Origin of the sequence: Arthrobacter sp. 179 (genome assembly GCF_052379645.1) — a bacterium.
In the GTDB taxonomy this organism is placed as follows: Bacteria; Actinomycetota; Actinomycetes; order Actinomycetales; family Micrococcaceae; genus Arthrobacter_H.
Genome location: NZ_JBQSYU010000024.1, coordinates 1 through 54,298 on the forward strand (window position 1 = coordinate 1; position 54,298 = coordinate 54,298).

Genomic DNA, 54,298 nt, shown 5'->3' on the forward strand with positions numbered 1-54,298 from the left:
GGGCGCCCCCCGGGGGGGGCCCCACCACCGTCGGACTTCAGTTGTCTGTGGCCCTTTGGGCCTAGTCGCCGTCGGGCCTCGGCGGGTTGGCCGGCTGGCCTTCGGCCGCCTGGGCCTTGGTCCGCCAGGGGCCGACCTTCTCCCGGAAAGGTGCCTGGTTCTTGCTGCCTTCCAGCAGCTGGCCGGCGTCGGCGATGTCCCCGACCCGGTGGATCCGCAGCGAATTCGTGGAACCGGCCTGCCCGGGAGGTGAACCGGCGGCGATCACGACCATGTCGTTGACCTCGGCCAGCCCCTCGGCCTGCAGCGATTGGTCGACCTGGGCCGTCATCTTATCGGTGTGGTCGGCGTAGTCGACGAGGCGGGGCTGCACGCCCCAGACCAACGTCAGGATGTTGTAGGTGTGCTTCAACGGAGTGAAGCCGAGCACCGGCTCCGAGGGGCGCAGCCGCGACAGGCGACGTGCCGAATCACCGGACTGGGTGAAGGCGACGATGAACTTGGCGTCCAGCTGGTCGGCGATCTCCACGGCGGCGCGGGTGATGGCTCCGCCGCGGGTGCGCGGCAGCGTGCCGAGCGCGGGGATGCGCTCCAATCCGTGGTCCTCGGTCGCGGAGATGATCCGTGCCATCGTCTCGATGGTCTCGATCGGGTACTGGCCCACCGAGGTCTCCCCCGAGAGCATGACCGCGTCGGCACCGTCGAGAACGGCGTTGGCGCAGTCCGACGCCTCGGCGCGGGTCGGCGTGGGTGACTCGATCATCGATTCGAGCACCTGGGTCGCGACGATGACCGGCTTGGCCCAGCGCCGCGCCAGTTCCACGGCACGTTTCTGGACCAGAGGAACCTGTTCCAGCGGCAGTTCCACCCCGAGGTCGCCACGGGCCACCATGATCGAGTCGAAGGCGTCGATGATCTCCTCGAGGTGATCAACGGCCTGCGGCTTTTCGATCTTGGCGATCACCGGAAGTCGGCGGCCTTCCTCGTCCATGATCTCGTGGACCCGTTCGATGTCCGAGGCGTTGCGGACAAAGGACAGGGCGATCATGTCCACCCCGGCGCGCAGGGCCCAGCGCAGGTCGTCTTCGTCCTTCTCGCTCAGTGCCGGGACGTTGACCGCGACGCCGGGGAGGTTGATGCCCTTGTTGTTGGACACCTCTCCACCGACGATGACCTCTGTGACGACCTTGCGGTCATCGACTTCGACCGCACGCAGGCCGACCTTGCCGTCGTTGATGAGCAGGCGATCTCCCACCTCAACGTCCTGGGGCAGGCCCTTGAACGTCGTGGAGCAGATGTCCTTGGTGCCCTCGATGTCGTCGATGGTGACGGTGAACCGGTCACCGACCTCCAACAGGTGCGGGCCGTCGGAAAACCGTCCGAGCCGGATCTTCGGGCCCTGGAGATCGGCGAACACGCCGACCGGGCGCCCGAGCTTCTCCGACGCCTGACGGACGTTGGCCAGGTTCTCGGCGTGGGTTGAATACTCGCCGTGGCTCATGTTCAGCCGGGCCACGTCCACACCGGCCTGGAGCGCCTGGAGCGTCTTCTCGAAGGTTCCAATGGCCGGCCCAAAAGTGGCCACAATCTTTGCGCGTCTCATACCGAAAGCCTATCCGCCTTATCTCGTCCGAAAACGGGGACGCGGACGAATCCGCGACCCTCACATCATGTCGATGGGGCGAACGCGCGGCGCCACGGGGGCGGGCAGCCGGCTCACACCCATCAGGTACTCGTCCATCGCGGCGGTGCAGAAGCAACCCGCTGAAATGGCCCACACGACCAGCGCCTGCCCACGTCCGGAATCCCCGGTCGCAAACACGCCTGGCGTGTTGGTCATGTAGTAACCGTCTCGGGCGACACTGCCCCGGTCATCAAAATCGATCCCGGCCCGTTCATCCAGGCCGGCGGGTTCCGGCCCGGTGTTTCCCGGATCCGAAAGCGTGAAGACGGCGGGACAACGCATCATTCAGGCCGGTGGCCTATTCGCATTCCCCATGGATTCCTCTTCGAAAGCCATGACGCCGGTCACACGACCGTCCTCACTGTGGAACTCTACAGCAGATCCCGGCCCGAAGTATCTACGGCAGCCCACATGTGACGTAGCAGCCAAGCCCCGGACCGGGACGACGACGGCATGGTCCCGTCCTCCCTTGGTTCAGGAGGCCGCCACCGGGTTGCGTCCGCTCAGTTCGGCGGCCAATGCGGCCACGGCGTCGACTCCTCCGTCGCGCAGGGCCGCGACCAGGGCCGTCCCCACGATCACACCGTCGGCGTAGGCGCCGATTTCACGCACATGCTCGGCCTTGGAAACCCCGAGCCCGACGCAGGCCCGGGGTGCCCCGGCCTCCCGGGCGGCCTCCACGACGGCCTGCGCGGCGGAGGACACCGAGGTGCGGGCCCCGGTGACCCCCATAATCGATACGCAGTAGACGAAGCCGCGGCTGGCTTCGACCGTGGCGCGCATCCGCTCGGGGGTGGAGCTCGGGGCCACGAGGAACACCCGGTCGAGGTCGTATTTATCGGAGGCCTCGAACCATTCGGAGGCTTCATCGGGGACCAAGTCCGGGGTGATCAGCCCGGCGCCTCCGGCCTCTGCCAAGCGACGCGAGAACTCGTCGACGCCCAGACGCAATACCGGGTTCCAGTACGTCATCACCATCACTGCGGCATCGCAGCGCTCGGTGATGCCGCGGATGATGTCGAACACCTGCGCCACACGGAAACCCTGGGCCAGCGATTGCACGGTGGCGGCCTGGATGACGGCCCCGTCCATGACCGGATCCGAGTACGGGATGCCGATCTCGATGATGTCGGCACCGTTGTGTGCAACGGCCACCGCGGCATCGATAGTGGTCTGGATGTCGGGGAACCCGGCGGGCAGATAGGCGATCAGCGCCGGCCTGCCCTGGCTGCGGGCCCGCTCGATGGCTGCTTCGGAGGTCATGCGGGTCATTCGGCTGCCCCTTCGTCCGGGTCGATGAGCTGGAACCATTCGGCAGCGGTTCCCACGTCCTTGTCACCGCGTCCCGAAAGGTTCACGATGATCGTCTTCTCCTGCGGATCCGCCGCCGTTTCGGCAAGCTTCCGGCCGACGCGCAAGGCCCCGGCCAGGGCATGTGCCGATTCGATCGCGGGGATGATGCCTTCGGTCCGCGAGAGCAGGCTGAAGGCATCCATGGCCTCGGTATCGGTGATCGGTTCGTAGGTGACCCGGCCGATGTCATGCAGGTAGGAGTGTTCCGGGCCGACGCCGGGGTAGTCCAGTCCCGCCGAGATCGAGTGCGATTCGATGGTCTGGCCGTCCTCGTCCTGCATGAGGTAGCTGCGGGCTCCGTGCAACACGCCCGGACGCCCCAAGGTGATGGTGGCCGCATGGCGGTCGGTGTCGACGCCATCGCCTCCCGCTTCAAAGCCATAGATCGCCACGGAGGGGTCGTCGAGGAATCCGTGGAAGATCCCGATGGCATTGGAGCCGCCCCCGATGCAGGCGCAGACGGCATCGGGCAGCCGGCCGGTCTGGGCGATGATCTGTTCGCGGGCCTCCTCGCCGATGACCTCGTGGAAGTAGCGGACCATGGCCGGGAACGGGTGGGCCCCGGCAGCTGTTCCCAACAGGTAGTGGGTGTTGTCGACGTTGGCGACCCAATCCCTCAGGGCCTCGTTGATCGCGTCCTTCAGCGTCTGGGAACCGGCGGTCACCGGTACCACCTCGGCGCCCAGCAGACGCATCCGTGCCACGTTCAGGGATTGCCGACGGGTGTCCTCGGCCCCCATGTACACCACGCATTCCATGCCCATGAGGGCGGCGGCGGTGGCACTGGCGACCCCGTGCTGACCGGCCCCGGTTTCGGCGATGATGCGGGTCTTGCCCATCCGCTTGGCCAGGAGCGCCTGGCCGATGACGTTGTTGATCTTATGGCTACCGGTGTGGTTCAGGTCCTCACGTTTGAGGAAGACCCGCACACCCCCGGCGTGTTCGGAGAAGCGCTTGGCCTCGGTCAGCAACGAGGGACGTCCGGAGTAGTTGCGGTTCAACTCGGTGACTTCGTCGATGAACTCCGGGTCGGCCTTCGCCTTCTCGAACGTATCGTTCAGTTCGTCCAGGGCCGCGATCAGCGACTCGGGCATCCAACGGCCGCCGAAATCACCGAAGTACGGGCCCGGGGCGTGGCGCAGGCTCCTGCCCTCGGCCAGGAAGGCATCGGCGGGGTGCTCCGCGGAAGCCGCGGGATCTTCTGGGGTCTGGCTCATGCGTGGCCTTCCTTCGTTCAGGCGTGGTGAGGGCTGTCCGGGGTGGGTCAGCGTCCACGCGGGGGCTTGGCCGCGCTGCCGACCTCGATGAACGAGCGCAGGGCGGTGAGTGGGTCGTTGTCCTTGACCAGTGCCTCGCCGACCAGCACCGCATCCGCCCCGTGGGAGCCGTAGAGCGCGACGTCCTCGCGGCCACGGATCCCCGATTCGGCGACGATGACCACCGAGTCCGGGATGTCCCCGGAGAGCCGGGCGAACGTTTCCCGGTCCACGTCGAGGGTCTTGAGGTTGCGGACGTTGACACCGATGATGCGGGCGCCGACGCGCACGGCCCGCTCGACTTCCTCGGCGGTATGCGTCTCCACCAGGGCGTTCATGCCCAGGTCGTGGGTCAGGTCGAGGAAGCTGCCCAGTTCCTCGTCGTCCAGGGCGGCAACGATCAGCAGGACCAGATCGGCGCCGTGGGCGCGGGCCTCGTGGATCTGGTAGGCATCGACGGTGAAGTCCTTGCGCAGAAGGGGGGTGTCCACGGCGGCCCGGACGGCATCGAAATCGGCCAGGGACCCGCCGAAACGGCGTTGTTCGGTGAGCACCGAAATCACCGATGCTCCCCCATCGCGGTACTGACGGGCCAGAACGGCCGGTTCGGGGATATCGGCCAGCGCCCCCTTGGAGGGGCTGCGCCGTTTGACCTCGGAGATCACATGGAGCACCTGGTCGCGTCGGGAGGGATCGAGGTGGCCCCCCAGGGCGGCGAGGGCGTCGCGGGCTGGCGGTGCCGCCTGGGCACGGGCCCTGATGGCGGCGTCGCCGACCCGCAACCTTCGATCGTGCAGGTCCTCGCGAACTCCGGAAATGATGTCCTCGAGAACACTCACGACTAGTGTCCGTCGTTGTTGGACCGGTGTCCGCCGACGCCGAACCCGATGATGCGCATGACCAAGCCGGCGATCAGGCCCAAGATGATGATGGCGACGCCGATGTAGACACCGACCTCGGCGTAGAGTGCGAAGGAGATGCTGCCGATCAGGAAGCCGATGAAGATGATTCCGACGCCCGTCCAGGCGGCGATGCTGTTTCCGTGTCCCACGGGCTCGGTGAGAACCGGGTCCGGGCCGTGTTCTGTCTGGACGGTCGTGTTGCTTGCCATGATCTGATCTACTCCTCAGTGCCTCAAGTATCCCCGGTCTCATTCGGGGCCAAACTGTGTTCCATTCTGCCATTCTTTTGGCTGCGATGAGGCCATGTTGCCCCACGCGTACCCGGGTGTGGCTAACCCGTGGGGTCCTCGCCCCGGGTCAGGCTGTCCCAACCGTCGATTTCGTCCATCGACTCCTCGTCCTCGGGCTGTTCCTCGGACGAGGTCGGAGCCCCGCTCCCGGGGCGCTGCGCCGTGGCCGGGGCCGCGTCCCCGGCGACCGTGTCCGCAACCGGGGTGGCAACGGCCTGCGTGGCCGGTGCGGGAGTGTATTTCCGGCTCGTCTTCCACCGGTGCCCGGCCACGGCCAACCACACGGCGGTGGCCATGATCCAGACTCCGATGACCACCGTCAGCCACGGCCAGAACGTCAATTGGTAGTCACCGTTGACCCTCAGCGTCCCTGCGGCCGCGCCCACCGTCGAAACGGAGGCGGCGACCGGGTCGGAGAGGGCGCTGATCGCCGAAGCGGCGATCCCCAACCCCGAGAGGAGGATCAATACGGCGATGATCCATCGGGCCATCCGTCCGGCGATCGCCGCGGCGACCGAACCTGCCAGCACGACCACGGCCAGAGCCGCCACTGCCGTTGCGGCATCATCACCGGAGACATCGAAGGGCTGTACGTTGATGGCGCCGCTGGATGGAATGACCCGGACCCAGGTCCGGGTGCTCATCGCCAGGGCGGCAATGGCCCCGATGACGCCGGCGGAGACGACCATGCGTTTGGACATCCAGCGTCCGATCACCTTTCGTTCAGGGTCCTGGTCGCTGGTTGGGGTGTTGGTCTGGCTCATGCGTCCTCCTCGGGGACAGCCGGCTGCAGGGTCCGGGCGGCCCAGACGGCCCGAAGCGGTGCCGCCGCCTTGTTGATGCTTTCCAACGACTCGCCATCCGGGTCGGAATCGGCGACGATCCCGCCACCGGCCTGGACGTAGGCCCTTCCGTCCTTCAACAGGGCCGAGCGGATCGCGATGGCCAGGTCCATGTCCCCGGCGAAATCCAGGTAGCCCACGACGCCGCCATAGACGCCTCGGCGGTGGGGTTCGAACTCGTCGAGCAGTCGAAGGGCCCGGGGTTTCGGAGCCCCGGACAGCGTGCCTGCGGGGAAGGTGGCCGCCAACACGTCATAGGCGGTGGCCTGTGGTTCCAGGCGTCCGACGACGTTGGAAACCAGGTGCATGATGTGGCTGAAACGCTCGACCTCCATGAACTGGGTGACCTCGACGCTCCCGGGCTCGCAGACCTTCGAGAGGTCATTGCGGCTCAGATCCACCAACATGAGGTGCTCGGCACGCTCCTTCTCATCGGAGAGCAGGTCCTTCTCATGGAGGGCGTCGTCTTCGTAGGTCTCCCCGCGGGGCCGTGAGCCGGCGATGGGGTGGGTGACGACGTGACGTTCGTTGACGGTGACCAGCGCCTCCGGCGAGGATCCGACCACCGCGTAGGTATCGCCGTCGGCATCCTCGAGGTTGTAGAGGTACATGTACGGGCTCGGGTTGGTGGTGCGCAGGATCCGGTATACATCCAGCGGGTCAGCGGCGCAGTCGAGTTCGAACCGTCGGGAGACCACCACCTGGAAGACCTCCCCATCGACGATTGCTTCCTTCCCGCGCAGGATGGCCTGGCGGTAGCCGTCTTCATCCCAGCTTTCGGTGACTGCCGCCATGAGCTCGGCGGTGGGGATCCGGTTCCCGGAGAAGACGGTCGCCGATCCCGGCGCGGTGTCGGTCAAGTTCCCGAGCATGACGTGCAGCCGGGACACGGCGTCGGCGTAGGCTTCATCGACCCCCGTGTCGGCCCCGTCCTGGTTGATCGCATTGGCGATGAGGGTGAGCGTGGAGTCGCGGTTGTCCAGAACTGCCATATCCGCCACGAGGTTCATCGCCAGCTCCGGCAGGCCCAGGTCATCGGGTGGGGGGTCGGGCAGCTTCTCCCAATGGCGCACGCTGTCCCACCCGATGAAACCGACCATTCCCGAGGTGAACGGGGGCAGTCCGTCGAGGGGTTCGGTGCGCAACCGGGCCACCGTATCCCGCAGGACCTCCACCGGGGTCCCCTCGGTCGGGACCCCGGCCGGAGGGGTCCCGATCCAGTGGGCCTGGCCCCCACGGGTGGTCAACGTCGCCGAGGAACCGCATCCGATGAAGGAATAGCGGCTCCAGACACCCCCCGCTGCGGCGCTTTCCAGCAGGAAGGTGCCCGGCCGGCCGCCCGCGAGTCGTTCGTAGACGGCGATGGGCGTGACGGTATCGGCCAGGACGCGCAGGTTCACCGGGATGACGCTGCGACCCCGCGCCAGTTCACGGAATTCCTCGAGAGTGGGGGAAACAACCCCGAATTCATGCATGCTGTACTGGATTTCCTTGCGTCGTTGGAAGCTTCATACGTTGGCCGCGGACGGTCCTTCGACGGCGGGAAGGGCCCGGCCGTCGAAACAAGTCCGCGTTCCGGTATGGCAGGCGGCCCCGATCTGATGGACCTGGATCAGCAGCGCATCCCCGTCGCAATCGCGGGCTACCGAGCGCACCAGTTGCTGGTGCCCCGAGGTGTCGCCCTTGCGCCAGTAGCTCTGGCGTGATCGGGACCAGAAGGTGACCCGCCCGCTCGTCAGGGTCCGGCGCAGGGCCTCGTCGTCCATCCATCCGAGCATCAGCACCTCGGCGGTGTCGTGTTGTTGGATGATGGCGGCCACCAGGCCGTCGGCGTCTCGTTTGAGGCCCGCAGCGATCTCGGGATCGAGTGCGGGATCCGGACTCCGGGGGGCTGGGTTCTGCGGCATCGCCTCCAGTCTACTGGCCGTGGACTCGCGCCACGCAGTCGGTGACTCGGGTACCGGGCCGTAGGCCCCGGAACGTGCTAGCTTCGGGGTAATGCGATACGTACACCCGTCCCGTGAAGTCCTCGCCGAAGTCCTGCTGGCAGCCGGCCCGGACGAGGCGACGTTGTGCGCCGGTTGGAAGACACGACACCTGGCGGCACATCTGGTTCTGCGCGAACACAGCCTTTGGGCTGCGGGCATCGCCATCGGGGCGTTTCGTGCCCCCATGGAACGCCGATTGCAGCAGGCGGCCCGTCGGGCCGAGGATCCCGGACATTATGCGGAGTTGGTGGACCGGTTCCGCCGAGGCCCCTCCGCGCTGTCTCCGTTGGCCCTTCCGTCCGTGGGCCATGCCGCGAACCTCATCGAATTCTTCGTCCATGCCGAGGACGTCCGCCGGGCCATGGATCGGTGGGCCCCGCGTGTGCTGGACACCGATTACGCGGATGTCCTGTGGGAGTCCCTGATCCGTCAGGCGGCGGTCTTCTACCGGGGCACCGACGTGGGCATCATCCTGCGCCGGCCGGAGGGACAACGCCACGTCGTCCGCAAGGCGTCCACCTCCGTGGCCATCACCGGGGACCCCGGAGAGCTGCTGATGCATGCCATCGGACGACGCGAACACGCGTTGGTGACCTTCGAAGGGTCCCCCGACGCGCTGGCCCTCTTCTCCAGCTCCGAACAGTAGCTTCTAGGATTCTTCCAGGATCCTGGCCAGGACGGCCGCCTGGCTATGGTCGATGTCCTTGGTGGCGGACAACAGCGTGAGCCGTTTGCCGCGCACGCTGTCCTTCAGCTTTTCGAGTGCGGCCCGGCCTTCGTCGGAATCGAGTTCGGAACGGTATTTCCTGGCGAACTCCTCGAACTTCTCCGGATCGTGCCCATACCATTTGCGTAGTTCCGTCGACGGGGCCACGTCCTTGTTCCAATCGTCGAGCGCGGCATCCGCCTTCTTCACCCCCCGCGGCCAGATCCGGTCCACCAGGACCCTGGTGCCGTCGTTGTGGCCGGGCTCCTCCTGGACTCTTCGGACCCACACATTCAGTGGCATTGCCCCTCCTCGGATGGCTTTTCTCGGAGCATACCCCGGCTGGGCCCCGAGGTGAACGCCCCTAATCAGTCCCGCTCCCCGGCGTCTGGTTCCCACCAATCGAGTACCCGCAGGCCGGACCAGGTCAACCATTTCGACGGTTCACCGGGCGGCACATCGACGTCGAACCACGTGGCGCCGAGCAGCCGCGCCGCCTGGCGCCACGTCGCGTCTGCCGTCCGGGCGGCACGGACCACCTCGATTGCGTCGGCCAGCCGGGGATCCGGCGCGGTGCCTTCCAGCAGTGCCACCTCCCGGAAATGTTCCAGTGCGGCAAGGGCGCTGTACCGGTGGCGGCTCGGATGGAGGAACTCGGAGACGAAATCCCCGATGGGTTCCCCGGTCGTGGCCCGGTAGAGAAGTCGTCGTTCCAGCAGGTACTCCTCGCCCCCGTGGCGGGCGGCCCGCAGCGAGGTGTCGCCCGTCAGCTGCTCGTGGGCGAGCAGGCCGCGCACGGCGTTGAGCGTCGAGTGCACGGACGATCGAATCGAGTTCCCTTCTTCTGCTTCACAATTCCAGCCACCATCGGCCAGCCGGTAGGCAGGAAACCACTCGATGAGTCATGAGACATCAGCCCCGAGCCACGCGCCGTTTGCCAGTGTGAACGAATTGATGCAGACATCGACCTCGCCGCCCCAATAGGGCAGGTCGTCATATTCCCAGGTGCTGTTCCTGTCGAGTTTTTCGGCGGTTCCTGCCAACACGCCGGCCTCCAGCCCCCAGTCGCGCAGGTCCTTCAGCGCCCAGGTGGTCGCCGTCCAGGGCTGTCCCGGTTCCCTGGCCTCGGCACTGCCCAAGAACCCTGCAGGAAAGTAGGCTCCCCCGGCCCATTGGCCATCCGGGTCCTGCTTCGAGAGCAGGCGGGCACCGTAACCCGCGGTGGCGATCCGTGATCGCGTTTCCTTCCACACCGCCGGATGCGCGCCGGCAACATCCCTCTGGACCTGCCAACGCAAGGCAGGATCCGAGTCCAGAAGCCAGTCGAGCATCTCCGGTCCGGTTGCCATTCCTGCAGGTTACCGCCGGGGCCGCCGCGGGGAAAGGGGGATCCGCGGCCATCCTGCGGTCACTGCTGCCCCGATGCCCCGGCCGGGTTCCACATCCATGGGGAGGCCAGATGGAGGACATCGCGGATCCGCTGCCCTACCGCGGTGGAATGCCGGACACGAACCCTCCGGCCCTGGTACGACATTTTTTCGTCCGTCAGCAGCTGGACCACGCGGAGCGTCCGGATCGAGTTGGAGACGAAGGCGGGCACGGGCCCGGAGTCGGCCCGCAGGAATGCTTCTTCGAGGGGATCCAGCCAGGAGAGGGCATCGTCCGGGGTGAGACGCGGATTCGCCAGGGTGATGGCCAAGGCATACCCCAGCCGGTCGTCCTCCTGGTCGCGCCAGATCCCCGGGCCCTGGTGCAGCATCCTCAGGGCCGCCAGGTCAAGGGCGGGCCGCGGTGATTCCCGGGCCATCCATCCGAAGGCACCGAGCACGTCCGCCCCGTGGGCCACGGCATGGAGCCAACCGCGGACGTCGTCATATCCGGTGGTTTCTTCTTCGGTGGCGTACCAGGTCGCGAAATCGTCGAACCACCCGGGTTCAGCAGCGTCGTGGAGGATGAGTGGGATCAGCACCAAGGCGGCGAAGCTCCGCACTTCCACGCGAGGGTCGGCCAGTCGTTGCACCGCGGTCGAGCCGACCCGCCTGCGTTGTGCCGGAGAAACAGCCGGCGAATCCAGTATTTCGTAGAGCCGGCCCAGCGACTCCCCGTCCCTGATGAGGGGGTCGGGCGAGCTGATGTCGTCGAGGAGCCCGGCGATCTCCGCCTCGTAAATATTTCCGTTCGGCTGGGACATTCCCTGAAACTAACACGCAGCCGTCCCATGGCACAGCCTGGATGCTGGTGGCCAGGAGGACCCGTTTCGATTCCAGGAATTAACCCTTGTGTTATATAACCAAATGCACAATGTTCGATGAGTGGATGTCTTTCAGGTGTTGGCCGACCCGGTCCGTCGTCGCATCGTCGAGCTGCTCGGCGGTGGTGAACGGCCCGCGGGAGAAATCGCCCAGGCGCTGCACGTCGAGTTCGGGATCAGCCAACCGGCGACATTGCGCCACCTCCGCCTATTGCGTGAATCCGGGGTGGCGGTGTGCACCAACCACGGCGCCCAGCGCCGATATCACTTGGATCGGGCCACCTTGGATGACGTCGCCACCTGGCTTCAGGACGTGCGCAGCTTCTGGCACCAACGCCTGGACGCCCTGGACACGGAACTATTCCGGGGAAGACCCGCAAACGCAGCGGACGAGCTCAACGAGGAGGACATCTCATGACCACGGATTCCGAAGGTGCCATCGATGCGGAGAACCGCAGCGTACGATTCGTCCGCCACTATGCCTTGGGCCGGGAAGACCTCTGGCAGGCCTTCACCGACCCCCAACGGCTGGCCCGGTGGCTGGGCGCCGTGACCGGTGATATGCGGGAGCACGGCCGATACGGTCTTGACTTCGGGGACGACGAGACCACGACCGGCCGGATCACCACCTGCCGCGAACCCGACCAGCTCACGGCCACCTGGGAATCCCCCGGTGAGGGGACCACGCAGGTGGACGTCCACCGCTCCGATACCGGCACCGGCACCCGGGTGGTCTTGACCCACGCTTCACTACGCCCGGAAGACTTGCCTGGGCATGCGGCGGGCTGGCACACGCATCTGGACCACCTCGATACGGACCTGAACGGCCATCGGGCGTCCGGATGGTCCGAAAGGTACAACGAGTTGTTGCCCCGGAACACCAGTCATGGGCCGGGTGTCCCGGCCACTGGCCAAGGATCGTGGGCGAAGGATGCCCCCTCGCTCCCGCCACCGACGACATGACCGCCGCCGGCAGGGGGCGCCGTGGTGCTGAAGAAGCCTAGAGGGCGCGGGTGCGGTAATGATAGGTGGATGCGGTGCTGAAGCCCAAGGCGTTGTAGAGCACGATGGCCCCCACATTGGACTCCCGGACCTGCAGCCAGACACCGTCCAGTTCACGGCGGTAGGCCTCATGCAGGACGGCTTCCATCACCAGCCGCGAATACCCCCGGCGCCTGGCTTCGGGGCGCGTGGTGACACAGTAGATGCCGCCGTGGTTCTCCACGATGGCCAACCGGGCGATCGATTCGATGCGTCCGTCCACCCGCAACGAGATGTAGGTCGCCGGCACCCCTGTGAGGATGCGGCGGGATACCGCCCGGTCGTCCTCGGCGGCGGGGCCGTCCTGGTACCAGAACAGCTCCAGCCAGTCCTGCGGGGGTTCGTCGGTGAATTCCAGGCGTACGTCGGGGACGATCTCGGCGAAACGGTCCAGTTCCGAGCCGTCCATGACCTGGACCAGGGTCGGCGTGCCCACGGTATAGCCGCGGGCCGCCAGATAGGCATCCAGATCGGCGGGCTGGGCCGACGGGGAGATCTGGAAGGTCGAGTTCAGCCAGCGCGCGGCACTGCGCGTCTCGACCTCCTCGAGAGCGGCATCGAGGTCATTGGGTGCGGCAACCGGGAGCACGGAATTGGCGCGCTGGCTGATGCCGGCGGAAAAACGCAGGGTCCACCCTCCGACGGCGCTCTTTTCAAGAGCCGGCCAGGCGGCATCCATCAGCCGGTCTAGCTCTTCTGGTTCAGCGAACAGGATAACCTGCCTCCTTGATGGCTTGTTTGACCTGGGCGATCATATCGACCGGGCCGAAATGGAAGATCGACGCCGCCAGCACCGCATCGGCTCCGGCGGCCACTGCCGGCGGGAAATCCGCGGGTGCCCCGGCACCGCCGGAGGCGATGAGCGGCACGTTGACCGCCGCGCGGACGGCGGAGATCATTTCGAGGTCGAATCCGTTCTTGGTCCCGTCGGCGTCGATCGAGTTCAACAGGATCTCACCCACCCCGCCGTCGGCCGCCTCACGGGCCCAGTCCACGGCGTCGATCCCGGTACCGGTCCGCCCCCCATGGGTGGTGACTTCGAAACCAGAGGGCAGCGAGGGGTCGCTGCTGCGCTTGGCGTCGACCGAGAGGACCAGGACCTGGGAGCCGAATCGCTCGGTGATCTCCCGGATCACCTCCGGACGCTTCACGGCCGCCGTGTTGATCGACGCCTTGTCGGCCCCGGCGCGCAGCAGGCGGTCGACATCCTCGACCGAGCGGACCCCGCCGCCGACGGTCAACGGGATGAAGACCTCTTCGGCGGTGGTGCGTACGACGTCGAACGTGGTTTCCCGGTCCCCGGAGGTGGCGGTCACATCCAGGAACGTCAGTTCATCGGCTCCTGCTGCGTTGTAACGCTGGGCCAGTTCCACGGGATCCCCGGCATCGCGCAGGCCCTCGAAGTTCACGCCCTTGACGACACGTCCTGCATCGACATCGAGGCAGGGGATGACACGGATGGCTACAGTCACGGGTGGATCCCCTAAATACGGATGGCGTGGATGTTGGTCACGAGGATGGCGCGGGCGCCCAGCTCATAGAGTTCGTCCATGATGTTGTTGGCCTGGGCCTGTTTCACCATCGAACGCACCGCCACCCAGTCGCCGTCGTGCAGCGGGGAGACCGTGGGTGATTCCAGGCCCGGAGTCAAGGCGCACGCCCGGGAGACGAGGTCCTTGCGGATGTCGTAGTCGAGCATCGCGTAGCGGCGGGCCACCAGGACGCCCTGCAGTCGGCGGGTGAGGATCTCCAACCCGTGGGGGTGTTCGCCGGTCCGTCCGATGAGCACGGCCTCGGACTCCAGGATGGCTTCGCCGAAGGTCTCCATGCCGGCCGCGCGCAGGGTGCTGCCCGTTTCCACGACGTCGGCGATGGCGTCGGCGACACCGAGTCGTACCGAGGATTCCACGGCGCCGTCCAGACGGACCACGGCCGCGTCGATCCCCCGTTCCTCGAGGTAGCTCTTCAGCAACACGTCGTAGCTGGTCGCCACGCGCTTGCCTTCGAGCTGTTCGACGGATGAGAAGTCCCCGACGGGTCCTGCGAAGCGGAAGGTCGAGGCGCCGAGTCCCAGCGGAAGGAGTTCCTCGGCATCTCCGTTGACCCCGGCATCGACGAACAGATCACGGCCGGTGATGCCCACGTCGAGGATGCCGCGTCCGACGTAGACGGCGATGTCCCGGGGACGGAGATAGAAGAATTCGATGTCATTGTCCGGATCGACCATGACCAGTTCGCGGTTGTCGCGGCGCTGGCGGTACCCGGATTCGTTGAGCATGGCGGTGGCGGCCTCCGAGAGGGCGCCTTTATTCGGTACGGCTACTCGCAACATGGCGGTGCTCTTTTCTGTGCTGGTTTTCGGTGGTCTGGGCTCCCTGGGCCGCCGACCCCGCCGAGTGCGGGGTCGGGCGGCTAGAGATGCTTGTAGACGTCTTCCAGCGACAGTCCCTTGGCCAGCATCATGACCTGCAGGTGGTACAGCAGCTGCGAGATCTCCTCGGCTGCTTCCTCGTCGGTCTCGTATTCGGCGGCCATCCAGACTTCGGCTGCTTCTTCCACGATCTTCTTGCCGATGCCGTGGACACCCGAATCCAGCTCCGTGATGGTGCGGGAACCCGAGGGTCGGGTTTGTGCCTTTTCGGCCAGTTCGGCAAAGAGGGTGTCAAAGGTTTTCACCCTTCAAGCCTAGCCGTTGGCGAAGCGCCGCCCCGACTCCGACGTTTCAATGTGACGAAACCGACGGTGCGGGGCGGCGCCGGGAACACTATTCCGCGGACAGTGCCAGGGCAGTCAACAGCGCCGCCGACATGGCTTCATGTCCCTTGTCCTCCACCGAACCGGCCAGCCCGGCACGGTCCAGGGCCTGCTGCTCCGTATCGCAAGTCAGCACGCCGAAGCCCACCGGGACGCCGGTCCTGATCGAGACCTCGGTCAATCCCGCCGTCGCCCCCTGGCAGACGAATTCGAAATGCGGTGTCCCCCCGCGGATGACCACGCCCAGGGCCACGACGACGTCGTAGTCCGGTGCGAGCCGGGCTGCGGCGACGGGCAGCTCGAAGGTGCCCGGGACCCGGACGAGGCGGGGCTCTGGAAGGCCTGCCTCGTTCGCGGCCCGCAACGCGCCGTCGACGAGTCCGTCCATGACCTGCTGGTGCCAGCTGGCGGCAACGACCACCGCACGCAGTCCGGCTTTTCCTGCTGCCTTCAGTTCATCGGCTCCGGTATCGGGTGCTCCGTGTCCGCTCATCAGTGGTGCTCCTTCGTGGTGGGTGTGCTGGGTTGCGAGGGGTCCGCCGATGCGAAGGCCTCGGCCAGGATGCGGTGGGACATGCGTTCGCGTTTGGTCTGCAGGTACCGGGTGTTTTCCGGGCGGGCGACGATGGTGCTGGGGATCAATTCCACGACGTCGACCCCCGATTCCCGCAGCCATTGGGCCTTCAACGGATTGTTCGTGATCAGTCTGATCCGGTCCAGATCCAGGCTGTGCAGGATCGCCGCAGCCGCGTCGTACCGACGGGCGTCGATGGGAAGTCCCAGCTGTTCATTGGCCTGGACCGTGTCGGCGCCACCGTCCTGCAGCGAATAGGCGCGGATCTTATTGGCCAACCCGATCCCCCGGCCCTCGTGGCCGCGCAGGTAGATGATGGTTCCCCCGTCCACCGCAATGGCTGCCAGGGCGGCGTTGAGCTGCTCCCCGCAATCACACCGATAGGACCCGAAGACGTCTCCGGTCAGGCATTCCGAGTGCAACCGCACCAGCGGGATCTCGGTGCTGGCATGCTGCGGGGTGGGCGCCGTCAGGGTCAGGTGTTCCAACCCGGTCTGGCGTTCGGTCCAGGCCTGGGCGGCGAAGGTCCCGTGCTCCGTGGGCACGGCGACCACCGGTCCCCCGAGCACCGCGGAGGGGGTGGACGGTTCAGGGGCGGCATCCTGCTGGCTTTCGAGCCGGGCCGCGAGGTCCTCGATGCTGATCAGCGGGATCGAGAATTCATCGGCGAAGACCCGCAAGGCCGGTAGACGCATCATGGACCCGTCGTCGTGGATCAGTTCAGCGATCACTCCCACCGGCTGCACGCCCGCCAGACGGCACAGGTCCACGCTGGCTTCGGTATGTCCACGCCTCACCAGCACACCGCCGTCGACGGCCCGAAGGGGGAACATGTGTCCCGGACGGTTGATCACCGTCCCGTCGCTGGCCGGATCCGCGAGCAGGCGCGCGGTCAGGGCCCGGTCCGCCCCGCTGATGCCGGTGGTGATTCCCGCCGCCGCATCGCAGGAGACCGTGTAGGCGGTGCCCTTGGCGTCCTGGTTGTCCTCGACCATCGGGGGCAACCCCAACTGGTCGGCCCGGTCCCCTGGCAGCGGGACACAGAGCACGCCGGAGGAATACCTGATGGTCCAGCCCAGCAGTTCGGGGGTGGCGAATTCGGCGGCGAAGATGATGTCGCCTTCGTTTTCGCGGTCCTCGTCATCGACCACGACGACAGGGCGTCCGGCAGCCATCGCCGCCACGGCGGCGTCCACCGGGTCCAGCAGGGACTCGCCCTGCTCCCGGGGGCTCATCGCCGGGCTCCTTCGGAGAATGCGGCAAGCCGCTCGGCATATTTGGCCATCACGTCGACCTCCAGATTCACGGTGTCCCCGGGCTGGCGCTGCCCCAGGACGGTTTCCCTCAGCGTGGTCGGGATGACCCCGACCTCGAAATATTGTTCGGCCTCCGCGGCCTCGGAGACGGTGGTGACCGTCAACGAGACCCCGTCCACGGCGATCGAGCCCTTGCGGGCCACATAGCGGGCCAGTTCGCGGTCCAACCCGAATCGCAGGCGCACCCAATTGCCTTCGTCCTCGCGTTCCAGGACGGTTCCGGTGCCGTCGACATGGCCTTGGACGACGTGACCGTCCAGGCGCCCGCCAGCGGGCACGCAGCGTTCGAGGTTGACCTGCTCCCCCACCGCCAGCGTGCCGGTGGTGGTCAGTCGAAGGGATTCGCCCATGACATCCAGGTCCACGGCATCGCCGGTGATGGCCGTGGCCGTCAGGCACACGCCGTTGACGGCCAGGGATCCGCCGAGGCCCAGATCCGAGGCATGCCCCGGGGCGTTGATGCGCAGGATCGCTGCGTCCTGTCCCGGAACCGCGGAAATCTCTTCGACATTCCCTAATCCGGTGATGATGCCCGTGAACATTAGCGGGTCCCTTCGTGCTCGGAGGCCCGGTCTGCGGGCCCTGGTTGTGGTTCAAGATGCAGGACGACGTCGGAGCCCAGCAGTTGGTGGGCCGGCCCACCGGCGTCGTCGAATCGGAAGTGTCCGGCCTCCGCCAGCGTGCCGATCCCCAGATCACCCACGGCATGGCGTCCTGCTCCCAGGAAGATCGGGGCCTGGTACAGCCAGATCTCATCCACGAGATCGGCGGCCAGGAACGCCGTGGCGATCGAGGCACCGCCCTCGATCATGGCGTGGTCGATGCCCCGTGCGGATAGGGCCGCCAGCACCGCCGCCGGATCGTGGGTGCGGAGCTGGACGTGGTGGTCATCGGCGGCCACCGCTGCCCCGCCGGGCAGTTCGCGGTGGCCCATGACGACACGTAGCGGTTGGCGTGGTGCTGCGGTCCCTGCGGGGGTCCGGGCGGTGAGTCGGGGATCGTCGGCGAAGATCGTTCCCGTTCCGGCGATGATGGCTTCGCTACGGGCCCGGATCAGATGGGAGTGATCGCGGGAACCGGCACCGGTGATCCACTGGCTGGTTCCGTCGGCGGCGGCGATCCGGCCATCCAGGCTCTGCGCCAGATGCAGGCTCGTGAAGGGCCGGTCGGCGGCCCGGGCGCCAATCCACCGGTGGTTCAGCAAGCGGGCCTCGGCTCCCAATAGCCCCGACACGACGTCGACCCCGGCGTCCGAAAGGATTTCCGCCCCGCCACCGGCCCGTGCGGTGCCATCCGTGGCCGCATGGACGACCCGGCCGATTCCGGTGGCGGCAATGGCCTCGGCGCAGGATCCGGTCCGGCCCCGGTGGGAGCACGGTTCCAGCGTGGCCAGCATCGTCAACCGGGAGGCTTGTTCGGAGGTGACCGGACCCAGCTCGTCCAGGGCCGCGGCTTCGGCGTGGGCGGTGCCCGCCCCGCGGTGCCAGCCGCTGGCGACGGGGCGCCCGGTTTCATCCAGGATGACCGCACCGACCAGTGGGTTGGCCCCGCGGATGCCGCGGCAGGCCAGTTCCAGGGCCAGTTCCATCCCCTCCTGTTCGGCCCGGCTGGTCGGGGGGCCCACCGTCTGCCCGCTCATGCTGAGGTCCGCGTGATCGGATCGGGCATGGCGGTCTGGACCAGGGCCTGTTCCCGGTTCCGGGCCCTCCACCAGACGAAGAACCCCGCGAGGGTGAAGCCGCCGTAGAAGAGGTACATGAAGGCGCTGGCATAGTAGCCGGCGCTGAAGAGCAGCGGCACCCCGACGACGTCGACGACGACCCAGAGCAGCCAGAACTCGACCCATCCCTTGGCCATCCCCCAGGTCGCCAGGAGCGAACCGACGAAGGTCCAGGCATCGGCCCAGACGGGTTCGTAGGAGCCGAGGATGCGGAAGAGCGGGGTCAGCGCGACCGTTCCCACGATCATGATCCCGCCGAGCGCCCAGCGCTCGCGGCCGGTGGCCCACCGGGGGGTGACCGCGGTGCCCGTTCCATCACCGCTGGCTTGTTTCCAGCGGCGGTAGCCGTAGACCGAGACGGCGATGAACATGATCTGCCGACCCGCCTGGCCCAGGAGGTTGGCCGCGTGGCCGGTGTCGAAGATGCTGCCGACGAAGACGGTCAACAGCAGCAGGTTGCCGACGATGCCGACCGGCCAGGCCCAGACCTTGCGGCGCATGCCGCCGACGGCGCTGGCCAGACCGAAGATGTTGCCGACGACTTCCCGCACCAGAAGCGAGCTGTTGCCGACCGGAATATTGGCGTTGAAGATATCAATGAGCCACCGCAGGGATTCCATCATTCCTCCTCATGAGCCGCGGCGGCTCCGGGGGAACGACAGTTGAGGCATCGGCGGACGGGGCGTCGAGGACGCCACCGGTCACCAGACCAGCCCTGTACGTGCTTCTCCCATCCAGACTTTAACTGTCGGTACTGGAATTCCACCAGTTCAACCTCGGCGCCGTGAGGCACCTCGGGTCGCGGACTATAACCGCCGGTTCGGACTTACACCGACCCCGGAGCACGTGTTGTTTACTTATGTCCCTAAACTATAGCCCCGACTCGGTGTGTTCGACGACATGTCGTAATGCGTCGACGGCCGCGGCGGGATCCTCGGTGCCGTAGACGCTGGAACCGGCCACGAAGACATCTGCTCCCGCCTCCGCGGCACGCAGGATGGTTTCGCGGGTGATTCCCCCATCGACCTGCAGCACCAGCGGCAATCCGGAGCCCTCGATGGCGGCCCGGGTCCTACGGATCTTGGGCAGGATGAGGTCCAGGAAGGACTGGCCGCCGAAACCGGGTTCGACGGTCATCAGCAGCAACATGTCCAGTTCCTCGAGCATGTCCAGATACGGTTCAACGGCAGTGGCAGGGCGCAGGGCCATGGCCGCCTTGGATCCACGCGCCCGAAGTTCGCGGGCCAGCCGGACCGGGGCCGCCGAGGCTTCGGCATGGAAGGTCACGGAGTCGACCCCGAGGTCGGCGTAGTCCGGGGCCCACCGGTCGGCGTCTTCGATCATCAGGTGCACGTCCACCGGGAGCGTGCTGACGTCGGCGATGCGTTTGACCACGGGCAGGCCCAGGGTCAGGTTCGGGACGAAGTGGTTGTCCATGACATCGACGTGCACGGCATCGGCGGTCCCGATGCGGTGCAGCTCGGCCTCGAGGTTGGCGAAGTCGGCGGAGAGGATGCTGGGGTGGATCCGGCAGGGGGACATGGGTCTACCTTTCGTCTACTCGGGCTGTTCGGTCGGCTCGACATCGGCGTCGAGGGTGATCAGGGCCAGGAACATGGCGTCGGTGGAGTGCAGATGCGGCCACAGCTGGACGGTGTTCCCTCCCGACGCATGGTCAGTACCGGAGATGCCGCCTTCGAGCGAGACGGCATTGACGGCGGCGGCGGTATCGAGGAGCCGGGCTGTCGGGGTCCGGCGCAGGGCGTCCTCCAGCACGGCCAACGATTCGGCCGGGTGGGGTGAGCAGGTGGCGTAGGCCAGGACGCCGCCGGGCCGCAGGGCCTTCAGCGCCGCATCGATCAATTCATCCTGCAAGGTGGTCAGTTCGGCCACGTCCGCCGGGGTCTTGCGCCATCGGGCTTCGGGCCGGCGCCGCAATGCGCCCAACCCGCTGCACGGGGCATCGACGATGATCCGGTCGAAGCGCTGATCGGCCGGGATCCCCAGATAGCGTCGCCCATCACCGACCACGACGTTCCAGGCCTGTCGATCCACCGGCCGCAGGGCCTTGCGGACCAGATCGGCACGGTGTTCGGCCGGTTCGTTGGCGGTCAGTTCGGCGCCTTGCTGCGCGGCCAGACCGGCCAGCAGGGCGGCCTTGCCGCCCGGGCCGGCGCAGAGGTCCAGCCAGTCGGTGTCGCGTCCCTCGATCTCCACGGAGGCCAGGGCGCGGGCCAGCAATTGCGAGCCGGCATCCTGGACCCGGGTGGTTCCGCGGTGGATGGAGGAGAGCTTGGAGAGGTCTCCCCCGCTGTAGTAGGCCGAATCGGGGGCCAGTCGTCCCGGGGTCGCGCCGTGGTCGAAGGCTTCATCGAGGGATCCGACTCCCGGCAGGGCCACCAGGTTGACCACCGGGGCCAGGTTGTCCGCGGCAAGCAGGTCGGTGATTTCGGCCGCATCCCGGCCGTGGGCGACCAGGCCCTGGCGCAGGGCCCTGACCACCCATTCCGGGTGGCTGTATTCCAGGGCCAGCCTCGAGATCTCGTCTTGGACACCGTCCAACAGCAGCGTCTTCCAGGCGTCGGCGTCGTTCCGTGCGACCTTGCGCAGGACGGCGTTCACCAGCCCGGAAGGACCGGCGCCGATGACCGCCCGGGCCAGGCCGACGGTTTCATCCAGTGCCGCGTGGTGGGGAACGCGCATGGCCAGCAGCTGGTGGGCGCCCAGCCGGAGCGCGTCAAGGATCGCCGGATCCAGTTTTTCCAGCGGACGGTCCACGCAACGGGAGAGGACGGCGTCGTAGAATCCGCGACCCCGGAGGGCGCCGTAGGCCAGTTCGGTGGCGAATCCGGCGTCCCGTCCGCTGAGCCCGTGTTCGCGCAGGCGGCCGGGCAGGACCAGGTTGGCGTAGGCGTCCTGCTCGGCGACGGCCCGCAGGACCTCGTAGGCGACCAGTCGGGCGGGGTCGGCGATGCGCCGGCGTTGGGAGGGTGCCGAAGCACTGAAGTTCCGGTGGCCCGAACCGCCCCGGTTGCGTTGGCGTCCGGCGTCGTTGCGGCGTTCACCGCGTGGGTCCTTGCTCATGAAAAGGAGACCTGCTTCCCTGTTGCGCCTTCGTCGTCGATATCCAGGCCGCGGGCCCAGTCGGAGGCCTTCATCATCTTCTTGCCCGCCGGTTGGACCTGGTGCAGTTCCAGGGCATGTGAACCGGTTCCGACCAGGACTCGGGGCGTCCGGCCGGGCAGGACACGGAGCACGGCCGGCTCCAGATCCGTCACCGAGGGCTCGAGGCCGACGGCACCGAGTTTGAACCGCTTGCCGTCCAACAACGTCCAGGGACCGGGTTCGGGGGTCGTGCCGTTGATGCGCCGCCGGATCGCCAGCGCCGGTTCCGCCCAGTGGACATGCGCGTCCTCGAGGCCCAGCTTGGGGGCCAGCGTCACCGGCCCGCTTTGGGGTACCGGCGACAAGCGGCCGGCGTCGATCCCATGCAGGGTCTGCGAGAGCAGGACGGATCCGCTGTGGGAGAGCCTGTCCAGCATGGCCCCCGCGGTATCCTCCGGGGCGATGTCCTCGGTCAGCATCCCGTACACCGGGCCGGTATCCAGGCCTTCCTCGAGGCGGAAGGTCACCGCCCCGGTGACATCGTCGCCATGGATGATCGCGTGCTGGACCGGGGCGGCGCCGCGCCAGGCCGGCAGCAGCGAAAAGTGCAGGTTGACCCAGCCATGCCGGGGCACCTCCAATGCCCGCGGTGGCACCAGTCCCCCGTAGGCGACGATGGCGGCGATCTCGGCTTCGGTCCGGGCAATGGCCGAGATGACGTCCTCGTCGATCCTGTTGGCCTTGATGACCGGCAGCCCCAGTTCGGCCGCACGAGCGGCGACGGGCGAGGGCGTGAGGACGCGTTTGCGTCCGAGCGGGGCGTCTTCGCGGGTCAGCACGGCCACTACTTCCAGGCCGTCGGAGATGAGCTGGTCCAGGCACGGCACGGCAACCTGCGGCGTTCCGGCGAACAAGACCCTCATCGAGCTGCCCCGAAGGTCCCGCCGCCGAAGCTCGATCCCACCGCAGTGGCCCGGCTGCCGCGGATTTCCGAGGCGACGTCGTCGTAGCCGGAGTCCCGGATGCGCCTCAGGGCCTCCTTCTTATCGGCTCCACGCAGGCGGTCGATGTAGAGGCGGCCGTCGAGGTGATCGGTTTCGTGTTGCAGGCAGCGGGCGAGGACGCCCTCCGCCTCGATGACCAGCGGTGCCCCGGTCATATCGGCCCCACTCACGCGGGCCCAGCCGGGCCGGGGCAGGCGGTATCCCAGACCGGGGACCGACAGGCAGCCTTCGAGGGCTTCGTCCTCGTCGGCTCCCCCGACTTCCAGGACCGGGTTGACCACGTGGCCGTATTGGTCCCCGACCCGGTAGGTGAAGACGCGCAGACCGACGCCGACCTGGGGCGCGGCCAGTCCGACGCCGGAGACGGCGTCCATCGTTTCGGTCATGTCCTGGACCAGGCGGGCCAGTTCGGGCCCGAACCTGGACACGTCCTCCGCGGGGGTCCGCAACACGGGGTCCCCCACGATGCGGATTTCCAGAATCGTCATGACTGTATGCTCCTGACGCCGTATACCCGGCAATGTGCTGTGGAAAGTCGTCCGGTGGCCCTGCTGGCGGCAGCACCGGTACGCAGGAACCAGTCTACTGGGCCGGGGGCGGTCCCACGGCCCGCAGCGCGGTCCCGGCCTCGGAGACCTTCACCCCCGATTCCCAGACCCGGCGCAAGGCGAAGAACCTGCTCCAATAGGCCGGCAGAACCTCGGGCGGGGCCATCAGGGTGCGCACTTCGGTCTGCCCCACGGCCACCCCGAGCAGCATCGGATCCTCGCCGTAGGGCCAGGGCTCCCAGGTTCCGGCCTCGGCGTCGACCACGACCTCCTCGGCCTTGTAGCCGGCGGCCAACTGCATGACGACCTTCGGATCCAATGCCTTGACCCGCCCGTCCCGATCGGTGCCCTTGGTCTTGTAGTCGATCAGGCATAGCCGTCCACCGATCCGGGCGACCAGGTCCAGGGTTCCCGCATAGCCCACCGTGTGGTTCCAGACGGTGACCTCGGCAGCGATCGGTTCCACCCGGTATTCGTCCCACCAGTCATCGAAGCGCGAGGCGAATCCGCCTTCGTCCTTTTCCAGGAGGACCTCCCGTGCCTCGGCGGCGGAATGCGGACGTCCCAAGGCCCGCAGCGCCACCTGTTCGCAGTAGTTGTGGACGCGGTCCCCGCGGGCCGCGGCCTCGTTGCGGTAGGTTTCCGCGGCGTTGGAGGCGTCCCGCGCCACGGTGCGCAGCTTGGCCTTGTTGCCGACCGCTGCGCCGAGCCGGTCGTCCTGGGTGACCGCCGTGGCGGCCACGTGCCCGATCCAGCCGTCCAGGGACATGGACGCCTGGCCGATCACCGTGGTGATGGAGGGGACCTCGGGCAGGCCGTTGATCTTGCGGGAGTACATGCGGCCGTACGTGGTCTGGTGGGCCAGGGCAGGTGAAGTCATGCCCACGATTCTGGCATGCCGGTCCGACGCATCGGGTGCCGCACCGGCGATCCAGGCGCCGTTCGTCCCCCTGATTCCGCCCTCCGACGCTCCCATGACATCCCCGATTTGGAACTTCGGGGAATCGTCGTATAGAGTTTTTACTCGTTGGAACGCACCGGTTCGGAAAGCTAAAAGCGACCGAAACGGAGCAGTTCTCCGACATGCGGACATAGCTCAGTTGGCTAGAGCGCCACCTTGCCAAGGTGGAGGTCGCGAGTTCGAATCTCGTTGTCCGCTCGCAAGTCACTGTAACGGTCGATTCGTCGATCGAGCCGGGACCGGGAAACCGGTCCGGGTCACGGTGGGGTGGCCGAGTGGCTAGGCAGCGGCCTGCAAAGCCGTATACGCGGGTTCGAATCCCGTCCCCACCTCGCATACGGTAATGTTGCACCCTGAAGAGGGCGATTAGCGCAGCGGTAGCGCGCTTCCCTGACACGGAAGAGGTCACTGGTTCGAACCCAGTATCGCCCACTGAAACTGCTCCGCCACGGCGGAGCGTTTTTATGCGGACATAGCTCAGTTGGCTAGAGCGCCACCTTGCCAAGGTGGAGGTCGCGAGTTCGAGTCTCGCTGTCCGCTCCACGAACCGCCGGATGACCCCAGGGTCGACCAGGCGGTTTTTTTTGTTGCCTTCCCCTCGAATTGGCCGGCGGTCCGCCGGTATGATGGTGATCACACGGAAGCCTCGAAGGCTTCCCGGAGGAGAGGAGGTGGCACTTGGCTTTTTTTGACGAGCTCAAGGGCAAGGCCGAGGGACTCAAGGACAAGGCCGCGACAGTGGCCGAAGACGGAGCCGAGAAGCTCCGTGGGGCCGTAGGCGGTGTCGGCGGTTTCGTCGACGAGAAAACCGGTGGCAGGTATTCCGAGCAGGTGGAACACCTCCAGGAATCCGCCCACCACCTTCTCGACAAGGCAGCCGGCAACGACTCGAATCCTCCGACCTAGAATTCCACGCGTCCCCCACAGGACGCCTGCCGGCCCACGAGCACGGCAAACAGGTGCCGGTCCCGCCGGGAGGCGGGGCCGGCACCTGCCCGTTAACGCCCGGCGGCCCCGGGGATCGGCGGATTGATGATGGTCAGCACCCCTTCGGCACCCACGTCCGATGAGTAGACATGTCGACCAGAGGACTCCCATGACAGGGCCTGCCCGGCCTTGATCCGTTTGGTCCGGCCCTCCGGCCCCACCTCGGCCTCCCCCTCCACGAGGACCAGGCGTTCGGCCACGCCCCGTCCATGGGCCGGGGAAACCCTCCGGCCCGGACCGATCGTGAGCCAATACACTTCGATCAACGACCCGTCGGCGACCCGGCGGGCCTCCAGCAACCGGGCCGATACCGGGCCGCCTCCCACCGAGATCGCTCCATCGCCCGGCAGCGGCCCGGCTCCCCCGGTGGCCTGCGAGGCCACCGGCTGGTGTCCGTCATCGGTGGAGACGAAGCCGGCCAACGGGACTCCCAGCACCCCGGCGACGGCATAGAGGGTCTCCAAGGTCGGGTTGCGCTGCCCGTGCTCGAGTTCGGAGAGCGTCCCCTTGCCGATGCCCGCGGCCGTGGCCAGGCCGGTCAGCGACAGCCCGGCACCTTGCCGGTGCGTGCGGATCCGGTTGCCGACGTGGAGCATGCGGGGATCGATTGCGGCTGACATGGACCCAGACTACGCTGAGAGTCGTTCCGTAAACAGAACCACCGTCAGTCGAGGTCATGTCCCATACTCCAGTTCCCACCGCCCCGGGCGATCTCGTCCGCCCACTGACTGCCGGTCTGGTCACCGCCCTGGTGGGATTCACCTCCTCCTTCACCGTCGTCCTGGCCGGGCTCAGCGCCGTGGGCGCCAGCCCCGGGCAGGCCGCTTCCGGGCTACTGGCGCTGACCATCTCGTTCTCCTTGTGCACCGTTGCCATCGCGGTCACCACGCGGCGTCCGGTGACCTTCGCCTGGTCGACTCCCGGTGCCGCCTTGCTGGCGGCCGCCGGCGGGCTCGGGCTCGGCTGGGACGAGGCCGTCGGCGGTTTCGTGATGTGTGCCCTGCTGATCTTCCTCACCGGTGCCGTCCCGGTCATCGGGCGGCTGCTCGGAAGGCTTCCGGCACCCCTGGCCCAGGCGATGCTCGCCGGGGTCCTGTTCGAACTCTGTCTGGCCCCGTTCCACGCACTGGCCAATGTCCCGCTCATGGCCGGGGCGATCATCCTGGTCTGGCTCGTGTGCATGCGCTGGGCGCCTCGGTGGGCCGTCCCGGCTGCCATGGCCGCCACGTTGCTGATCGTCCTGTTCAACGCGGCCCAGACCGGAACGGCGCTGCCCGGCGATCTATGGCCCCGGCTGGAATTCACCCTGCCGAAATTCACCTGGGCCGGAGCCACCGGCGTCGCGGTGCCCCTGTACATCGTGACCATGGCCTCGCAGAACATCCCCGGGATGGCCGTCCTGTCCGGGTTCGGTTACAAGACCCCCTGGACCGCTTCCATGCTGGCCACCGGCGCTGCCGGACTCGGCGCCGCCTTCTTCGGCGGGCATGCCATCAACCTGGCCGCGATTTCCGCGGCCCTCGCCGCCGGCGAGGAAGCCGGACCCGACCGTTCGCGCCGCTGGATCGCCGCGGTCTCCGCCGGCGGCTTCTACTTCCTCCTCGGTCTGGGGGCCACCGTGGTGGGGGCGATCGCCGTCACCGCCCCCGAGGGCCTGCTGACCGCAGCCGCGGGTCTGGCGCTCTTCGGCACCCTGGGTGCCGCGGCCTCTTCCGCCCTCGAGGACCCACGCTCCCGGTTCGGGGCGTTGACCACGTTCATGATCACCGCCTCCGGCGTCGCGTTCCTGGGGGTCGGCGCCGCATTCTGGGGGCTGGCCGGGGGGCTGTTGGTCAGATGGGCGATAGAACGTCCGGGACGCCATTAGGCTGAGATCATGGTGGACCCCTAGGGCGACGAGGATCTCGTGGCCCTCTACGAAACCGCTCACCCGGCAGGGCGGGACCACGAGTACTACCGGTCGCTCGCCGACACCCTCGGTGCCGGAAAGATCATCGATCTGGGGTGCGGCACCGGGCTGCTGACCCGAACCCTCACGGCCCCCGGGCGCGAGGTCATCGGTGTGGACCCGAGCCCCCACGATGCTCGGATACGCCCGCCGCCGGCCCGGGGCGGGTGCGGTGAGGTGGATCGACGGTGATGCCCGTGTCCTGGACCCCTCGGCTCCTGCCGATCTGGTGCTTTGCACCGGGAACGCCTTCATGCACATCGGCACGGACGAGCTCGTGGAGACGCTCGACCATCTTCGACGCAGCCTCACTCCGGGCGGGGCCTTGGCCTTCGAAACGCGCAACCCGGCCCACCGCGAATGGAAGAACTGGACTCCGGACCAAACAACCCATGTCCGCCCGGCAGCATTCGGGACCTTCACCGAATGGTTGGAAGTCACATCGGTGCGCCCCGGCGTCGTCGTCTTCGACAGCCATAACCTCTTCGCCAACGGAACCGACAGGATCTTCACCAGCGCCCTGTACTTCCGCACCGAAACCGAGCTGATCGAAGCGTTGGGCGCTGCGGGCTTCGAGCACGTCGAGGTCATGGGTACTTGGGAAGGCGATCCCGTGGCTGCCCGGCACCGGTTGCTCATCGTGCTCGCCACCACGGGCGTCACGACCACCTCGTGAACCGAGGCTAGATCGCCACTTCGGCCTTCTGGCCTTCTCGGGCCAGGGCCGTCAGCCGCGACACGGCACGGGAGTACTTCTTCTGGTACCCCCCGGCCATCATCTCCTCGGTGAACAACTCGTTGAACGGTTTCCCACTGGCCAGGACGGGAACGTCCTTGTCGTAGAGCCGGTCGGCCAGCACGACGAAGCGCAGGGCCAGCGATTGTTCGGTGATGGTCCGGACCTCGTGGAGGACCAGGATGTCGATATCGTCCACCAACTGCCGGTAACGGCTGGGGTGGACGCTCGACAGATGCTTCACCAGCGCTTCGAAGTCATCGATGGCCAGGACCTTATCGGCATAGAGTTCGGTGGCGGTGGACTCCAGGGCGGCATCATCCACGGGCCGGGGCGCCTCGGGCAGGCCACGGTGGCGGAAGTCGTCGCCGTCGATGCGCAGGACATCGAACTGGTCCGCCAGCACCTGGATCTCGCGCTGGAAGTCCACGGCGGCGAAGCGCCCCTCGCCCAAGGAGCCCGGCAGGGTGTTCGAGGTCGCCGCGAGTTTGACTCCGGCATCGGATAGTTCACGCATCAGCCGCGACATCAGCACCGTGTCACCGGGATCGTCGAGTTCGAATTCATCGATGCACACCAGGTTGTAGCCGCTGAGGACCTCCACCGTCTTGCGGAACGACAGGGCGCCGACCAGGTTGGTGTATTCAACGAACGTACCGAAGGCCTTGGGGCCGGGAACCGCGTGCCAGAGGGAGGCCAACAAGTGGGTCTTGCCCACGCCGAACCCGCCATCGAGATAGATGCCGGCCTTGGTCTGCGGTCCCTTCCCCCCGAAGATCCGTCCCAGCAGGGACTTCTTCGAGCCACCGACGCCCTCGGCGAAGGCCCGCAGGGCCTCCACCGCCTCGGTCTGTGAAGGCTGCGCCGGATCCGGACGGAAGGTGTCGAAGGAGACCACGCCGAACCGGTAGGACGGATGGAATCCGGCCAGGAGTTCGTCGGGCGAGACCTGGGGGATGCGTTCGGTCAGGTGTTCGATGTGTGCCACGGGCGGGGTCGGTTCCTTTGTGAGGGGACGGGCCGGCACGCGGGGCGCACCATGACCAACTTTACGCCTCGCGCGCAAAGCCACCGGCACGTGACGCCCGACCCAGCAGGCCGGCACCCGAAGACGTAGGCTGGAGACAGATCCCCAGCCACCGTGTGAAACGAGGAATCCTCATGGGCCTTGCCGCCGATACCACTGCCAAGTTCTCCGCCTATGCCCATCCCGGGCGCTTGGTCTCCACCGATTGGCTGGCCGAGCATCTGAAGGATGACGGCCTGGTCGTCGTGGAATCCAACGAAGACATCCTGCTCTACTCCACCGGGCACATCCCCGGCGCCGTGAACATCGACTGGCACACCGACCTGAACGACGAGGTCACCCGCGATTACGTCGAGGGTGAAGCCTTCGCCCGGCTCATGGGGTCCAAGGGCATCACCCGGGAGACCACCGTGGTGATCTACGGGGACAAGAGCAACTGGTGGGCCGCCTACGCACTCTGGGTCTTCACCCTGTTCGGCCACGAAGACGTCCGGCTGCTGGACGGCGGCCGCGATAAATGGTTGGCCGAAGGACGCGAGACGACTAGGGAAAAGCCCCGGCCCGAAACCGTCGACTACCCAGTGGTCCCCCGCAACGACGACGCGATCCGAGCCTTCCGCGAGGATGTCAGCGCCCACTTCGGCAAGCCGTTGATCGACGTACGCTCCCCCGAGGAATACACCGGCGAACGCACCCACATGCCGGACTACCCGCAGGAAGGCACGTTGCGCGGCGGGCACATCCCCACCGCTGCCTCGGTTCCCTGGAGCAAGGCGGCCAACGAGGACGGCACCTTCCGCAGCCGTCCCGAGCTGGAGGCCCTCTACTTGGACGAGGCGGGGCTGAAGCCCGGGGACGACGTCATTGCCTACTGCCGGATCGGCGAACGGTCCAGCCATACCTGGTTCGTGCTCAAGCACCTGCTCGGCTTCGATTCCGTTCGCAACTACGATGGTTCCTGGACCGAATGGGGCAACGCGGTCCGGGTTCCGATCGCCGTCGGTACCGAGCGTGGCGAGGCCCCGGCCTCGTCATCCCGCAGCTAGGCCCCCCGCCCACCAAGGAGCATGCACCCATGAGTGAGACTGCCATTCCCTCCGCCCTGGCGGAGATCATCGATGACTTCAACGCAATCACCGAGCGCGAGCGCCTCGAATTGCTCCTGGAGTTCTCCGACGAACTACCCGCCCTGCCGGAGCGGTTCGCCGAACACCCGGAGTTGCTGGAACGGGTCGTGGAATGCCAGACCCCGCTGTTCCTGACCCTGGAGATCGCCGATACCGACGCCCGGGAAGTCAGTCTGTTCTTCTCGGCGCCGCCGGAGGCCCCGACCTCCCGGGGTTTCGCGGGCGTCCTGGCGGAAGGCCTCGATGGCTTGCCGGCCGCCGAGATCCTCGCCGTACCCAACGACATGCCCGACCGGCTCGGGCTGACCCGGGCCATCACCCCGCTGCGCATGCGCGGGATGTCCTCGCTGCTGGGCCGCATCAAACGCAAGGTCGCCGAAGGCCTGGCCGCGTAACAGGCCCCGTGATGTCCAGGAAGAAGCACGCCCACGACGCCGGTGGCACCCCGGCCACCCTGCTCCTGGACGCGGACGGGGCCGAATACGGGACCCATGCCTACGCGCATGATCCGCAGGCTCCGTCCTACGGTGCCGAAGCCGCGGAGGCCCTGGGGGTGGATCCCGCCCGGGTCTTCAAGACCCTACTGATCGATACCGGCCGCCCGGGGTCCGAGGCGCTCGCGGTGGCGGTCGTCCCGGTGACCGGGTCGCTGGATCTCAAGGCGGCGGCCATGGCCCTGCACGTGAAGAAGGTCCATCTGGCGCAGGCGGCCGACGCGCAACGCCGTACCGGCTATGTGTTGGGCGGGATCTCCCCGCTGGGTCAACGACACCCTTCCACGACGGTCCTTGATGATTCCGCACTGGACTGGCCCACGATCCACGTCTCGGGCGGGCGTCGCGGGCTGGAGATTGAATTGGCTCCGCAGGATCTGATCCGGTTGACCGGCGCGCGTCCGGTTCCGCTGGCCGGCCCCTAGCCCTTCGGGCCGCGGCCCCGGCTGCCGGGATTCCCCGCCCCGGGTTTGGGGGCCACGATGATCCGCGAGAGCCACCGGATGACCGTCTGCTCCCAGCGTTCGGGATCGACGTTCCACTCGCGGGTATGTGCCGCGAGCGTGAAGCGTTCGAAGGTGACCATCTCGGGATTGAGTTCGGCCAGCTGGGCCGAGGGGCCCACCGGCACGAAGTCGTCGTCTTCGCTATGCAGGATCAGGGTGGGAACGCGCAGCTGGTCGGCCTTGGCGATCCAGTTCAGCTCCTTCAGGTCCACCGGGGCCGCCAGTCCGGTGATCGCGCGGCCCGCCCGGTTGGAGAGCAACCATTGCCCGAGCCGCCCGACGGCTTCGGGGATGCGGTTGACCTTGGCCTGGTGGCGCAGGACGTCGATCCAGTTCACCACGGGGCCATCCAGGACCAGTGCCTGGATATGGCGCTTATGCCGAGATTTATCGGCCACCTGCAAACTGATGGCCCCGCCCATGGACCAGCCCATGAGGATCACGTTGCGTGCCCCGTGCTGAAGGGCGAAGTCGATCCCGGCGTCGACGTCCTCCCATTCGGTGCTGCCCAGTCCGTAGCGCTGATCGGCGGCCGACGGGGCCACCCCGTCGTTGCGGTAGGACAGCAGCAGTGAACTGATGCCCAGTTCCGCAGTGGTGGACAAGGCCCGCAGGCCCTCGGTGCGTGCCGCCCCGCGGCCGTGCACCATGATCGCCCAGGTGTCGGCGCGATCGGTTCCGGGAACCACCCAGGCCGGGGCGTTGCCCACCGACGTGGGGATGTCCACGCTCTCGAAGGCGAACCCGGCGTCCTCGGGGGTCTCGTAGACCGCGCCGGACCACCAGCCACGCACCGCGGTCTCCAGGTTTCCCGAGTACACGTGCTCCACGCGGCGGGCGATGGTGCCTTCGGCCGGGGTGAAGGAGAGGATCTCCCCGATCCTGGCGTGGCCGCGGCCGACGTCGAAGTACAGCGAATAGGTACCGGGATCGGTGGTTTCGGCGGTGGCGGGCAGGATCACTTCCATTCCCTCGTCCCCGCGCACGACGGCGAGGATCGCCAGATCCTCGGTCTTGCGTACCGGAAGCACCACTTGCCGGGCGAAGTATCCGGCCAACGCGGAGGCACTGGCGGCCAGCAGGGAGCCGGCGGCGACACCGGCACCGGCACCGAGGACGGCCCACCGCATCATGGGGGCCTGGGGGGTCGCAGGGTCGGCGGTCCGTGTGTACTCGCGCATGTACCCATCATGGCAAGTCAACCCGGGTGCGCCAAGTCCCCGCCGGCTCATCAGCTCACCCGGGGGTCCGGACCGGCCACCGCGGGAATGGCCGGGCCTCCCCGGGCGTTGGACCGGATGTGAGTACATTTTCTGATTCGAACGCCCAGTCCTTCCCCGTCACCAAGACCGATGAACAGTGGAAGGAAGAACTCAGCACCGAGGAATACCAGGTGCTTCGACAAGCAGGGACGGAGCGCCCCTTCACCGGCGAGTACTGGGATAGCACCACCGAAGGTGTCTACGCCTGCCGGGCCTGCGGGGCCGAGCTGTTCACCAGCAAGGAGAAGTTCGGCTCCGATTGCGGGTGGCCCTCCTTCTTCGCTCCCCTGGCCGAAGGGACCGTGCGCTATCTGCATGACAAGTCCCTGGGCATGGAACGCATCGAGGTCCGCTGCGCTTCCTGCGATTCCCATATGGGGCACGTTTTCGAGGGCGAGGGGCTGGACATCCCCACCGACCAGCGCTTCTGCATCAACTCGGTGTCGCTGACCCTGCGTCCCGCCCAGGCCTAGCGGCGACTGCCACGGCAGCCTGCCCCCGCGCTGGGTCTGCGGAAGGTATTCCTCCGCACAAGCATGAGTATCTCTTGGCCTCACTCGCTCCACACGCCAGCAGTGCTTGATCTCTCCTAGGCTGGAACCACCACGGCAGCAGGCCGGCGCACCCAGCGCGGCCCCGGAGATGATTCGAGGTGCAGGACCGATGTCCCAGGCAACCATGACCCATGACACCACCAGCGGACACGGCGAGGACCTCGCCAACCATCCCTCGTGGCTTGAGCTGAAGGCGGCGGCCACCGCCTTCCACGAGCTGCAGGTCAAGGACGGTTCGGTCCCCGAAGCAGACGATCGGGCCCGCGCTGCGGAATTGACCACCACCATCACCGATGCCGTGGCGGAACTTCGCCCCCTTTTCGAGCACGACGACGAATACCTGGATCAGGTGGTCGCCGACTTCAAGGCCTGGGCCGAGGGCGGTTTCGGTGTCCCGGACTTCCTGGACTCGCTCCAGGCCTTCCAGCCGCAGCTGGACCGCGTCGACGGGCTGCGCCACCTCGTCCTGTTCCCCATGTACACGCAGAACGGGTCATCGAACCGTTTCGTCGAAGCCGTGCTGGTCGAGGTCATCTGGCCCGACTTCATCGCCGAACTGGAAGCCGGGGACTACTCCAATAAGCTCTTCGTCCCGCTGCGCTTCCTGGACTTCACCCCCGGCTACGACACCAACGCCGCGGTACTCTTCCCCGAGTCGGTGGCCATGCGCGAGACCCCGGCGTTCACCTGGGGCGCGATCTTCCAGGACCGCGAAGCCGCCCGCTACCGTCGGGTCGTCGCCGCCGCGGCCGAGATCACCAATCTCGATCTGCCGGCCGAGGCCGCCGAACTCCTGGCCGACCAGAAGCTGACCGAGGAAACCTTCATCATGTGGGACATGATCCACGACCGCACCCACATGCGCGGGGACCTGCCCTTCGATCCCTTCATGATCAAACAGCGCATGCCCTTCTTCCTGTACTCCCTGGAGGAACTGCGCTGCGATCTCACCGCCTTCCGCGAATGCGTCAAGATCGCCGCCTCCCCCGCCTCGGACCCCGAGACCGCCCGGCATGCCCGCCTGGTGCAGTACACGGTGATCTTCGACCGGATCTTCCGCTTTGCCATCACGGGCAACCGCGTGCGCAACTACGACGGGCTCGGCGGACAGCTGCTCTTTGCCTGGATGCACCAGCACCACGTGCTGCACTGGACCGATACCAAGCTGACCATCGACTGGGACGCCATCGCCCAGGTCGTCAGCTCCCTGGGCGATGCCATTGACGATCTGTACTGGCGCTCCATCGACCGGCCGAAGATCTCCCACTGGCTGGCTGCCTACGACCTGGTGTCCTCCACGCTCACCCCGCACCCGGCCTCGGTCTGGGCGAAGGGCAAGGAAGCCCTGCCGCTGACGGAGCCCCTGAAGGAAATGACCAACCAGGTCCTCGACGATGAGTTCCCGCTGTCGATGTTCTACGAGGCGCTGGGCAAGAAGATGAAGCCGGTCATTGAATCCACGGTCGGCATCACCGCCGGCGACGTCCCGGCCTCGGCCTAGACTAGCCAGATGAGCACACCGCATATACCCACCGTCCTCATTGCCGGCGCCACGTCCTCCTCGGGGGTGGCCGCCGCCCGGGCACTGCATGATTCCGGGGCCCGGGTCCTGGCCGTCGGGACCAACGCGGCCCGGTTGGAAGAACGCCTGGGGTTCGTCTCGGAGCGCTACGCCACCGATCTGGGCGACTACGCCGCCACCACGGCGCTGGCAGAACGGATCCACGCCGAGGTCGGAGCCATCGACGGGCTCATCCACCTGGTCGGCGGTTGGCGGGGAGGCAAGGGGCTGGGCGGACAATCGGATGAAGACTACGACTTCCTGCACCGCCACGTCCTCACCACCCTGCGCAACACCTCCCGGGCCTTCTACCAGGACATCGCCGACTCCCCCGTCGGACGGCTCGCCGTGGTCTCTTCCACTGCGGTCCAGCGCCCCAGCGCGTCGGGAGCGAACTACATCAGCGTCAAGGCCGCGGCCGAAGCGTGGACCATGGCCACCGCCGGGGGCCTGCGGGCCGCCCAGTCCGGCCATAAGCAGGATCCCGTCCCCCAGCGTTCCGCCGCCGTCGTTCTGGTCATCAAGGCCTTCGTCGACGCCGCGGCCCGCGAGGCCGAACCCGAGAAGGAATTCACCGGGTTCACCGACGTCGCCGATTTCGGCAGTGCGGTCGCCGGACTGTTCGACGCCGATGCCGGGACCTTGAACGGCACCCGTTTGTCCCTGGTGCCGCAGGCATAGACTGGGACGACTTCCCACCAGCAACTTCTGAGGATAAACGTGAGCACATCCCTGCACGACACCATGGTCCGCGGCTTCGCATCGGATAACTACTCGGGGGTCCATCCAGAGATCATCGAGGCCTTGATCGCCGCCAACGGCGGCCACCAGATCGCCTACGGCGAAGATGAATACACCGAGCGGCTCGGGCACGTCATCCTGTCCCATTTCGGGCCGGCCACCGAAGCCTTCCCGATGTTCAACGGAACCGGGGCCAATGTGACCGCACTGCAATCGTTGCTGCCCCGGTGGGGTGCCGTGGTCTGCGCCGATACGGCGCATATCCATGTCGACGAGAATGGTGCCCCCGAACGCGCCGGCGGGATGAAGCTGCTGACCGTGCCGACCCCGGACGGCAAACTGACCCCCGAGCTGATCGACCGGGAGGCCTGGGGCTGGGGCGACGAACACCGCGCCCAGCCGTTGGCGGTCTCCCTGACGCAGTCCACTGAACTGGGCACGCTGTACACGATCAAGGAACTGAAGGCGATCACCTCCCATGCCCACGAATTAGGCATGAAGGTCCATATGGATGGGGCCCGCCTCTCCAACGCCGCGGCGGCATTGGACGTGCCCCTGCGGGCGTTCACCCGCGATGCGGGGATCGATGTGTTGAGCATGGGGGGCACCAAGAACGGGATGATGTACGGCGAAGCGATCGTCGTACTGGATCCGGAGGCCGCCACCGGACTGAAATACCTGCGGAAGATGAACATGCAGCTCGGATCGAAGATGCGCTTCATCTCCGCCCAGCTCATCGCCCTGTACGGCGGTGACCTCTGGCAGCGCTCGGCGTCCCACGCCAATGCGATGGCCCAGCGGCTCCGGGCCGCGGTGGAGGACATCGACGGATTGGAAATCACCCAGCCCACGGAGTCCAACGCCGTGTTCGCGAAGCTGCCCCCCGCAGCGGCCGACCGGGTGCGCGAGGACTTCCGCTTCTATGACTGGGACGAAGCCACCGGCGAGGTCCGGTGGATGTGCGGCTTCGACACCACCGAGGAGGACGTCGACCGCTTCGCCGCGGCCATCCGCACGGAGGTCGCTGCTGGCTAGCGCCAACGCCCGCTCCACCACGCTCGAGCAGCGCCTCGAGTCCCTGGCCCATCGCCTCATCGGCCGCTTCCCCGACAGCAGGACGGCCAGGGTCCTGATCGAATTCGCGGTCTTCACGTCCAAACAGGCGTGGGCCTGCGTCTTCGGGGCGGCCATGCTGGTGGTCTTGTTGGCCACCCGGCTCTGGTACCCCCAGGACGTGGCCCTGGCCCGCAATGATGCGGTCACCCTCGCCGCGGTCCTCATCCAGGTGCTCATGGTCGTCTTCCGTCTGGAGACGCTGCGCGAGCTGCGGGTCATCGTGTTGTTCCATGTGGTGGGCACCGGCATGGAATTGTTCAAGACCGGTGTCGGGTCGTGGATCTATTCGGGCGAGGGACTGCTCCATCTGGGCCACGTCCCGCTGTACAGCGGCTTCATGTACGCGGCGGTCGGCTCCTACATGGTCCGGGTCTTCCGGCTCTTCGATCTGCGCTTCGATCGCTATCCCCGCCGCTGGGCCACCGCCGTGCTGGCCGCCGCCATCTACCTGAACTTCTTCACCCACCACTACATCGTCGATCTACGCTGGGTGCTGATGGGGGCGGTGGCCGTGGTCTTCGGTCGCAGCTGGATGCATTTCCGGATCTTCCGGGTGCGGTTGCGGATGCCGCTGGTGCTCGCCTTCGTGCTGGTGGCCCTGTTCATCTGGTTCGCCGAAAACATCGCCACCTGGTCCAATGCCTGGGCCTACCCCGACCAACTCGACGGCTGGCAATTCGTCTCGATCAGCAAACTCGGCTCCTGGTTGCTGCTCATGATCATCTCGGTGGTGCTGGTCGCCTGGGTCTACCCGCCGCAGCCGCCTGAACCGTGGCGGGTCCAGCCGCGGGCCAGCGATGGAACCGGGTCAGAAGAGAACCCAGGTGACCAGCCCCAGAACCGCCGAAACGACGATCAACAAACCGAAGATCCGCGGCAGGACCCACCGGTTGACCGCTGATTCGGCATCCAGCGGGTCCTCGGGCCTGCCCCCGGCTCCCCCGCCGGTCGGGGCCCCCACCGGGGTCGCCACGGCCAATTCATAGGCCAACAGCAGCCGTGAAGGCGCAGCCATCGTTGCCATTGAGGCGGCCACGTTGGTCGCTGCCACCATCTGCAGGACCGAACTGCCCAGTTCGGTGGCCACCTGGGTCTGGGTGGCGGTCAGCATGGCGTTGGCGGCGGTGTTCGACCCGGTGATGAAACCGGCCAGGGCGTTCACTGCCGGGGCGATCACCAGATAACTGCCGCCCATGGCGGCCAAGGCCGTTCCCAGCTCCGCGCCCATTCCGGTGGACGCCAGTACCGAGCCCAGGACGGTGAAGCAGAAGGTCACCACGCCCACCGGGAGCCACGTCCCGAAGGCCGAGGCCGCCCGGCGCCGCAGCCGCGTTTCCGGCCCCCCGCTACCGTTTCGCTGCCCCGGACCGAAATGGGCAACCAGACAGGCGCAGACGAGCCAGGTCGCCGGGCTGCTGATCGCGCGCAGGCCCAGCTGCGTCTCCCCCAGGGACGACACCACGGCCCGGGTGGTGAGCAACCCGGCAGCCATGACGGCATAGGGCAGGGCGGCCCGGGCCACCACCCATCCGGCAGCGACGAGCGATCCGCGCCATCGATACACCAGCAGATGCCCGGCGATCGGAAAGAGGGAGCCCATCACCCCCGCCAAGGGGGTTCCCAGCAGGATGTTGGCCCCGAGGATCCCCGCCCAGAGCAACAGGGCACTGGCCACGGCGCCGCCGAACAGCCGGCCCACGGACCCTTCATGGCGCAGCAGGAACGTCACCAGCAAGGCCGCCCCGAGCATGACCGGCAGGGAAATGATCGCCGAACGGATCCCGACCTCCAGCAGCGAGGTCCCCGATAGTTCGGAGGCCAGCAGGGTCCCGGGGCCGAGCGCACCCCAGGGAACGGCGAGCAGCCCGAGCAGCGAGAAGATCGTCGATCGTGGCACCGAGTGTCCGATCAACCGCAGGATCGGCACGCCCACGGTGACCCCGATGCCGAAACCGGTCACCGATTCGGCGAAGGGGACGATCCCGAAGACCACGAGCAGCGTCCCGGTCCGCCGTGACGGGGCACTCGAGCGTAGCCAGCCGGAAATCGAGGCCATCGCACCCGTGGTGGACATGATCCGGCTCAGCAGGACCCCGGCATAGAGGATCAGCAGGATCTCGATGATGGTCGGGGCGAAGGCGCCCAACGACCCGGCGACCACCGACCAAGGCGTCGGGAAGAAGAGCAGGGCCACCACCAGGCCCACCGCCAAGGACCAGACGGATATCCGGGTGGATCTGATGCCCAGGAAGAACAACACGCCCGCGAGCACGATCGGTACGGCAGCGGCTACAGCCAACATGGTCCACCTCCCGGTTCCTTGATCGTCCATGGCGCGTGGCGGCGAACAGCACGCCCCGAACGACCGTAGTCCACCGGGCCCGAACCGGCACGGTGCACCGCTGTGCCACGGGGTCCTCCCCCAGCGGCGGGCTCCGCCCCGCAGGACAACGGCGAGCCTTCCGGGCCCCCCGGACCGATGACCCTAGACTCGGTTCCGTGACCGCTCTTGGCGACCTGGCACAGGTTCCCCCAGACTTCATGACGGCGCTCTCCGGACTCCGTCAGGCCGATTGCCGTGCCGAAATGCACTTGGCCGAAATCCCGGCCCCCGCACGGCTGGCTCCGTTCGCGGTGGCTCTTTCCGCCCAGGTCCTGGACTCCCCACCGCGGGTCCACGGGTCCCCCCACGGCCCCGCGGCGACCGCACTGACCGAGTCCCGCAGTGCCGATGAGGACAATGAATTGGCGACGGGACGATTCATCCTGCTGCACGATCCCGATGGCTCCGACCTCTGGAACGGCACCTTCCGCATCGTCACCTACATCCGGGCCCAGCTCGACGCCGAGATGGGCAACGATCAGATGCTCGGTTCCGTGGCCTGGACCTGGTTGCTCGATGCCCTGCACGAGAACGACGCCGATTATGCCGAGGCCGGGGGCACCGCCACGCGGATGCTCTCGCAGAGCTTCGGCAGTCTGCAGGAGCGGCCCGAAACCATCGACATCGAGTTGCGGGCCTCCTGGACCCCGCAGGGTGCCGAGCTCCGGTCCCATCTGGAGGCCTGGAGCGATATGGTGTGCACCTTCGCCGGTTTGCCACCCCTGCCGGAGGGCGTGACGGCCCTTCCACGCCGCCGCCGGAGTTGAATCCACTAGAATTGGTTCCATCATGACCACTTCGCACACCGACAGCACCCCCGCCCCCACCGATCTCGAGGATCCGACGCCCCCGGCGCCCGAACCCACCCCGCTGACGGAACCCCGCGATGGAGTTCCCCCCGTGGTCAACACCGACGCCGGTCTGCTCCGTGCCGCCCGCGCCCTGGCGGCCGGTAGCGGGCCGGTGGCCGTGGACGCCGAGCGGGCCTCGGGGTTCCGCTACGGCCAACGCGCCTTCCTGGTCCAGCTCCGCCGCCGCGGCGCGGGGACCTGGCTGATCGACCCGGTTCCCTTCAACGACCTGCTCCCCGTGAACGAGGCCCTGCAGGGGGTGGAATGGATCCTGCATGCGGCCACCCAGGACCTTCCCTGCCTGGGGGAACTCGGGATGCACCCGGACGCGCTCTTCGATACCGAGTTGGCCGGGCGCCTCGCCGGCCTGCCGCGCGTCGGCCTCGGCCCGGTCGTGGAGTCCCTGCTGGGCCTGCGGCTGGCCAAGGAACACTCCGCCGCCGACTGGTCCACCCGCCCGCTTCCCGATTCCTGGCTCAGATACGCCGCCCTGGATGTCGAGGTCCTCGACGAGCTGCGGATCGCCCTGGCCGAGCTGCTGGAGGAATCCGGCAAGCTGGGGTTCGCGGCCGAGGAATTCGAGGCCATCCGCACCGCCCCGGCCCCGGCCCCGCGCGTTGATCCGTGGCGCCGGACCTCGGGCCTGCACCAATTGCGCGACCGTCGCCAGCTCGCTGCCGTCCGGGCCCTGTGGCTCGAACGGGAGTCGTTGGCGGAGAACCGCGACGTCGCCCCCGGCCGCCTCATTCCCGATGCCGCACTGATCGCGGCGGCCAAGGCCATGCCCACCACCGTCCCGCAGATGCTCAAGACCCCCGGTTTCCATGGTCGGGCGGCCAGCAAGGAAGCCCCGCGCTGGTTGCGCTGCCTGCAGTCGGCCCGGCATGCCGACGAGCTGCCACCCATGCACATCCCCACCTCGGCCCCACCGCCGGCCCGCACCTGGCCGGATAAGGACGAGGCCGCGGCCCGCCGCCTGGGCACCGCCAAACCCCGGGTCGCCCGGCGGGCCGAGCAGTTGGAGATGCCCACAGAGAACCTGCTGACCCCCGACACCCTGCGTCGGCTGGCCTGGCGACCACCGGAGGAGGTCACCCCGGAAGCCATCGCCGCCGCCCTGGCCGAACTGGGAGCCCGTGACTGGCAGATCCACGAAACCGCTCCGATCATCACCGTCGCCTTCCTGGATCCCGATCCCCTGCCGAAGAAGCACGCTTCCAAGGCCGAATGACCGGCCCCGCCCACCTGCTGCGGGGGTCTTGCGGCCCACCGGTGACACGGCGGGTCCCGCACGCCTTGCGCCTCTAGTTACTCACCGGTAACATATGGACTGGATCACATTCATTCCACGCAAGGAGTCACCCCCAGTGAGCCCAACATCCGCACGCGCGCTGCCGCGCAACCGGCAGGTCCGCGACGTCGTGTTCGTCGACGGCGTCCGCACCCCCTTCGGCAAGGCCGGAGACAAGGGCATCTACCACGGCACCCGCGCCGATGACCTGGTGGTCAAGTGCATCCGCGATCTGCTGCGCCGCAACCCCGAGGTCCCGGCGGAGCGCATCGACGAGGTCGCCATCGCCGCGACCACCCAGACCGGTGACCAGGGCCTGACCATCGGCCGTACGGCGGCCTTGCTGGCCGGACTGCCCCAGTCCGTTCCAGGCTTCGCCATCGACCGGATGTGTGCCGGAGCGATGACCGCGGTGACCACCACCGCCTCCTCCATCGCCTTCGGCGCCTACGACGTCGTCGTGGCCGGCGGTGTCGAGCACATGGGCAACCACCCCATGGGCGCCGATGCCGATCCGAACCCGCGCTTTGTCTCCGAACGCCTCGTGGACCCGGCGGCCCTGAACATGGGCAACACCGCCGAGAACCTGCACGACCGTTTCCCGGCCATCACCAAGGAACGGGCCGACCGTTACGCCCTGGCCAGCCAGAAGAAGCTGGCCGCCGCCTATGAGGCCGGCGACATCCAGCCCGACCTGGTTCCCGTCGCGGCGCGCCGCCCGGGTGAGGGATGGGCCCTCAACACCACCGACGAACCGCCCCGGCCCGGGACCACGCTCGAGGACCTGGAGTCCCTGCGCACCCCCTTCCGCGCCCACGGCCATGTCACCGCCGGCAATGCCGCCGGACTGAACGACGGCGCCACCGCGGCCCTACTGACCTCCTCCGAGACGGCCGAGGAGCTCGGGCTGGCCCCGAAGATGCGCCTGGTCGGCTACGCCTTCGCCGGCGTCGAACCACAGGTCATGGGCATCGGCCCGGTCCCCGCCACTCAGAAGGCCCTGGCCCAGGCCGGCCTGACCATCGAGGACATCGGGCTCTTCGAGATCAACGAGGCCTTCGCCGTGCAGGTCCTGTCGTTCCTGGACCACTACGAGATCGCCGACGACGACCCGCGGGTGAACCGCTATGGTGGGGCCATCGCCGTCGGGCACCCGTTGGCCTCCTCGGGCGTGCGGCTGATGAACCAGCTCGCCCGGCAGTTCGAAGCCGACCCCTCCGTGCGCTACGGCCTGACCACCATGTGCGTCGGCCTGGGCATGGGCGGCACCGTCATCTGGGAAAACCCCCACCACGCCGACTACGGGAAGGACGCCTGAGACATGGCCACCAAGGATTTTGACCGCTTCGAGGCACTCGCCGAGCAGGTCCCCGACGAAATCATCACCCACACCCTGGTTTCCGACGTCACGCTGGCCTCCGGGGCGACGCTGGCGTTGCTGACCCTGGACAACGGGCTGGACCACAGCAAGCCGACCACCCTGGGCCCGGGAACCCTCATCGAATTCGGGCGGGAACTCAACCGCCAGCACGAGAGGGCGGCTGCCGGGCAGATCCAGGCCCTGGCCGTCACCGGAAAACCCCACTTCCTCGTCGCCGGGGCGGACCTGACGACGGTGAAGACGCTGAAGAAATCCGCCAGCGGGGCACTGATGGCCGATCTCGGTCATGCCGCCTACGATCTGCTGGCCGATCTCGGGGTCCCCACCTTCGCGTTCATCAACGGCGTTGCCCTCGGCGGAGGGCTGGAGGTCGCGCTGGCCGCGAACTACCGCACCGTCTCCTCCGGGGCCAACGGCCTCGGTCTCCCGGAGGCGTTCATCGGCCTGGTCCCCGGATGGGGCGGCGTCTACCGCCTGCCGCGCCTGATCGGCCCCGAAGCCGCCACGACGGTGATGATCGAGAACCCGTTGAACAACAACCGCTCGTTGGCCGGCCCGGCCGCCTACAAGCTGGGCATCGCCGATGCCCTGTTCGAACCCGCCGACTTCCTCGAGCAGTCCCTGGCTTGGGCGGATACCGTCCTGTCGGGGGCCGAGGTGGCCCGGCCGAACGCCGTGGATCCGGCCGCCGATCCGGCTGTGGCCGAACGGTGGGATGCCGCCGTCGCCAAGGGCCGGGCCTTCGTCGAGGCGAAGACCGCCGGCGCCGCTCCGGCCCCGGGCAAGGTCCTGGATGTGTTCGAGGCCGGCAAGACGATCAGCCAGGGGGAATCGGCGCGGCTCGAATGCGCCGCCCTGGTCGAACTGATGCAGACCCCGCAATTCCACGACACCGTCTACTCCTTCCTGGATCTGGTGCAGAAGCGGGCCAAGCGCCCGGCCGGGGCCCCGGACCGCAAGCTCGCCCGCCCGGTCACCAAGATCGGTGTCGTCGGGGCCGGGCTGATGGCCGGACAGTTCGCCCTGCTCTTCGCCAGGTTGTTGAAGGTCCCGGTGGTCATCACCGATATCGATCAGGGCCGGGTGGACAAGGGCCTGTCCTACATCCATGGCGAGGTCGATAAGTTGCTGGCCAAGAAGCGGATATCCGCGGACGCGGCCAACCGCACGAAGGCGCTGGTCACCGGTTCGGTCTCCAAGGAGTCCTTCGCCGACGCCGATCTGGTCATCGAGGCCGTCTTCGAGGAACTCCAGGTCAAGAAGCAGGTCTTCGCCGAGGTGGAGGCCGTGGTCTCCCCCGAATGCATCCTGGCCACCAACACCTCCTCCTTGTCGGTCACCGAGATGGCCGCCGATCTGTTGCACCCCGAGCGGGTGGTCGGTTTCCACTTCTTCAACCCGGTGGCCGCCATGCCGCTCATCGAGATCGTGCGGGCCCCCAAGACGGACGACGCCGTCCTGGCCACCGCCTTCGCCGTGGCCAAGGACCTGCGCAAGACGGCGGTCCTGGTCAAGGATGCGGCGGCCTTCGTGGTCAACCGTGTCCTGCTGCGCCTGATGGGCGAGGTGTCCAACGCCTTCGACGACGGCACCCCCGCCGAGATCGCCGACAACGCGTTGCGCCCGATGGGTCTGCCGATGAGCCCGTTCACGCTCCTGGCCATGGTCGGGGTCCCGGTCGCCCAGCACGTCACGGAATCCCTCCATGAGGCCTTCGGCGACCGTTTCCGAGTCTCGGCGAACCAGCAGGCACTGATCGACCACGGCGTGAAGTCCCTCTGGGTCCAGCACGACGACGGCACCCGGTCCATCCCGGACTCCACCCTCGAGCTGCTCAGCTTCGGTTCGACGCCGAGCACGTCCGAGGAGTTGCTGGTCCGCACCCAGGAGGCCCTGGCCGAGGAGATCGGCCTGATGCTCGACGAGGGGGTCGTCGCCGGTCCCGAGGACATCGACCTGTGCATGATCCTCGGCGCCGGATGGCCGATGCACCTGGGCGGCATCACGCCGTACCTGGACCGCGTCGGTGCCTCCGAACGCATCCGGGGGGCCCGCTTCCACGCGGAGTGACCCACCGGATCCTGTGAGTTGTCCGACATGACGGCGATGCCCCGCTGACGGGGCATCGCCGTCATGCGTGGTCATGAAAGGATCAGGGCATGAACACCTCAGCACAACCGTGCCGCCGTCTGGTTCTGGGTTCCACGCTCGCCCTCGGCGCGGGCACGACGCTCGCCGCCTGCGGCGATGGTTCCTCCGCGGCGCCGCAGAACACTTCCCAGCCCGTGCCGGAACCGGCCGGGAACCCCTTGACCGTCGCCCCCGTGGCCGATCTCCCCGTGGGGTCCATGGTCAACGTCGACGCCGAGGCCACCGGCGAGACGTACCTGCTCTACCGCAAGGACGAGGAAACGGTCCTGGCCTATACGGCCGTCTGCACGCATGCGGGCTGCCGGGTGGGCCCGGGCGAGGAGGACTTCATCTGCCCCTGCCACGAATCGCATTTCGACCCCGCCGACGGCACGGCCACCGGTGGCCCCGCCCGTGAGGCCCTGACCCGCTTCGCGGCGGAAATCGCCGATGGGCAGATCCTGCTCTACCCCTGAGCCCCCCGTGGTGTTCCACGCTGGTTCCCCCCGGGATGCCACAATGGCAGCATGGAACACTTCACAGCACACACCACGGGACGACGGGCCGTTCTGGGCGGATCATTGGTCCTGGGGGCCGGGGCGGCGTTGGCGGCCTGCGGTAGCGGATCCTCGGTCGATGAGATCCCCGAACCCAGCGGCGAGGCCACGAAGGCAACCACCACCGACGAATTGGCGGTGGGCCAGAGCGCCTCGGTGGCCGTTGACGGTGACACCTACCTGCTCTGGCGCCAGGACGAGGACACCGTCCTGGCGTATACGGCGGTCTGCACCCATCAGGGCTGCACGGTGGGTGTGACCAAGAAGGATTTCAAATGTCCGTGCCACGGTTCCGAGTTCTCCCATGAAGACGGCTCGGCCGTGGTCGGGCCGGCATCGAAGCCCCTGGCGCGTTTTGCCGCGGAGATCAAGGGCAAGGACGTCCTGATCTACCTCTAGGCGGTCCCGCGTCCCGGGATCAGTGGCGGGCTCCGTGGAGCAGGAAGCGGGCCGTTGAATCCTGCAGCCCGGCAATGGTTTCCCAGGCCGCGGAGCCGGCGTCGTCTCCGACGCGCACGGAATACGCCCCGGCCCATTCGCTGGCCAGGATCTCCCCGTCGACGACCCAATGGCTGGCCCCGCGCTGGTCGTCGTCGAAACGGTCGAAGCGCAGCACCGGTCCCCCGTCGAGGGACGGGGCCACGTAGGCAGGGGGGTGGGGATCCTCGACCGCCACCAGGCGGGTCTGCTGGACCTGTCCGTCGTCGTCGTGGATGCTGCTCCAGGCCGCTTCGGCCCGTCCGCGACCCACCAGGTTGCGCACCACGAGGAATTCTCCGTAGCCCGGCACCGTTCCCGCCGGGGCCTGCCGGCTCACCCCCGTGGGGAGTTCGCGCCCATCAGGGGTGATCAACGATTCGGCGCTGACGACGGGCAGGCTGCCGGTGTGGGTCCAGTTGGCCGGATTATGCAGCAGGACCGGTTGGTCCATGCCGCTGGAATGGAACCAACTCAGATCCCAGTCGGGTCCAGGCACGAAGCGGATGCGTGACTCGGCCAGGTAGTCCCCCGATTCGTCCTCGATGGCGATGCGGGTCAACAGCACCGAATATTGCCAGATGCGGTGCAGGGCACCAACACGTTGGCCACCCACCCAGAACGTTTCCCAGCGTTCGAAGTCCGGCAGCGTGTTCAGGTCCTCCACGGGTTCGGCCATGAGGTCCCTTCCTAGAAGAGGGCGACTTTCGGTTCACGAGGAAAGATCCGGTCCAGTTCCGCCAGGTCCTCGGCGTCGGGCTTCCACTGGGCGGCGGCGGCATTCTGGTGGATCTGCTCCACCCGGGTGGCTCCGGCGATGACGCTGGACACCGGGTCCTGGGCCGCCAACCAGGAGAAGGCCACCTGCACCGGTGTCAGTTCCCGTGCCGAGGCGAAATCGGACAGTTCGGACAACTGGTCGAAGTCGACCTTGTCCAGCAGGTTCTGCCGCGAGTGGCTCAGCCGGCTGCCGCCGGGCGCCTGCCGTGACGTGTATTTGCCGGTCAGCAAGCCATTGGCCAGCGGGAAGTAGGGCAGCACGCCCAACCCGTAGGCATTCGAGGCCGGGAGAACTTCGAGTTCGGCCCGGCGGTCGAGCAGGTTGTAGTGGTTCTGGCTTGAGATGAACCGGGTGTAGCCTCCACTGCGGGCGGTGAATTCGGCATCGGCGATCTGCCAGCCGGCCCGGTTCGAATGCCCGATGTAGCGGACCTTGCCGGAGGCCACGAGGTCATCGAGGGCGGCCAGCGTCTCATCGATGGGGGTCAGGTCGTCGGGGGTGTGGAACTGGTAGAGGTCGATGTAATCGGTCCCCAGCCGGCCCAGGGACGCCTCCACGGACTGCATGATGTACTTGCGGGACCCTCGGGCCCCGAAGTCCCGGCCGTTGGCTCCCCCGGCGTCCATGCCGAATTTCGTGGCCACCACGACCTCGTCCCGCCGCGTGCCCAGGGCCTTGCCCAGGCGGGTCTCCGCCAGTCCTGGTTCGCGCCCATAGGTGTCGGCGGTGTCGAACAGGGTGATGCCGGAGTCCAGGGCCGCGTGCACGATCGCGTTGGTGCCCTCCTGCGATTCGGTGGCGGTGCCGCTGCGGCCGAGGTTGTTGCACCCCAGGCCCACGACGGAGACACTCAGCCCCGAGCGGCCCAGCCGACGGTATTCCATCTCGGGGTGTGGCTGGGCGGTGGCGGCGCGGGTCGAATTGCTGGAGGAGCTCACGGGATGCGTCCTTTCGGAAGGAGGGGCGGGACGGGAACGGATCAGGCCACGGAGAACGGGGTCTTGGCCGGCATCGGGTACTTCTGTTTGGCTGCCTCCGGGGTGTCGTAGGGCGCCACCCCGATGGAGAGCTTGGTGAAGTCGAGCTTGGCCTGCCGGATGCACGTGGTGATGGCGGTGACCGCCTTGCCGGGCTCGGGGGAAAGTACGCGGATATTGAGTTTCCGGGGGGCGAAGTCGCTGGACTCCACCGTCCCCAGGCCACGCCACGCCAGATGTCCACGCAGCGCTTCCATCGCCTTATCACGCAGATATTCGTCGCGCTGGGTCCCTTCGGTGGTCTTCAACGCGTATTGGACGATCACCCACGACTGGTCGGCCCCGGTCAGTTCGGCGAATCCGTCCCAGGCGCATTGGTCGGCGAAGGCCCCCATGAGCCCCGCCCCGCGTTCGCCATCGACATCGACGGCTTCCTTGGTGGTGGACAGGTTCCCGACGGTGCCGTGGTTGACCACGAACTGGCCGGTCTCCCCGCCCTCGGTCTGCTCGAACCAGGCCTCACGGAATTGCAGGACCCCGTCGTCGTCGCGGCGGTAGGTGCGCTGGATCGGCATGCGATTCTCCTCGGTTCTTGCCGGTGCTCGTACGGTGGTTCGGCGCCCCTGCTTCGGTGGTGGCGCGTCGCCGCATCTAGCCTACTGCCTGGGCCAGCAGGCGTCGTCCGCGGTCGAACCAGACGTCGGCGCTCGCCCCGAACGGTTCCTGCCGGGTTTCCACGGCCTCCAGAAGCTCCCGGGCCGCATCACGCATCCGCTGCGCCAGTTCCTGGGGGTAGCCCATGGATAGGGCATGGTCCTCGAATTCGTCTTCGTCGTCGAGATAGATGCCGCGGCTCGTGGAGCGGACCACGTCCAGGTCCATGTCGATCGAGTTGAATTCCCAGCCGGAAGGCTTCAGCGCCCGCCACCCCAGATTCCTGGAGACATCGATATAGAGACGGAAGTGGCCGGGATGGGAGTCGTCGTAGAAGGTGGCCACCCAATCCGCATCATGGGGAAATAGGCAGATCGCATCGGATTCCGCGGCGAAGGCGGCGCCGGGCCGGGCCACCAGCGATCCGGCCGGCTGGATCACCCAGTGCCCGTATTCGTCCGCCCCGAGATACCGCCCCGGGACCACCCAATGCGGCCAACCGTCGTACTTCCAGGCCCGGGCGATGACCTGATCGCCCACCGCGATGTCCCCGGGGGCCTGGGCCAGCGTCTGCAGCCGGTTCACAGTTGCGGGATCTGACCGGTCGGGGCATCCTGGCCGGGAAGCGGGCGGGCGAAGGGGACCTTCGTGCCCAGGACCTGGGCCAGCGTGTCCTGGGTGATCTGGTTGGCGGTCAGGCCGACGCGTTCCAGGATCTGGTTGCGTGAGCCGTGCTTGAGGAACTCGGTGGGCAGGCCGACCTCGTTCAGTGCAGTATCGACCCCTGCGGCCCGCATTTCCTGGCGGATCCGTGAGCCGACGGCGCCGGCCTTGACCCCGTCCTCGATGCAGACCACGATCCGGTGGCGGGCGGCCAGGCCGATGAGGGACCTGGCGATGGGCAGGACCCAGCGGGGGTCCACCACCGTGGAGGACACTCCTTGGGCCTCGAGCCGTTCGGCGACGTCCAAGCTCAATCCGGCCATGGACCCGACGGCCACGATCAGCACATCGCGGTCCCCTTCGCCATGCCGGGCCAGGACATCGACCCCGTCCTCAAGTCGTTCGATGGCCTCGAGTTCCTGCCCGACAGTGCCCTTGGAGAAACGCAGGACGGTGGGGGCATCGTTGATGGCTACGGCTTCACGTAGTTCCTCACGCAGCCGGGTGGCGTCGCGCGGGGCGGCCAGGGAAAGCCCGGGCACCGACTGCAGTAGCGACATATCCCACATGCCATGGTGGCTCGGCCCATCGGGGCCGGTGACCCCTGCCCGGTCCAACACCACCGTCACCCCCGCGCGGTGCAGGGCCACGTCCATGAGCAGCTGGTCGAACGCACGGTTCAGGAACGTCGCATAGAGCGCCACCACCGGGTGCAGGCCACCGAAGGCCATGCCAGCGGCGCTGGTCAAGGCATGCTGTTCGGCGATACCGACGTCGATGACCCGTTCGGGGTGGCGGGCGGCCATCGTGGACAACCCGACCGGGATGAGCATGGCCCCCGTCACCGCGACGATGTCAGGACGCTCGTCGGCGATATCGGCGATCTCTTCGCCGAAGACCGAGGTCCAGGACTGGGCTCCGGGTCGGGAGACAGGTTCGCCGGTTTCGGGGTCGATGACGCCCACCGAATGCATCTGGTCGTTCGGGTCGGCCAGTGCCGGTGCGAAACCACGGCCCTTCTGGGTGAGCGTATGCACGATGACCGGGCCCTCGTACTGCCGGGCCTGCTGCAGGGCCTCTTCCACGGCCTCCAGGTTATGTCCGTCGATCGGGCCGATGTACTTCATGCCCAGATCCTCGAACAGCCCCTGCGGGGCCCACCAGTCCTTCATGCCCTTCTTGGTGGCATGCAGCGACTTATAGGCAAAACGGCTGACGGCCCCACCTTGTTGGAGGCGGTCCTTCCACCAGTTCAGGGTGTCCTCGTAGACGGGGTGGGTCCTGACCTTATCGAGGGTGCGTTGGCGCAGAGCACCCAACTGGTCGGCCAGACCGCCGACGGTGGGGGCATAGGAACGTCCATTGTCGTTGACCACGATCACGACCCGGCGGTCCTTATCGGCGGCGATGTTGTTCACGGCCTCCCAAGCCATGCCGCCGGTCAGGGCGCCGTCGCCGACGACGGCGACGACGTAGCGGTCCCCTTCGCCGGAGAGTTTCCGGGCCCGGGAGATGCCTTCGGCCCAGGACAGGGAACTTGAGGCATGCGAGGACTCGACGATGTCGTGGACCGACTCGGAGCGTTCGGGATAACCGGCCAACCCGTCCTGCTGGCGCAGCGTGGAGAAATCCTGGCGCCCGGTGAGCAGTTTGTGCACATAGGACTGGTGCCCGGTATCGAAGACGATCGAATCACGCGGGGAATCGAAGACCCGGTGGATCCCCAACGTGAGCTCCACGACCCCCAGATTCGGGCCCAGATGTCCCCCGGTACGGGAGACGTTCGCGATCAGGAAGGCACGGATCTCCTGGGCCAACTGCTGAAGCTGCGTCATCCCCAGTGAGCGCAAATCACGCGGCTCTCGGATGGTCTCGAGCATTCCCATGCCGGGTCGTCCTTTCGAAGCCGGAAACATCATTCCATCGTACTGCGCACGGCGACGGGTTCTCGACCCGCCGGCGCTGGCGCGGCTTCCGGGAGATGCAGGACCGAGGCGACGGCGTCGTGCCCTGCGACCTCCAGCTGCCAATCGGGACGTCTCAGCTGTCCAGGGGTGAACCTGACCAGCTGGACTTCCTGCGGCTATCCGCACCACATCCGCCGCGTCACCCCGTTGTCCTGATATCCCACGGCATGCGAGATCCCCCACGAGGAGTGGTTCCAGCTCGCGGCCTCGGATTCGGCCACCTCGACCCCCAGATAGCCGAAGGCATAGAGCACGACGGCGGTGCGCATCCCGGTACCGATGCCCCGGCCTTGAGCCGTGCGGGTCAACCAGGATCCGGTGGAGACGGTGCGCAGGTCAGCGAAGTCCCGGGCCATCAGATCCTGCATCCCCACCAGGTCACCTTCATGCCAGACGCCGAGGGGCAGCGTCCAGTCCTCCGTCCGGGTCTGGGCCCGGACCCGCCAAATATGCCGGGCCATGTTCGTTGGCAGCTCGGCATCGGGGACGTCGGTCCAGGGATGGGAGAAGGGGCTGCGCCCGGGTTCGTGGATGCCGCTGAGTCCGGCAGCTTGGAAGGCCGGCAGGTCCTGATCGGTGATCGCCCGCAGCTCCAAGCGCGGAGTGGACAGGTGCAGGCCGAAGAGCGGCCACGATGTGCTGAGTGCTTCCATCGTTAAAGCGTAATAGCCCTCGGGGTGGGCATCGGTTACGGATCCTAGCCGTCGAGAGCCTGGGCTATGGCCGCGGAGGCCTCGTCGGGCCCCTGTCCGTGTGTCACCACGACATGGGTCGCCAGCGCTGCATGATCGGGGGCATGGATGAAGGTCTCGTTGAGGTCGACAATCTGCTCGGCCAGTTCCGGCTCGTCGGCAAAATCGGCGCGGATCCGCCGGGCCAGCTCCTCAGCCTCGGCACCGGGCTGCGCCGCGACCTTCAACAGCACGACGGCGGAGGCCGCTTCCAAGGCGCTGCGTACGCGTTCAGCCAGCTGTGGGTCTTCGTGGATGGCCTGCCCTGCTCCGAAGGCGATGACGCAGCCGGCGCCATGTTCCCTCAGGGTCCTTTCCACACTGGCTGCTTCGAAGGGCTTCCAATAGGCGAGCTTGGCCGGCAGTCCACCAGCTGCCTGTCGCCGGTCGGCTTCTGCCTCGTCATACCCCAGCGCCGGATAATGGTCGGCTCGTAAATCATCCAAATCCACGAAGCGCAGACCAAGCCGTCCGGCCAGCAGCTTCCCGATCGTGGTTTTTCCGCAACTGATCGGCCCGAGGAGCACGACGCTCCCGGCTCCCTATCCCACCCCCAGCAGCTGGTCCTCACCTGTGCTCATGGGCCCCACGCTAGCAAAGCCTCGACTCCAGGCACGCAAAAAGGGCGGGCCACCCGGTCTCCCGGATGGCCCGCCCCGTCTGCGGTGGATCTGCGGTTAGCTAGGGCGTGTCTCCCTTATGCGCGTAGCCAGGTGAGGATGGCGCAAATGGTGACGGCGGCGCGGTAAGTGATGGCGAGCTTGTCGTATCTGGTGGCCAGGCCGCGCCATTGCTTGGCCAGGGCGAAGTACCGTTCGACCACGTTGCGTCCGCGGTAGGCCTGTTCGTCCAGACGCGGTGGGCGGCCACCGCGGCTTCCGCGACGGGCTCGGGCGGCGATCTGGTCGCGCTTTTCCGGGATCACCGCGGTGATTCGGCGGCGGCGTAGTTCGGTGCGGATCACCCCGGTGGCGTAGGCCCGGTCCGCGATCACCGCCTCGGGACAGGACCGAGCTCGTCCGCCCCCGGTCCGCGGGACGTGGATCTCCGCCAGCACCTGGGCCAGCACGGCCCCGTCATTGCGCTGGCCACCGGTGACGATCGTGGCCAGCGGCCGGCCGCGGCCATCCACGGCGTGGTGGATCTTGGTGGTCAGTCCGCCGCGGGAGCGGCCGATGCCGTGACCGGGCGGTTCAACCTCGGTCAGCGGCAGTTTCTTGTGATTTGCCCCGGCCCCCTGTGTCCTGGTCCGGGCGAGTGGTGTTCGTGGCGTGCTGGTGGGCACGGGCGATGGTGGCATCGACCGAGACCGACCAGTCGATCATCCCGGCCGCGTCGGCCTCGGCCAGCACCTGGGTCAGGACCCGGTCCCAGGTGCCGTCCGCGGCGTAGCGGCGGTGGCGTTTCCACACCGTCTGCCAGGGCCCGAATTGCTCCCGGGGCAGGTCCCGCCACGGGATCCCGGTCCGATACCGGTAGGCGATGCCCTCCACCACCCTGCGGTGCTCCCCGAAGGGATGCCCACGCCGGCCCTGATTCGAGGGCAGTAACGGCTCGATCCGCTCCCACTGCTCGTCCGTGAATACCTGATACCGCGACCCTGTCGACCTCACCCGACCAGCCTGCCGCGAGCCTCACCACCGATAAGGGAGACACGCCCTAGCGCAGATCTGACGCAGAACGTACTGTGATCCACTCCGTTCGCGCCCGTCACAGCTTTGCCACACGAAGTCGGGCCTGAGACGTACTCGTGCTTCCGTACGAAGCCCTCCGTTACTGGGATCATGCACTCTAAATGGCTCCAGAGCACTACCGCTATCGCAGCACGTTGTGACGCCAAAAATGGACTGCAGACGCGAACCCGAACGTGCTGCCGTTGCGGTTCTTTCTCATACGCGAGGGACCCGCTCAGCGCTCGCCTTCCCGGGGCATTCAAATCCGTAAATTCCCCAGTCACACGTGTGTGGCCCGCCGTGATCGTGCCAGCCGAATATGCTGCCGTCCTCCAATTCGTGTTCGCATCGCAAGTACCTAGAGGAACTCTCGTGTCCAGCGCACGTGTGTGCAGCAAGTCCATCCGGGTCAGGTGCATGTTCAGTAGGCCTCCTTGCCCATCGCCGACACATCGCAGCGTCCCGGAAATCGTCCTGCGCCCTCCAGCCCTCCGGAAACGAACGCGAGCGGCAAGTCAGTTGAACTGGAAATCCCGGTACGACGACCGCACGTTGAAGCGTCGCCCTTCCTTACGTCGCTGCAAGAGCCCGGCGATCGTGTCGGCGTCTTCACCGCGCATTCCGAGAGCACGGCATTTCGCGAGAACCTGCTCGACAGTGACCGGAGCCCAACGATCGGGCCGATGCATCATGTCAGCCTTGAGCTTGTCCTCTTCGTTCCACTTCAGGCCCGAAGAGTATCCGGCTGCCATAGACGCGACGTGCTCAAGAATGCCGTCCACACCGTTTGGCAGCGCTTCAAGAGCCGGCTTGGGATCCGTAGAAGGCACGATCGTCCGGCCACGGTACAGCTGAACCGGGTTCATGTCATCTAGCCACTCGGCGGTCTCGTCGATGCCCCATTCGATGACCGCGATCGCGTCGGCCTCCACATGCCACACCTCGTTGAGGCGCTTACGATCGGGCCAGGCATAGAGCACGCGCTGGCCGTCGAAGTTGCCGCCAGAGAATCCTCGCCAGGCATGGTGACGCACTTGCGGAGACGAGATCAGTCGCCTGATACTCGCGCTCTCCACTACTCGTCGCGGTGTCACGACGACCACTGATCCGCCCGGCTGCTCAAGAAGCCACTTCACAGCGCGAGCATTCTGCGCTTCGAGCGAGTCGTCCTCGCCAAGTCTTGACACAGCCACACGCACATCGGACATCCCAAAATTCCCTTCGATTGTTTCGACTCTCCCACACTAGCGACGAGGCCGGACATTGCACGGGCGCACTGAAACGGGCTGCGCAGAGCAGCGAAACCTCGGTTTGCCCGGTGCTGGCCAGTAGAATGAAAGGTCAGCTATTGCGTCATTAACTAGTCCTATTTCTTCTGTACACCCTTCCTGTGGACCTAAATGTCGTGGGACAGATTCGTTAGGAGGT

At 67.2% G+C, this 54,298-nt stretch carries 59 protein-coding genes, 4 tRNA genes, 1 pseudogene and 1 riboswitch; of the genes and pseudogenes, 25 read left to right on the forward strand and 39 right to left on the reverse strand.

The window, feature by feature from the left end; genetic code table 11:
- Nucleotides 1–61: 61 nt before the first annotated feature.
- From pyk to hisI, 9 genes are all read right to left on the reverse strand, one after another.
- A complete protein-coding gene (pyk, locus tag ACT3UE_RS13000; RefSeq protein WP_444561212.1) occupies nt 62–1,603 on the reverse strand; it encodes a pyruvate kinase in 1,542 nt (513 codons plus the stop codon).
- Nucleotides 1,604–1,663: 60 nt separating this feature from the next.
- Nucleotides 1,664–1,840 (reverse strand): hypothetical protein, encoded by a 177-nt coding sequence (locus ACT3UE_RS13005; RefSeq protein WP_444566840.1) that lies wholly within the window; start codon nt 1,838–1,840, stop codon nt 1,664–1,666.
- Between the two features lie 318 nt (nt 1,841–2,158).
- A complete protein-coding gene (gene trpA / locus ACT3UE_RS13010) occupies nt 2,159–2,956 on the reverse strand; it encodes a tryptophan synthase subunit alpha (RefSeq protein ID WP_444561214.1) in 798 nt (265 codons plus the stop codon).
- Nucleotides 2,953–4,254 (reverse strand): tryptophan synthase subunit beta, encoded by a 1,302-nt coding sequence (trpB, locus tag ACT3UE_RS13015; RefSeq protein ID WP_444566841.1) that lies wholly within the window; start codon nt 4,252–4,254, stop codon nt 2,953–2,955. The genes trpA and trpB overlap by 4 nt, the downstream gene beginning before the upstream one ends.
- A 47-nt stretch (nt 4,255–4,301) precedes the next feature.
- Nucleotides 4,302–5,132 (reverse strand): indole-3-glycerol phosphate synthase TrpC, encoded by an 831-nt coding sequence (trpC, locus tag ACT3UE_RS13020; RefSeq protein WP_444561216.1) that lies wholly within the window; start codon nt 5,130–5,132, stop codon nt 4,302–4,304.
- A 2-nt stretch (nt 5,133–5,134) separates the two neighbouring features.
- Nucleotides 5,135–5,404: an HGxxPAAW family protein gene (locus ACT3UE_RS13025; RefSeq protein ID WP_444553974.1), complete on the reverse strand. Its 270-nt coding sequence runs from the start codon at nt 5,402–5,404 to the stop codon at nt 5,135–5,137.
- A gap of 122 nt (nt 5,405–5,526) precedes the next feature.
- On the reverse strand, nt 5,527–6,249 hold the full coding sequence (locus tag ACT3UE_RS13030) for a Trp biosynthesis-associated membrane protein (RefSeq protein ID WP_444553975.1): 723 nt from the start codon (nt 6,247–6,249) through the stop codon (nt 5,527–5,529).
- Entirely contained in the window at nt 6,246–7,802 is a 1,557-nt protein-coding gene (locus ACT3UE_RS13035; RefSeq protein ID WP_444553976.1) for an anthranilate synthase component I, read from the reverse strand. The genes ACT3UE_RS13030 and ACT3UE_RS13035 overlap by 4 nt, the downstream gene beginning before the upstream one ends.
- A gap of 33 nt (nt 7,803–7,835) precedes the next feature.
- Nucleotides 7,836–8,234, reverse strand: a complete 399-nt coding sequence (gene hisI / locus ACT3UE_RS13040; RefSeq protein WP_444561219.1) for a phosphoribosyl-AMP cyclohydrolase — start codon at nt 8,232–8,234, stop codon at nt 7,836–7,838.
- A 91-nt stretch (nt 8,235–8,325) separates the two neighbouring features.
- Here hisI and ACT3UE_RS13045 point away from each other — a divergent pair, with 91 nt between their 5' ends.
- Nucleotides 8,326–8,961 carry a TIGR03085 family metal-binding protein gene (locus ACT3UE_RS13045; protein ID WP_444553978.1) on the forward strand — a complete coding sequence of 212 codons (636 nt, stop codon included), beginning with the start codon at nt 8,326–8,328 and terminating at the stop codon, nt 8,959–8,961.
- Between the two features lie 3 nt (nt 8,962–8,964).
- Here the strand turns inward: ACT3UE_RS13045 and ACT3UE_RS13050 are convergent, their stop codons facing one another.
- The 3 genes and pseudogenes from ACT3UE_RS13050 to ACT3UE_RS13060 all read right to left on the reverse strand — a co-directional run bounded on the left by ACT3UE_RS13050 (nt 8,965) and on the right by ACT3UE_RS13060 (nt 11,212).
- Nucleotides 8,965–9,324, reverse strand: coding sequence for a DUF488 domain-containing protein (locus ACT3UE_RS13050; RefSeq protein ID WP_444553979.1), 360 nt, complete (start codon nt 9,322–9,324; stop codon nt 8,965–8,967).
- Nucleotides 9,325–9,389: 65 nt separating this feature from the next.
- Nucleotides 9,390–10,370: pseudogene (locus ACT3UE_RS13055) on the reverse strand (squalene cyclase).
- Nucleotides 10,371–10,429: 59 nt separating this feature from the next.
- Nucleotides 10,430–11,212, reverse strand: a complete 783-nt coding sequence (locus tag ACT3UE_RS13060) for a DUF2785 domain-containing protein (protein WP_444566842.1) — start codon at nt 11,210–11,212, stop codon at nt 10,430–10,432.
- 121 nt (nt 11,213–11,333) lie between these two features.
- Here ACT3UE_RS13060 and ACT3UE_RS13065 point away from each other — a divergent pair, with 121 nt between their 5' ends.
- Together ACT3UE_RS13065 and ACT3UE_RS13070 are read left to right on the forward strand one after the other, a co-directional pair.
- Nucleotides 11,334–11,690 carry an ArsR/SmtB family transcription factor gene (locus ACT3UE_RS13065; RefSeq protein WP_444566843.1) on the forward strand — a complete coding sequence of 119 codons (357 nt, stop codon included), beginning with the start codon at nt 11,334–11,336 and terminating at the stop codon, nt 11,688–11,690.
- The gene (locus ACT3UE_RS13070) at nt 11,687–12,235 is read left to right on the forward strand and encodes an SRPBCC family protein (RefSeq protein WP_444566844.1); all 549 of its coding nucleotides are present in this window, start codon (nt 11,687–11,689) and stop codon (nt 12,233–12,235) included. Before ACT3UE_RS13065 ends, ACT3UE_RS13070 begins: the two co-directional genes overlap by 4 nt.
- Before the next feature lie 37 nt (nt 12,236–12,272).
- Here ACT3UE_RS13070 and ACT3UE_RS13075 read toward each other — a convergent pair whose 3' ends face one another.
- From ACT3UE_RS13075 to ACT3UE_RS13140, 14 genes are all read right to left on the reverse strand, one after another.
- A complete protein-coding gene (locus ACT3UE_RS13075) occupies nt 12,273–12,992 on the reverse strand; it encodes a GNAT family N-acetyltransferase (protein ID WP_444553983.1) in 720 nt (239 codons plus the stop codon).
- A 22-nt stretch (nt 12,993–13,014) separates the two neighbouring features.
- On the reverse strand, nt 13,015–13,785 hold the full coding sequence (gene hisF, locus ACT3UE_RS13080) for an imidazole glycerol phosphate synthase subunit HisF (protein ID WP_444553984.1): 771 nt from the start codon (nt 13,783–13,785) through the stop codon (nt 13,015–13,017).
- A gap of 11 nt (nt 13,786–13,796) precedes the next feature.
- Nucleotides 13,797–14,645, reverse strand: coding sequence for an ATP phosphoribosyltransferase (gene hisG / locus ACT3UE_RS13085; protein ID WP_444553985.1), 849 nt, complete (start codon nt 14,643–14,645; stop codon nt 13,797–13,799).
- 80 nt (nt 14,646–14,725) lie between these two features.
- On the reverse strand, nt 14,726–14,989 hold the full coding sequence (locus tag ACT3UE_RS13090; RefSeq protein ID WP_444553986.1) for a phosphoribosyl-ATP diphosphatase: 264 nt from the start codon (nt 14,987–14,989) through the stop codon (nt 14,726–14,728).
- Nucleotides 14,990–15,077: 88 nt separating this feature from the next.
- Complete coding sequence (ribH, locus tag ACT3UE_RS13095; protein ID WP_444553987.1) at nt 15,078–15,560, reverse strand: 6,7-dimethyl-8-ribityllumazine synthase; 483 nt, start codon at nt 15,558–15,560, stop codon at nt 15,078–15,080.
- Nucleotides 15,560–16,876: a 3,4-dihydroxy-2-butanone-4-phosphate synthase gene (gene ribB / locus ACT3UE_RS13100; protein ID WP_444566845.1), complete on the reverse strand. Its 1,317-nt coding sequence runs from the start codon at nt 16,874–16,876 to the stop codon at nt 15,560–15,562. The genes ribH and ribB overlap by 1 nt, the downstream gene beginning before the upstream one ends.
- A complete protein-coding gene (locus ACT3UE_RS13105; protein ID WP_444553989.1) occupies nt 16,873–17,499 on the reverse strand; it encodes a riboflavin synthase in 627 nt (208 codons plus the stop codon). Before ACT3UE_RS13105 ends, ribB begins: the two co-directional genes overlap by 4 nt.
- A complete protein-coding gene (gene ribD, locus ACT3UE_RS13110) occupies nt 17,499–18,596 on the reverse strand; it encodes a bifunctional diaminohydroxyphosphoribosylaminopyrimidine deaminase/5-amino-6-(5-phosphoribosylamino)uracil reductase RibD (protein WP_444566846.1) in 1,098 nt (365 codons plus the stop codon). Before ribD ends, ACT3UE_RS13105 begins: the two co-directional genes overlap by 1 nt.
- Nucleotides 18,593–19,297 carry a nicotinamide riboside transporter PnuC gene (pnuC, locus tag ACT3UE_RS13115; protein ID WP_444554051.1) on the reverse strand — a complete coding sequence of 235 codons (705 nt, stop codon included), beginning with the start codon at nt 19,295–19,297 and terminating at the stop codon, nt 18,593–18,595. The genes ribD and pnuC overlap by 4 nt, the downstream gene beginning before the upstream one ends.
- 97 nt (nt 19,298–19,394) lie before the next feature.
- Nucleotides 19,395–19,527, reverse strand: a riboswitch (FMN riboswitch).
- Between the two features lie 20 nt (nt 19,528–19,547).
- A complete protein-coding gene (rpe, locus tag ACT3UE_RS13120; protein WP_444561227.1) occupies nt 19,548–20,219 on the reverse strand; it encodes a ribulose-phosphate 3-epimerase in 672 nt (223 codons plus the stop codon).
- Between the two features lie 15 nt (nt 20,220–20,234).
- Complete coding sequence (locus ACT3UE_RS13125; protein ID WP_444566847.1) at nt 20,235–21,761, reverse strand: RsmB/NOP family class I SAM-dependent RNA methyltransferase; 1,527 nt, start codon at nt 21,759–21,761, stop codon at nt 20,235–20,237.
- Nucleotides 21,758–22,705 carry a methionyl-tRNA formyltransferase gene (locus tag ACT3UE_RS13130; RefSeq protein WP_444566848.1) on the reverse strand — a complete coding sequence of 316 codons (948 nt, stop codon included), beginning with the start codon at nt 22,703–22,705 and terminating at the stop codon, nt 21,758–21,760. Before ACT3UE_RS13130 ends, ACT3UE_RS13125 begins: the two co-directional genes overlap by 4 nt.
- Nucleotides 22,702–23,274 (reverse strand): peptide deformylase, encoded by a 573-nt coding sequence (def, locus tag ACT3UE_RS13135; RefSeq protein WP_444553994.1) that lies wholly within the window; start codon nt 23,272–23,274, stop codon nt 22,702–22,704. The genes ACT3UE_RS13130 and def overlap by 4 nt, the downstream gene beginning before the upstream one ends.
- Nucleotides 23,275–23,368: 94 nt before the next feature.
- Nucleotides 23,369–24,214: a cytochrome gene (locus ACT3UE_RS13140; protein ID WP_444566849.1), complete on the reverse strand. Its 846-nt coding sequence runs from the start codon at nt 24,212–24,214 to the stop codon at nt 23,369–23,371.
- Between the two features lie 205 nt (nt 24,215–24,419).
- On the opposite strand from ACT3UE_RS13140, the gene ACT3UE_RS13145 reads away from it, so the two are divergent.
- The 5 genes from ACT3UE_RS13145 (at nt 24,420) to ACT3UE_RS13165 (ending at nt 25,201) form a co-directional block, all read left to right on the forward strand.
- A tRNA-Gly gene (locus ACT3UE_RS13145) sits at nt 24,420–24,493 on the forward strand.
- Nucleotides 24,494–24,556: 63 nt separating this feature from the next.
- Nucleotides 24,557–24,627 (forward strand) — tRNA-Cys (locus ACT3UE_RS13150).
- Nucleotides 24,628–24,655: 28 nt separating this feature from the next.
- Nucleotides 24,656–24,727 (forward strand) — tRNA-Val (locus ACT3UE_RS13155).
- Nucleotides 24,728–24,761: 34 nt separating this feature from the next.
- Nucleotides 24,762–24,838, forward strand: a tRNA-Gly gene (locus tag ACT3UE_RS13160).
- A gap of 135 nt (nt 24,839–24,973) precedes the next feature.
- On the forward strand, nt 24,974–25,201 hold the full coding sequence (locus ACT3UE_RS13165) for an Rv0909 family putative TA system antitoxin (protein ID WP_444553996.1): 228 nt from the start codon (nt 24,974–24,976) through the stop codon (nt 25,199–25,201).
- Between the two features lie 92 nt (nt 25,202–25,293).
- On the opposite strand, the gene ACT3UE_RS13170 is transcribed toward ACT3UE_RS13165, so the two are convergent.
- Entirely contained in the window at nt 25,294–25,902 is a 609-nt protein-coding gene (locus ACT3UE_RS13170) for a helix-turn-helix domain-containing protein (protein ID WP_444566850.1), read from the reverse strand.
- 56 nt (nt 25,903–25,958) lie between these two features.
- Between ACT3UE_RS13170 and ACT3UE_RS13175 the strand changes: the two genes are divergently transcribed.
- From ACT3UE_RS13175 to ACT3UE_RS13185, 3 genes are read left to right on the forward strand one after another with little or no spacing between them, the layout of a single operon-like run.
- Nucleotides 25,959–27,149, forward strand: coding sequence for a benzoate/H(+) symporter BenE family transporter (locus ACT3UE_RS13175; RefSeq protein WP_444553998.1), 1,191 nt, complete (start codon nt 25,959–25,961; stop codon nt 27,147–27,149).
- A gap of 39 nt (nt 27,150–27,188) precedes the next feature.
- Nucleotides 27,189–27,422, forward strand: a complete 234-nt coding sequence (locus tag ACT3UE_RS13180) for a class I SAM-dependent methyltransferase (protein WP_444553999.1) — start codon at nt 27,189–27,191, stop codon at nt 27,420–27,422.
- Nucleotides 27,403–27,906 carry a class I SAM-dependent methyltransferase gene (locus tag ACT3UE_RS13185; protein ID WP_444561231.1) on the forward strand — a complete coding sequence of 168 codons (504 nt, stop codon included), beginning with the start codon at nt 27,403–27,405 and terminating at the stop codon, nt 27,904–27,906. Before ACT3UE_RS13180 ends, ACT3UE_RS13185 begins: the two co-directional genes overlap by 20 nt.
- Nucleotides 27,907–27,913: 7 nt before the next feature.
- Here the strand turns inward: ACT3UE_RS13185 and zapE are convergent, their stop codons facing one another.
- Nucleotides 27,914–28,954, reverse strand: coding sequence for a cell division protein ZapE (gene zapE, locus ACT3UE_RS13190; protein WP_444554001.1), 1,041 nt, complete (start codon nt 28,952–28,954; stop codon nt 27,914–27,916).
- Nucleotides 28,955–29,127: 173 nt separating this feature from the next.
- On the opposite strand from zapE, the gene ACT3UE_RS13195 reads away from it, so the two are divergent.
- From ACT3UE_RS13195 to ybaK, 3 genes are read left to right on the forward strand one after another with little or no spacing between them, the layout of a single operon-like run.
- On the forward strand, nt 29,128–30,039 hold the full coding sequence (locus tag ACT3UE_RS13195) for a sulfurtransferase (RefSeq protein WP_444554002.1): 912 nt from the start codon (nt 29,128–29,130) through the stop codon (nt 30,037–30,039).
- 29 nt (nt 30,040–30,068) lie between these two features.
- Nucleotides 30,069–30,515, forward strand: coding sequence for a SufE family protein (locus tag ACT3UE_RS13200; protein WP_444554003.1), 447 nt, complete (start codon nt 30,069–30,071; stop codon nt 30,513–30,515).
- 11 nt (nt 30,516–30,526) lie between these two features.
- Entirely contained in the window at nt 30,527–31,039 is a 513-nt protein-coding gene (gene ybaK, locus ACT3UE_RS13205) for a Cys-tRNA(Pro) deacylase (protein WP_444554004.1), read from the forward strand.
- On the opposite strand, the gene ACT3UE_RS13210 is transcribed toward ybaK, so the two are convergent.
- Entirely contained in the window at nt 31,036–32,301 is a 1,266-nt protein-coding gene (locus tag ACT3UE_RS13210) for an alpha/beta hydrolase family protein (RefSeq protein WP_444554005.1), read from the reverse strand. The genes ybaK and ACT3UE_RS13210 overlap by 4 nt on opposite strands.
- Before the next feature lie 119 nt (nt 32,302–32,420).
- Between ACT3UE_RS13210 and msrB the strand changes: the two genes are divergently transcribed.
- The 5 genes from msrB (at nt 32,421) to ACT3UE_RS13235 (ending at nt 37,255) form a co-directional block, all read left to right on the forward strand.
- The gene (msrB, locus tag ACT3UE_RS13215; protein WP_444554006.1) at nt 32,421–32,855 is read left to right on the forward strand and encodes a peptide-methionine (R)-S-oxide reductase MsrB; all 435 of its coding nucleotides are present in this window, start codon (nt 32,421–32,423) and stop codon (nt 32,853–32,855) included.
- Between the two features lie 190 nt (nt 32,856–33,045).
- Entirely contained in the window at nt 33,046–34,437 is a 1,392-nt protein-coding gene (locus ACT3UE_RS13220; protein ID WP_444566851.1) for a DUF6421 family protein, read from the forward strand.
- 9 nt (nt 34,438–34,446) lie between these two features.
- Entirely contained in the window at nt 34,447–35,178 is a 732-nt protein-coding gene (locus ACT3UE_RS13225) for an SDR family NAD(P)-dependent oxidoreductase (protein WP_444566852.1), read from the forward strand.
- A 63-nt stretch (nt 35,179–35,241) separates the two neighbouring features.
- Nucleotides 35,242–36,273, forward strand: a complete 1,032-nt coding sequence (locus tag ACT3UE_RS13230; protein ID WP_444554052.1) for a threonine aldolase family protein — start codon at nt 35,242–35,244, stop codon at nt 36,271–36,273.
- On the forward strand, nt 36,161–37,255 hold the full coding sequence (locus tag ACT3UE_RS13235) for a DUF817 domain-containing protein (RefSeq protein ID WP_444554009.1): 1,095 nt from the start codon (nt 36,161–36,163) through the stop codon (nt 37,253–37,255). The genes ACT3UE_RS13230 and ACT3UE_RS13235 overlap by 113 nt, the downstream gene beginning before the upstream one ends.
- Here ACT3UE_RS13235 and ACT3UE_RS13240 read toward each other — a convergent pair.
- A complete protein-coding gene (locus ACT3UE_RS13240) occupies nt 37,163–38,656 on the reverse strand; it encodes an L-lactate permease (RefSeq protein ID WP_444566853.1) in 1,494 nt (497 codons plus the stop codon). The genes ACT3UE_RS13235 and ACT3UE_RS13240 overlap by 93 nt on opposite strands.
- Nucleotides 38,657–38,895: 239 nt before the next feature.
- On the opposite strand from ACT3UE_RS13240, the gene ACT3UE_RS13245 reads away from it, so the two are divergent.
- From ACT3UE_RS13245 to ACT3UE_RS13270, 6 genes are all read left to right on the forward strand, one after another.
- Complete coding sequence (locus ACT3UE_RS13245; RefSeq protein WP_444566863.1) at nt 38,896–39,504, forward strand: DUF3000 domain-containing protein; 609 nt, start codon at nt 38,896–38,898, stop codon at nt 39,502–39,504.
- 22 nt (nt 39,505–39,526) lie between these two features.
- Nucleotides 39,527–40,819: an HRDC domain-containing protein gene (locus ACT3UE_RS13250; RefSeq protein ID WP_444554011.1), complete on the forward strand. Its 1,293-nt coding sequence runs from the start codon at nt 39,527–39,529 to the stop codon at nt 40,817–40,819.
- A gap of 136 nt (nt 40,820–40,955) precedes the next feature.
- A complete protein-coding gene (locus tag ACT3UE_RS13255) occupies nt 40,956–42,197 on the forward strand; it encodes a thiolase family protein (protein WP_444554012.1) in 1,242 nt (413 codons plus the stop codon).
- A 3-nt stretch (nt 42,198–42,200) separates the two neighbouring features.
- Nucleotides 42,201–44,330, forward strand: coding sequence for a 3-hydroxyacyl-CoA dehydrogenase NAD-binding domain-containing protein (locus ACT3UE_RS13260; RefSeq protein WP_444566854.1), 2,130 nt, complete (start codon nt 42,201–42,203; stop codon nt 44,328–44,330).
- A gap of 89 nt (nt 44,331–44,419) precedes the next feature.
- Nucleotides 44,420–44,866 (forward strand): Rieske (2Fe-2S) protein, encoded by a 447-nt coding sequence (locus ACT3UE_RS13265; protein ID WP_444554014.1) that lies wholly within the window; start codon nt 44,420–44,422, stop codon nt 44,864–44,866.
- 51 nt (nt 44,867–44,917) lie between these two features.
- Nucleotides 44,918–45,346, forward strand: a complete 429-nt coding sequence (locus tag ACT3UE_RS13270; RefSeq protein ID WP_444554015.1) for a Rieske (2Fe-2S) protein — start codon at nt 44,918–44,920, stop codon at nt 45,344–45,346.
- 19 nt (nt 45,347–45,365) lie between these two features.
- Here the strand turns inward: ACT3UE_RS13270 and ACT3UE_RS13275 are convergent, their stop codons facing one another.
- From ACT3UE_RS13275 to ACT3UE_RS13315, 9 genes are all read right to left on the reverse strand, one after another.
- Nucleotides 45,366–46,103 carry a hypothetical protein gene (locus ACT3UE_RS13275; protein WP_444566855.1) on the reverse strand — a complete coding sequence of 246 codons (738 nt, stop codon included), beginning with the start codon at nt 46,101–46,103 and terminating at the stop codon, nt 45,366–45,368.
- 11 nt (nt 46,104–46,114) lie between these two features.
- A complete protein-coding gene (locus ACT3UE_RS13280; RefSeq protein ID WP_444566864.1) occupies nt 46,115–47,089 on the reverse strand; it encodes an aldo/keto reductase in 975 nt (324 codons plus the stop codon).
- 95 nt (nt 47,090–47,184) lie between these two features.
- Nucleotides 47,185–47,757: a hypothetical protein gene (locus ACT3UE_RS13285; RefSeq protein WP_444566856.1), complete on the reverse strand. Its 573-nt coding sequence runs from the start codon at nt 47,755–47,757 to the stop codon at nt 47,185–47,187.
- Nucleotides 47,758–47,833: 76 nt separating this feature from the next.
- On the reverse strand, nt 47,834–48,421 hold the full coding sequence (locus tag ACT3UE_RS13290; protein WP_444566857.1) for a DUF402 domain-containing protein: 588 nt from the start codon (nt 48,419–48,421) through the stop codon (nt 47,834–47,836).
- A complete protein-coding gene (gene dxs / locus ACT3UE_RS13295) occupies nt 48,418–50,385 on the reverse strand; it encodes a 1-deoxy-D-xylulose-5-phosphate synthase (protein ID WP_444566858.1) in 1,968 nt (655 codons plus the stop codon). The genes ACT3UE_RS13290 and dxs overlap by 4 nt, the downstream gene beginning before the upstream one ends.
- 197 nt (nt 50,386–50,582) lie before the next feature.
- On the reverse strand, nt 50,583–51,119 hold the full coding sequence (locus ACT3UE_RS13300; RefSeq protein ID WP_444566859.1) for a GNAT family N-acetyltransferase: 537 nt from the start codon (nt 51,117–51,119) through the stop codon (nt 50,583–50,585).
- Between the two features lie 44 nt (nt 51,120–51,163).
- Nucleotides 51,164–51,724, reverse strand: a complete 561-nt coding sequence (locus ACT3UE_RS13305) for a shikimate kinase (RefSeq protein ID WP_444566860.1) — start codon at nt 51,722–51,724, stop codon at nt 51,164–51,166.
- Nucleotides 51,725–51,894: 170 nt separating this feature from the next.
- Nucleotides 51,895–52,810, reverse strand: a protein-coding gene (locus ACT3UE_RS13310) for an IS5 family transposase (RefSeq protein ID WP_444566861.1) whose coding sequence is annotated in 2 segments (ribosomal slippage) — nt 51,895–52,450 and nt 52,449–52,810 — 918 coding nt in all. Because the reading frame shifts where the segments join, the coding sequence is not laid out codon by codon here.
- A gap of 575 nt (nt 52,811–53,385) precedes the next feature.
- A complete protein-coding gene (locus ACT3UE_RS13315) occupies nt 53,386–54,078 on the reverse strand; it encodes a hypothetical protein (RefSeq protein WP_444566862.1) in 693 nt (230 codons plus the stop codon).
- Nucleotides 54,079–54,298: the final 220 nt, after the last annotated feature.

Excerpts from the sequence above, each read along its gene's own strand:
- pyk (WP_444561212.1), bottom strand. The coding sequence starts at position 1,603 with ATGAGACGCGCAAAGATTGTGGCCACTTTTGGGCCGGCCATTGGAACC.
- ACT3UE_RS13005 (WP_444566840.1), bottom strand. The coding sequence starts at position 1,840 with ATGACCAACACGCCAGGCGTGTTTGCGACCGGGGATTCCGGACGTGGG.
- trpA (WP_444561214.1), bottom strand. The coding sequence starts at position 2,956 with ATGACCCGCATGACCTCCGAAGCAGCCATCGAGCGGGCCCGCAGCCAG.
- trpB (WP_444566841.1), bottom strand. The coding sequence starts at position 4,254 with ATGAGCCAGACCCCAGAAGATCCCGCGGCTTCCGCGGAGCACCCCGCC.
- ACT3UE_RS13025 (WP_444553974.1), bottom strand. The coding sequence starts at position 5,404 with ATGGCAAGCAACACGACCGTCCAGACAGAACACGGCCCGGACCCGGTT.
- ACT3UE_RS13030 (WP_444553975.1), bottom strand. The coding sequence starts at position 6,249 with ATGAGCCAGACCAACACCCCAACCAGCGACCAGGACCCTGAACGAAAG.
- ACT3UE_RS13035 (WP_444553976.1), bottom strand. The coding sequence starts at position 7,802 with ATGCATGAATTCGGGGTTGTTTCCCCCACTCTCGAGGAATTCCGTGAA.
- hisI (WP_444561219.1), bottom strand. The coding sequence starts at position 8,234 with ATGCCGCAGAACCCAGCCCCCCGGAGTCCGGATCCCGCACTCGATCCC.
- ACT3UE_RS13045 (WP_444553978.1), top strand. The coding sequence starts at position 8,326 with ATGCGATACGTACACCCGTCCCGTGAAGTCCTCGCCGAAGTCCTGCTG.
- ACT3UE_RS13050 (WP_444553979.1), bottom strand. The coding sequence starts at position 9,324 with ATGCCACTGAATGTGTGGGTCCGAAGAGTCCAGGAGGAGCCCGGCCAC.
- ACT3UE_RS13060 (WP_444566842.1), bottom strand. The coding sequence starts at position 11,212 with ATGTCCCAGCCGAACGGAAATATTTACGAGGCGGAGATCGCCGGGCTC.
- ACT3UE_RS13070 (WP_444566844.1), top strand. The coding sequence starts at position 11,687 with ATGACCACGGATTCCGAAGGTGCCATCGATGCGGAGAACCGCAGCGTA.
- ACT3UE_RS13075 (WP_444553983.1), bottom strand. The coding sequence starts at position 12,992 with ATGGATGCCGCCTGGCCGGCTCTTGAAAAGAGCGCCGTCGGAGGGTGG.
- hisG (WP_444553985.1), bottom strand. The coding sequence starts at position 14,645 with ATGTTGCGAGTAGCCGTACCGAATAAAGGCGCCCTCTCGGAGGCCGCC.
- ribH (WP_444553987.1), bottom strand. The coding sequence starts at position 15,560 with ATGAGCGGACACGGAGCACCCGATACCGGAGCCGATGAACTGAAGGCA.
- ribB (WP_444566845.1), bottom strand. The coding sequence starts at position 16,876 with ATGAGCCCCCGGGAGCAGGGCGAGTCCCTGCTGGACCCGGTGGACGCC.
- ACT3UE_RS13105 (WP_444553989.1), bottom strand. The coding sequence starts at position 17,499 with ATGTTCACGGGCATCATCACCGGATTAGGGAATGTCGAAGAGATTTCC.
- ribD (WP_444566846.1), bottom strand. The coding sequence starts at position 18,596 with ATGAGCGGGCAGACGGTGGGCCCCCCGACCAGCCGGGCCGAACAGGAG.
- pnuC (WP_444554051.1), bottom strand. The coding sequence starts at position 19,297 with ATGGAATCCCTGCGGTGGCTCATTGATATCTTCAACGCCAATATTCCG.
- rpe (WP_444561227.1), bottom strand. The coding sequence starts at position 20,219 with ATGTCCCCCTGCCGGATCCACCCCAGCATCCTCTCCGCCGACTTCGCC.
- ACT3UE_RS13125 (WP_444566847.1), bottom strand. The coding sequence starts at position 21,761 with ATGAGCAAGGACCCACGCGGTGAACGCCGCAACGACGCCGGACGCCAA.
- ACT3UE_RS13130 (WP_444566848.1), bottom strand. The coding sequence starts at position 22,705 with ATGAGGGTCTTGTTCGCCGGAACGCCGCAGGTTGCCGTGCCGTGCCTG.
- def (WP_444553994.1), bottom strand. The coding sequence starts at position 23,274 with ATGACGATTCTGGAAATCCGCATCGTGGGGGACCCCGTGTTGCGGACC.
- ACT3UE_RS13140 (WP_444566849.1), bottom strand. The coding sequence starts at position 24,214 with ATGACTTCACCTGCCCTGGCCCACCAGACCACGTACGGCCGCATGTAC.
- ACT3UE_RS13170 (WP_444566850.1), bottom strand. The coding sequence starts at position 25,902 with ATGTCAGCCGCAATCGATCCCCGCATGCTCCACGTCGGCAACCGGATC.
- ACT3UE_RS13175 (WP_444553998.1), top strand. The coding sequence starts at position 25,959 with ATGTCCCATACTCCAGTTCCCACCGCCCCGGGCGATCTCGTCCGCCCA.
- ACT3UE_RS13195 (WP_444554002.1), top strand. The coding sequence starts at position 29,128 with ATGGGCCTTGCCGCCGATACCACTGCCAAGTTCTCCGCCTATGCCCAT.
- ACT3UE_RS13200 (WP_444554003.1), top strand. The coding sequence starts at position 30,069 with ATGAGTGAGACTGCCATTCCCTCCGCCCTGGCGGAGATCATCGATGAC.
- ybaK (WP_444554004.1), top strand. The coding sequence starts at position 30,527 with ATGTCCAGGAAGAAGCACGCCCACGACGCCGGTGGCACCCCGGCCACC.
- ACT3UE_RS13210 (WP_444554005.1), bottom strand. The coding sequence starts at position 32,301 with ATGCGCGAGTACACACGGACCGCCGACCCTGCGACCCCCCAGGCCCCC.
- ACT3UE_RS13220 (WP_444566851.1), top strand. The coding sequence starts at position 33,046 with ATGTCCCAGGCAACCATGACCCATGACACCACCAGCGGACACGGCGAG.
- ACT3UE_RS13225 (WP_444566852.1), top strand. The coding sequence starts at position 34,447 with ATGAGCACACCGCATATACCCACCGTCCTCATTGCCGGCGCCACGTCC.
- ACT3UE_RS13230 (WP_444554052.1), top strand. The coding sequence starts at position 35,242 with ATGGTCCGCGGCTTCGCATCGGATAACTACTCGGGGGTCCATCCAGAG.
- ACT3UE_RS13235 (WP_444554009.1), top strand. The coding sequence starts at position 36,161 with ATGACTGGGACGAAGCCACCGGCGAGGTCCGGTGGATGTGCGGCTTCG.
- ACT3UE_RS13240 (WP_444566853.1), bottom strand. The coding sequence starts at position 38,656 with ATGTTGGCTGTAGCCGCTGCCGTACCGATCGTGCTCGCGGGCGTGTTG.
- ACT3UE_RS13245 (WP_444566863.1), top strand. The coding sequence starts at position 38,896 with ATGACGGCGCTCTCCGGACTCCGTCAGGCCGATTGCCGTGCCGAAATG.
- ACT3UE_RS13250 (WP_444554011.1), top strand. The coding sequence starts at position 39,527 with ATGACCACTTCGCACACCGACAGCACCCCCGCCCCCACCGATCTCGAG.
- ACT3UE_RS13260 (WP_444566854.1), top strand. The coding sequence starts at position 42,201 with ATGGCCACCAAGGATTTTGACCGCTTCGAGGCACTCGCCGAGCAGGTC.
- ACT3UE_RS13265 (WP_444554014.1), top strand. The coding sequence starts at position 44,420 with ATGAACACCTCAGCACAACCGTGCCGCCGTCTGGTTCTGGGTTCCACG.
- ACT3UE_RS13270 (WP_444554015.1), top strand. The coding sequence starts at position 44,918 with ATGGAACACTTCACAGCACACACCACGGGACGACGGGCCGTTCTGGGC.
- ACT3UE_RS13275 (WP_444566855.1), bottom strand. The coding sequence starts at position 46,103 with ATGGCCGAACCCGTGGAGGACCTGAACACGCTGCCGGACTTCGAACGC.
- ACT3UE_RS13280 (WP_444566864.1), bottom strand. The coding sequence starts at position 47,089 with ATGGAATACCGTCGGCTGGGCCGCTCGGGGCTGAGTGTCTCCGTCGTG.
- ACT3UE_RS13285 (WP_444566856.1), bottom strand. The coding sequence starts at position 47,757 with ATGCCGATCCAGCGCACCTACCGCCGCGACGACGACGGGGTCCTGCAA.
- dxs (WP_444566858.1), bottom strand. The coding sequence starts at position 50,385 with ATGGGAATGCTCGAGACCATCCGAGAGCCGCGTGATTTGCGCTCACTG.
- ACT3UE_RS13300 (WP_444566859.1), bottom strand. The coding sequence starts at position 51,119 with ATGGAAGCACTCAGCACATCGTGGCCGCTCTTCGGCCTGCACCTGTCC.
- ACT3UE_RS13315 (WP_444566862.1), bottom strand. The coding sequence starts at position 54,078 with ATGTCCGATGTGCGTGTGGCTGTGTCAAGACTTGGCGAGGACGACTCG.